Source organism: Rhizobium sp. YTU87027, assembly GCF_050644135.1.
In the GTDB taxonomy this organism is placed as follows: Bacteria; Pseudomonadota; Alphaproteobacteria; order Rhizobiales; family Rhizobiaceae; genus Rhizobium.
The window spans coordinates 3,178,355-3,234,575 of sequence record NZ_CP098440.1; the positions used below are offsets into that span (position 1 = coordinate 3,178,355).

Here is a 56,221-nt window from a genome sequence, read left to right on the forward strand (position 1 = left end):
CGCTCCTTCACCGATCGCGTCCGCGAAAAGGCCGTCGGTGCGGAAATCCTGAAGTCGATCAAGCCCGGCCAGATGGTCGTCAAGATCGTCCATGACGAGCTGATCGAGATGCTCGGCGGCGAAGGTGTCGGTGTCGATCTGCATGCGGTAGCCCCCGTCGTCATCATGATGGTCGGTCTGCAGGGCTCGGGTAAGACGACCACGACGGCGAAGATCGCCAAGCGTCTCACCGACCGCGAGAAGAAGAAGGTGCTGATGGCGTCGCTCGATACGCGACGCCCGGCCGCCCAGGAGCAGCTGCGCCAGCTCGGCGTGCAGACCAATGTCGACACCCTGCCTGTGATCGCGGGCCAGTCGCCGACCGATATCGCCGCACGCGCCGTTCAGGCTGCGAAGCTCGGCGGCCATGACGTCGTCATCCTCGACACCGCCGGCCGCACGCATATCGACGAACCCTTGATGGTCGAAATGGCCGACATCAAGAAGAAGTCGAACCCGCACGAAATCCTGCTGGTCGCGGACTCGCTGACCGGTCAGGACGCCGTCAATCTGGCCCGCAGCTTCGATGAACGCGTCGGCATCACCGGCCTCGTCCTGACCCGCATGGACGGCGACGGCCGCGGCGGTGCGGCGCTCTCTATGCGAGCCGTAACCGGCAAGCCGATCAAGCTCATCGGTGTCGGCGAGCGCATGGGCGAGCTCGAGGAGTTCCATCCCCGCCGTATCGCTGACCGCATCCTCGGCATGGGCGACATCGTTTCGCTGGTCGAGCGCGCCGCCGAAAACATCGACGCCGAAAAGGCGGCAGCCATGGCCGCCAAGATGGCCAAGGGCAAGTTTGACCTGAACGACCTCGCCGACCAGCTGCGCCAGATGCAGAAAATGGGCGGCATGGGCGGCATCATGAGCATGATGCCCGGCATGGCCGGCATGAAGGACAAGATGGCTTCGGCCGGTCTCAACGACAGTCTGTTCGGCCGCCAGCTCGCTATCATCTCCTCGATGACCAAGGCCGAGCGCGCCAACCCCGATATTCTTAAGCACTCCCGCAAGAAGCGCATCGCCGCCGGCTCCGGCACCGATGCCGCCGACATCAACAAGCTTCTGAAGATGCATCGCCAGATGGCGGACATGATGAAGATGATGGGCGGCAAGGGCAAGGGCGGCCTGATGAAGCAGATGATGGGCGGCCTTGCCGGCAAGATGGGCCTCGGTGGCCTCGGCGGCGGCATGCCCGATCTTTCGAATATCGACCCCAAACAGCTCGAAGCGCTCCAAAAGCAGGCTGAAGTTGCTGGTCTCGGAAAGCCGGGCGGTGGCCTACCTGGTCTTGGCGGCATGTCCGGTGGTTTGCCGGGTCTCGGCGGCGCAAAGCTGCCAGGCCTTGGTGGTGGTTTCCCGGGGCTTCCCGGCCTGCCCAAGAAGAAGTGAAGGGTCGCGTGAACGATGATTGATCCTGAAATCAAAGCCCAGCTTTCGAACTATCGCCAGTCGATCGACAACATCGATGCGGCGCTGGTCCACATCCTGGCCGAACGCTTCCGCTGCACCAAAGAGGTCGGCGTTCTCAAGGCCAAGCACAAGTTGCCGCCGGCCGACCCGGCGCGCGAAGAATACCAGATCGAACGCCTCCGCCACCTGGCGAAGGATGCCAATCTGGATCCGGATTTCGCCGAGAAGTTCTTGAACTTCATCATCAAGGAAGTCATCCGGCATCATGAGCAGATCGCTGCCGACCACGCCGAAAACGGCGCCGCAGCAAAATGAACCGTATCGCCGGATCAGGCGGTCCAGAAAAGTCCAAGGAGTAAAGAAAATGGCACTGAAAATTCGTCTCGCACGCGGTGGTTCCAAGAAGCGCCCGTACTACCACATCGTTCTCGCCGACGCCCGTTCGCCGCGCGACGGCCGCTTCCTCGAGAGCCTCGGTTCCTGGAACCCGATGCTCGCCAAGGACAACAACGCGCGCATCACGCTGAACAACGACCGCATCAAGCACTGGCTTGAGCAGGGCGCACAGCCGACCGACCGCGTTCTGCGCTTCCTCAACGAAGCTGGCCTCGCAAAGCGTGACGCCAAGAACAACCCGGAAAAGGCAAAGCCGGGCAAGAAGGCTCAGGAGCGCGCTGCTGAAAAGGCTCAGAAGGCCGCCGACGCTGCCGAAGCTGCTGCTTCCGCAGAATAATCGGGGACTTTCCCTTATCGAACGGGCGGCATGGCGACATGCCGCCCGTTTTCGTTTCCATTCCACCGCACTTCGTTTAAGAGAAGCCCAGATTTGCGGCTTCATGTGAAGGACGTCATGGCAAAGCTTGAAAATCCGGTTCTGATGGCAACGATCGGCGGCGCCCAAGGGCTGCGCGGCGAAGTGCGCGCCAAGGCCTACACCGCTGACCCGACGGCCCTCGGCGACTACGGCAACCTGCACAGCATGGACGGCCGCACCTTCGAGATTCTCGATATCCGGGAGATGAAGAACGTTGTCGTCGTCCGCTTCCGCGGGATCAACGACCGCAATGCCGCCGAGGCGCTGAACGGATTGGAGCTCTACATCGAGCGCGATAACCTGCCGGACGAGGAGCTGGAGGAAGACGAATTCTTCTACGCCGATCTGGAGGGCCTGGAAGCGCTCGACGATCAGGGCGTCAGTTACGGCACGGTGACCGGCGTTTTCGATTTCGGCGCCGGCGATCTCCTGGAGCTGAAAGGTCCCGGCAAGCGCCCGGTGTTGATCCCCTTCTCCGAAGCCTCGGTTCTCGATATCGACCTTGAAAGCGGCAGGATCACAATCGATCCGCTGGCGGCCGGCCTCGTCGACAGTGAGGATGACGGACCGAACTTCACGCCCGACAAGCCGAAAAAGAAGAAGTGAGGCCGTCGATGGCGTTTCGCGCGACCGTGCTGACCCTCTACCCGGAAATGTTTCCGGGCCATCTCGGCTACTCACTCGCCGGCAAGGCCATGGAGCGTGGCCAGTGGTCGCTCGATACGCTGCAGATCCGCGATTTCGCGACCGACAAGCACCGGACCGTCGATGACACGCCCGCTGGCGGCGGCGCCGGCATGGTGCTCAAGCCCGACGTACTCGCCCGCGCCATCGACAGCGCCTATGAGAACGACAGCCGTCCTCGCCTGCTGATGAGCCCGCGCGGAAAGCCGCTGACGCAGGAGCGCGTGCGCGAACTGGCGTCCGGCAACGGGGTCATCATCGTTTGCGGCCGCTTCGAGGGTGTCGATCAGCGTGTCATCGATGCGCGTGAGCTGGAAGAGGTCTCAATCGGGGACTACGTGCTGTCGGGAGGCGAACCGGCGGCACTGACCGTACTGGATGCAATCGTCCGTGTTCTGCCGGGCGTCATGGGCAATGATCTTTCCGGGCTGCATGAGAGCTTCGAGGGCGGCCTGCTCGAGCATCCGCACTATACCCGGCCGCAGGAATGGGAGGGCCACGAGATTCCGGCGGTCCTCACATCGGGCAATCACGGCGCGATCGACAAATGGCGCCGCGAGCAGGCACTGCAGCTGACCCGCGAACGACGCCCGGACCTGCTGGACAAATGAGAGATGGCCGGCGGCCAGGGATCCACATTTAACGGTCGGGCCGACAAAATTTCCGGGCCGAAGGGGTGACAAAGCCTGCGCAATACGGTATGCGCACGCCCGGAATGGGAAAACTCCCATCAACCACGTAAAGAAAAACAGACGAATTCGCTCCTGCCCTCACCGGCAAATATCTGCGGCTCGACCAAGGATAGATCGTTCAGAGCGCTCTGGCTGTTGAACCAACAAAGAGGTTGAGTCATGAACATCATTCAGCAGCTTGAGGCCGAGCAGGTCGCCAAGATCGAAGCCCAGCGTACGCTCCCGGAATTCTCCCCGGGCGATACCGTTCGCGTGAACGTCCGCGTCAAGGAAGGCAACCGTACCCGCGTACAGGCCTACGAAGGCGTCTGCATCGCTCGCTCCGGCGGCGGTCTGCAGGAGAACTTCACGGTTCGCAAGATCTCCTACGGCGAAGGCGTCGAGCGCGTATTCCCGGTCTGCTCCCCTGCTATCGAAAGCGTAGAAGTCGTTCGCCGCGGTAAGGTCCGTCGCGCGAAGCTCTACTACCTGCGCGATCGTCGCGGCAAGTCGGCTCGTATCGTCGAAAACACCGGCACCCGCGCCCGCAAGCTCAACGACGCTGAACGTCAGGCCGTTGCCGAGGAAAAGGCACGCCTGGAAGCCGAAAAGGTTGCAGCAGCTCAGGCGCTCGCAGCCGAAAAGGCAGCACAGGAAGCCGCAGAAGCTGCAGCAGCGGCAGAGCCGGCAGCAGAATAAGTTTCAATCCTCAGGGATTGTCGGAAAAGGCGACCTTCGGGTCGCCTTTTTTGTTGCGCGCCGACTGTGCCTGTCGCCGCTGACGGCGTTCGCCTTCAACTCCAGTCAATCGTCATCTAACCCTGTCCATGACGATGACCCATAGACTAGAGCATTGCCATTTTCCTCACTTTCGCTCATCGGTGCGAAATAACGATGATAGCGCTTCATGGTCTCGTACAGGTCACGCGGGTTGCCACAGTGGAGAAGGTGCGCATCGATGCGGACCTCTCTTTTGCCAATATCTAACCTCTCGATCAGAATGATTTTGGTCTCATGGAACCGCCCCACTTCGTAGTATCTGATCTTAGCAATCGATGTCCAAGGAATGCTTGTCTCAGCTTGGTGCGCGAGATGGATTCCCTCATGATCCATGGCTAACGTGACCTTGCTGAAATCTACTCGCGACAAAAGCTTGAGAGCACCGGTCACGTAAATGGCGAGGAGTGCCGCTGCCGCGAGAATACCGGCGACCGGGCCAAACCGGGAGCCCGAGATCGCCGCCGCGCCCTTTGCGATCAAATACAGAGATATGACACCACCCCCAAATAGCGCGAAGTAGATGGGGCCTCTGGCTCGCGTGAATTCACGGCGGGGAAAACTGGCGTCCGTTGTGCTCATTGTCGAGCGCTCGTCATCGAAACTCAAATCGCGTTGAACCGCACTCGGGAGATACGGTAAGCCAGCGCCCAATTCTCCCCCTCTGGTTGCGCTGAAGAAAATAGCGCGTCAAGCCAATTTCTGACACTTTCGCCTGAAAGTTCGGCCTAGCGAATCCGCTGGAGGTCAAATGTCAGGCATTCTCATTGCAACTTTGCTGGCAACTGTCTCGATGAAAGCGACCGCAGGATTCTCAACCGGCGAGCTGCTTTTTGCCGATTGTCATGGTTCGCGGCAGTTCGTGATGGGCTACATCACGGGCTGGCTGGATAAGTGGAACAGAGACGAATACCTCGCACGCCGTAATATCGCCGATAGCATTCCCAGTTCAAAAGCACTGGTGAACTCTGCGTTCCTCGCTAACTCTTTCGGCGTGAACTTCTGCGTGCCGGCCGAAACGAAACCCGAAGCGATCGGCGACATGCTCTGTACGTTTCTACAGCAGAATCCAGATGTGCGCGATGCGACAGGCGACGACTTGATGACGACCCTGATCCGAGGCAATTACAGTTGCCCCGTAAATTAATCGTCGGGATCCGGGAGCCAGCGCCAGCCCACAACCCACCTAGGCACCCATCACACCGATTTCTGCGAAATTCCTTCCATCAAAGCCACAGTTTTTGAACCGCCTTTCCCGTTTTTGCGCACAGCTATCGAGCAATGCTCTTGCTATCCGCTTCGCAACTATGACAGGTTTCGCGAACGATATTTCGGGGAGATACACTTAATGCCGTTCCGCCGCGCCGTCCTTGCAGGACTGACCGCTCTTATTCTGTCGCCGCTGGCCGCCCTCGCCGCCGACCTTCCGGACCTCAAGGGCAAGTCGGTCGTCGTCGTCACCGAGAATGCCTATCCGCCGCTGCAGTTCGTTGATCCGAAGTCGGGCAAGGCGATCGGCTGGGAATATGATGCGATGAACGAGATCGCTAAGCGGTTGAATTTCAAGGTCGAGTACCAGAACACCAGCTGGGACGCGATGATCCAGGCGGTCTCCGACAACCAGTACAACATCGGCATGACCGGCATCACCATCAAGGATGAGCGCAAGGCCAAGGTTGATTTCTCCGATCCCTACATGCGCTCGCAGCAGTTCATGCTGGTGCGCGCAGACGAGAAACGCTTTACCGATGCCAAGACTTTCGGTGCCTTCAATGAAGGCCTCGTCGGTGCCCAGCCGGGCACGTCACCTTTCTACACGGCCGTGTACGAGATTCTTGACGGCAACGAACAGAATCCGCGCATCAAGCTCTTCGAAACCTTCGGCGCCACCGTTCAGGCTCTCAAGGCCGGTGACGTTGATGTCGTGCTGACGGACAGCGTCGCTGCCAAGGGCTATGTCGACGCGTCCAGCGGCGGCCTGAAGGTCATCGGCGGCCCGCTCGGTACGGAAGATTTCGGTTTCATCTTCCCGAAGGGCTCCGATCTCGTCGCCCCAGTCAATGCCGCGATCGCGAGCCTGAAGGCCGACGGCACCTTCGACGCGCTGAACAAGAAGTGGTTCCTCGACTACAAGATGGGCGAATGATCCTGTCTACGGTTAGCGCGTGATGGCTCCTCAGCCGGCCCCAGGTGGGCATAGTAAGAGCGACTACCCCTGGTGGCTAGTCGCCCTTGTCGCAATCGGCATCGTCCTTGCCGTCGTCATTGTCACCAATGACATCTATGCGCAGGTCTTCCGCACCGTCTTCAACGGCGCAGGCGTCACCATCTTCGTGACGCTGGTGGGATTTGCGTTGGCGACCCTTCTCGGCCTCGGCATCGCGCTGCTCGGACTATCCGACAGCGTCGTGCTCCGCCAGATCTCTCGCTTCTACGTCGAAGTCATCCGCGGCGTGCCGATGCTGGTGCTGCTATTCTATGTCGCCTTCGTCGGCGCCCCCGGCATCGTCGCGGCCTATAACGTCCTGACCAGCCCGCTGGTCCAGGCCGGCTTGAGCGAACCGGTGATGGTGCGCGACTTGTCGCTGATGTGGCGGGCGATCATCGCACTGATGATCGGTTATTCGTCCTTCATCGCCGAAGTTTTCCGCGCCGGCATACAGTCTGTCGATCACGGACAGATCGAGGCCGCTAAGGCGCTTGGTCTTTCGCGCTACCACCGGTTTCGGTTCGTCGTCTTTCCGCAGGCGATCAGGGTGATCTTCCCGCCGCTGTCGAACGATTTCGTGGCGATGGTCAAGGACAGTTCGCTTGTCTCCGTCCTCGGCGTCTCGGACATCACGCAGATGGGCAAGGTCTATGCCTCCGGCTCGTTTCGCTTCTTTGAAACCTACTCCATCGTCACCTATATCTATCTCATCCTGACAATCGGTCTGTCGCTTGCGCTGAGGCAAGTGGAGAAACGGATGCGCGGGAAAGACCGACGCTAGCGTCCGAATGATTCGAATTGCCGCCGTCGCGAAAAATTGGTATGTGACAGCCCATGGAATCCAAGTTCAGTTGCATTGGGGCGCATATTTTCGTGCTGCAGGATCATTACCGCCTGCCGGCACGCTTCTTTGCGGCCGTTTCCGGTGCACTCAACAGCCGACTTCGTTGATCGAATGACGGCCCGGCGGGCCTCACCGCCACCAACTCCATTTCTCCATACGCATCCAAGAACGGACCTAACGCCATGAGCGCACCGCGTACCCTTTACGACAAGATCTGGGACGACCATCTGGTCGATCAGCAGGACGACGGCACCTGTCTTCTCTACATCGACCGCCACCTGGTCCATGAAGTCACCTCGCCGCAGGCCTTCGAAGGCCTGCGCATGACCGGCCGCAAGGTGCGCGCGCCTGAAAAGACCCTCGCCGTCGTCGATCACAACGTCCCGACTTCGCCCGATCGTCATCTCGGCATCAAGAATGAGGAAAGCCGGATCCAGGTCGAGCAGCTCGCCATCAACGCCGCCGAATTCGGTGTCGAGTATTATTCCGAGAACGACAAGCGCCAGGGCATCGTCCACATCATCGGACCGGAGCAGGGCTTTACCCTGCCTGGCATGACCATCGTCTGCGGCGACAGCCACACTTCGACACACGGCGCCTTCGGCTCGCTCGCGCATGGCATCGGTACCTCTGAGGTCGAGCACGTGCTCGCGACCCAGACGCTGATCCAGAAGAAGGCGAAGAACATGCTGGTGCAGGTCGATGGCCAGCTGCCGGCTGGCGTCACCGCCAAGGATATCGTTCTCGCCATCATCGGCGAAATCGGCACCGCCGGCGGCACCGGCTACGTCATCGAATATGCCGGCGAAGCTATTCGCGCGCTGTCGATGGAAGGCCGCATGACGATCTGCAACATGTCGATCGAAGGCGGTGCCCGCGCAGGCCTGATCGCGCCAGACGAGATCACCTTCGAATACATCAAGGGCAAGCCGCGTGCGCCGAAGGGCGAGGCGCTGGAACAGGCGATCGCTTACTGGAAGACCCTGAAGTCGGACGAGGGTGCGCATTTCGACCGTGTCGTGAAGCTCAACGCCGCCGAACTGCCGCCGATCGTGTCTTGGGGCTCCTCGCCGGAAGACGTCATTTCCGTTCAGGGAGTCGTTCCGAATCCGGACGAAATACAGGAAGAGACGAAGCGCGCTTCCAAGTGGCGTGCACTCGATTACATGGGCCTGAAGCCCGGCACCCCAATCACCGAGATCAACATCGACCGCGTCTTCATCGGCTCCTGCACCAACGGCCGCATCGAAGACCTGCGCGCCGTTGCCAAGGTCGTCGAAGGCAAGACCGTTGCCTCGACCGTCAACGCCATGATCGTTCCGGGCTCCGGCCTCGTGAAGGAGCAGGCAGAGCAGGAAGGCCTCGACAAGATCTTCAAGGCAGCCGGCTTTGACTGGCGCGAGCCGGGCTGCTCCATGTGCCTCGCCATGAACGACGACCGCTTGAAGCCAGGTGAACGCTGCGCCTCGACATCGAACCGGAATTTCGAAGGCCGCCAAGGCTTCAAGGGCCGCACGCACCTGGTCTCTCCGGCCATGGCTGCCGCGGCCGCGATTGCCGGCCACTTCGTCGATATTCGCGAGTGGAACTAATGCACGAAAGCCTCCCTCTCGGAAACGAGGGGGAGGCTATCTCAGCAGACACCGGACGCATTCGGTGAGACAATAGCCGCGTTCGAACCCTAGCTCTCTGGAGAGCAACATGAACGCCGCAGCGAAGCCGCCCGCCAAACGACGCCTTCTCCTTCTTCGTCACGCCAAATCCGCATGGCCGGCAGACGTTGCCGACCACGACCGTCCGCTTGCAGGTCGCGGAGAAAAGGCAGCACCGATGATGGGCCGCTATCTCGCGCGCCAAAAGCTTATTCCTGATCTTGTGCTGGTGTCATCCGCTCGCCGCACACAGGAGACGTGGAAACTCGTCGCCAAAAAGCTCCCATCTTCGATCGAAAAGCTGGATACGGAAGACTTGTACGAAGCCTCCGCGGCGAAAATCGCTGCCGTCGTACAAGCGGTCGATCCAGCGGTTCGAACGCTTATGCTGATAGGGCACAATCCAGGCTTTCAGGATCTCGCAGAGGGGCTCATCGGCGCAGGCGATCCCGAGGCATGTGCTGGCATCAGGCAGAAATTCCCGACAGCCGCACTTGCTGTCATCGCGTTCGATGCTGATCGTTGGAAACAGCTGAAACCCAAAAGCGGCACGCTGGAACGATTCGTCACGCCGCGCTCGCTCGACTGAACCAAAGCCGCGTCTCCCTCCCCCGCGTGAGAGGAGGGAGAGCGAAGCCTACATCAGAAGTTGGCCGTGTAGGGATCCGGTCCCATGCGGGCGCCCTTGTCGTCGAGCTTGGCAATCGCTGCCATGTCGGCCGCATCCAGCTTGAAATCAAAGACCTTGAAATTCTCCTCGATGCGCGATGGCGTCACCGACTTCGGTATGACGACGAGGCCACTATCGATATGCCAGCGGACGATGACCTGCGCAGGCGTCTTTCCGTGCTTCTTGGCGATCTCGCCAATCGTTGCATCGGCGATCAACTTGCCCTGACCGAGCGGGCTCCAGGATTCAGTGACGATGTTCAGCGTCTTATGTGCTTCCTGCGCCGCTTTCTGTTGGAAATCCGGATGCAACTCGATCTGGTTAATAACAGGAACGACGCCCGTGTCGCCGATGATCTGTTCCAGATGATCGGGATAGAAGTTCGAAACACCGATGGAACGCGCGCGGCCTTCTTGCCTGATCTTCACGAAGGCCTTCCAGGTTTCCCGATACAGACCGCGGTGCGGCGATGGCCAGTGGATGAGGTAGAGGTCGACATAATCCGTGCCGAGCTTCTTCAGGCTGCCCTCGAAGGCGCGCATGGTCGCATCATAGCCCTGGTCGCTGTTGCGGAGCTTGGTGGTGACGAAAATGTCCTTGCGATCGAGACCGGATGAGCGGATGCCCTCGCCGACGCCTTCCTCGTTGTCGTAACCGGAAGCCGTATCAATGTGACGATAGCCGGCGGCAATGGCCGCGCGCACCGTCGGTGCTGCGATCTCCTGGGGCGTTTGCCATACGCCAAGGCCCACCTGGGGAATGGAATGTCCGTCATGGAAAGTGATGATGGGTTGCTGTGCCACAATATATCTCCGGAAGTTTGAAGAATTGGACGGGGCGTGATTGAACCCGCAGCCTCGCGGATTTCCCTGCACGTATTTCAGCCCTTGCGCCGGTCGAAAAGGCATATAGGTCAGCTCGGCTGGTTTATCACCCCCGCGCATCAAAGAACGCGCACGATGGTACCCCTGCGCAGGAAGGGAAGAAGGCGCCGCATATCGCGCGGATGAACCGCCACACATCCAGCGGTCGGCTCGTAGCCGGGTTTGATCAGATGGAAGAAGATTGCCGAACCGCGATTGCGGGCTCGTGAGGTGATGTTCCAGTCCATGACGAGGCAGACGTCATAAAGCCCGTCCTTGCGCTTCATTTCCTCGTGACTCGGCCGGAAAGGCGCTTTGACGAGTCTATTGTAGTTCGGATGCTCAGCCTGGTCGCACCAGAGCATATCCGTACGAATGCGACGAATCGCAAGCGATGTCTCGAGACGCATCGGACGTTCACCGCGGCGAAAGCCGTAAAGCAGCTTCATCGGAGCGATTGGGGTAGCGCCATCACCCTCGCGCTTGCGGACCGTTCGACCGGCCCGGCCGATCGCGGCAGGCACCCTAATTGCGCCGAACTGAACCAAAGCCCGGCTTTTTTCGCCCGGCGCAGGCCGAACGAGGAGGGTCGTCGACTTTATCGGTCTCGGACGCCTTGTTTTCTCCATTTTTCTCACATGTGTTTGCGATTGCTAGGATTGTGATTGAAATCATATAGCATCGTATACGACAACAGCTCGGTCGCCCGATCTTTGCCAATGCTGAAAAATTGGCGTAGGAGAGGAGAGACCGCAGGCGAGGGATAGAGCCGCATGACCGCACGCACCATTCTCTTGGTGGATGACGACGACGACCTCCGCGAGACACTCACGGAGCAGCTTTCGCTCTATGACGAATTCACGGTGCTCCAGGAAACGACGGCGGCCAAGGGTGTCGAGCGCGCACGATCAACGCCGATCGACCTGCTCATCATGGACGTTGGCCTGCCTGACATGGACGGTCGCGAGGCTGTGAAGCTGCTGCGCAAGGGTGGTTTGAAAGCCCCGATCATCATGCTGACCGGCCATGACACGGATTCGGATACGATCCTTGGCCTTGAGGCCGGCGCCAACGACTACATCACCAAGCCCTTCCGCTTTGCCGTCCTGCTTGCGCGCATCCGCGTGCAGCTGCGACAGCACGAGCAGAGCGAGGACGCCACCTTCAATGTCGGCCCCTATGTTTTCAAGCCGAGCCAAAAGCTCCTGACGATGGACAGCGGCCAGAAGATCCGCCTGACCGAGAAGGAAGCGGCAATCATTCGCTATCTCTACCGCGCCGAGCAGAAGGTCGTCACTCGTGACGTGCTGCTGGAAGAGGTATGGGGTTACAATTCCGGCGTGACGACGCATACGCTCGAAACCCATGTCTATCGTCTGCGCCAGAAGATCGAACGCGATCCCTCCAACGCCGAAATTCTGGTAACGGAAAACGGCGGCTACAAGATTATCCCGTAAGATGGCGCTGAACGACGACATCCGACTGCTGTCGCAGTTGCCGCTGTTCCACGATATGTCGGAGGATCAATTAAGGCTGATCGCCTTCGGTGCAGATCGACGCGTCATTTCCGCCGGTCAGATGCTCTTTCGGGAAGGCTCGCCGGCTGAAAGCGCCTACGTCATTCTTAGTGGCGGCGTGGAGCTCAGCCGGATCGGCCGCGATGGCGAGCCAGAAGTCCAGAATACAGCCGGACCTGGCACGCTTCTATCCGAACTTGCGCTGATCACACTCGTCGAGCGCAAGTTCACGGCCGTTGCGACAGAAGACACGAGCATCATCCGCATCACCCGTTCGCTCTTCCATCGGCTGATCGAGGAATATCCGGATGCAGCTCGACTGATCGAGAGCCGCATCCGCGACAACATTGCCGAGCTAGCAGCCAGGGCCTCGGCCCAACTTCACCGCTTCGTCTGACGGGTTAGAGATTGAAGTGCGCCGTGACCGGCACGTGGTCGGACGGCCGTTCCCAGCCGCGCGCTTCCTTCAGAATGTCGATGCGCTGCAAGTGCGGTCCAAGGTCCTTTGAGCTCCAGATATGGTCAAGGCGGCGGCCGCGATCAGCCGCTTCCCAGTCCTTGGCGCGATAGCTCCACCATGTGTAGAGCTTTTCGTTTTCCGAAACGTGCTGCCGCATCAGGTCAAGCCAGGCGCCGCGCTGCATCACTTCGAGAAGACCATCCGTCTCTATAGGCGTGTGGCTGACGATCTTGAGCAGCTGCTTGTGTGACCAGACATCATGCTCAAGTGGCGCAATGTTGAGGTCGCCGACGAGGATTGCCGAGGTGTTTGCTTCGCCATTTGCCTTGAGCTGCTTCATCTCGTCGATGAAATCGAGCTTGTGCCCGAACTTCGGATTGATCGTCCGATCCGGTTCGTCTCCGCCGGCAGGTACGTAGAAGTTATGCAGGCGAATACGCCGGCCACCACGTTCGAAGACGGCCGAGATATGGCGCGCGTCGCCGACGTTGCAGTAGTCCTGGCGGTGGTCCTCGACCAACGGAAAGCGCGATGCGATGGCAACGCCGTGATAGCCCTTCTGGCCATGGATGATAATGTGTTCGTAGCCCATCGCGCGCAGCGGCGAGGCAGGAAACAGGTCGTTCGGAACCTTCGTTTCCTGGAGGCAAAGGATGTCAGGCTTATGCTTGAGGACGAATTGCTCGACGATCGGCATGCGAAGCCGCAGAGAGTTGATATTCCAAGTCGTAACCGAGAAGCCCATTCGATTGCCTTTCAAAACCGGACGAACTGGCTTTAGAGCAAAGGCTGTGCCGATGGAACGGATGCCGCAAAAGAAAAACGCCCCGCGGATCGCAGGGCGTTGTTCTTGCAAAGCAGCTGAAATCAATCTCGGTAAGCGGCCGTTCCCGGGATCACCTCGTAGGGGACCTTAAACACCTTGTCGTCGAACTGGACGCCGGTCTTGACGTTGAAGACCATCACGGACGTGTCCTTGCCCTGATTGTCGGTAATCGTCCACTGGCGGAGATCATAGGTCTTCGGATCAAACATCATCGTAATCGTCGAGTTGCCAAAGACGGTGTTGTTGCCGAGCGCGATCGTCGTCAGGTCGGATTCCTGCTTCACGCTTTTGACTGATCCGGCCGAGAGATCGATATGCTGTGCCAGCAGCAGGCTGAGCGGCGTCTTCGACAGTGGGTAAAGATCCCAGGTCTTGAGCTTCATGTTTCCGACGGCGACATTCTTACCATCCGCAATGACACGGATCGGCGACGGATTGTCATAGTTGAAGCGCAGCTTGCCGGGGCGCTGAATATAGAACTTGCCGCCGGTCTGCTCGCCACGCGGGCCGAATTGAACGAATTCGCCCTGCATGGTGGCGACACTCGAGAAGTGATCAGCGATCGCCTGCGCAGTGGCCGTGCTTGAAGCTGCGGATGCCGCCTGCGCATAGGCAGCAATCGGGACCGAAGATGCCGCAGCGACGGCCAGCGTACCCAAGAGATGGCGCCGGGTCAGCGAGATGCGGTCCAGGATGGAGTCGGAGTTGTTCATCTATGTCTCCTTTATGCAATTTGAATGCTGCGGAAACGCGGCGCCTTCATGGCGTGGTTCGCAGACCTGCATAAACTAACGGTTTCAGTGCGATCAGGTTTCCGTGAACGCCGGCGTCATCAATTGCTGCTGACATTTCAGCGGTCGAGAATATCACCGTCAGTCGGAACCAGGATCTCGCGTTTTCCAGCATGGTTGGCGGGACCGATGATGCCTTCCTGCTCCATCCGCTCGATCAGTGATGCGGCGCGGTTGTACCCAATGCCAAGTCTACGCTGAATATACGACGTCGATGCCTTTCCGTCACGCAGAACGATCGCGACGGCCTGATCGTACGGATCGTCGGAATCTGAAAGATTGGACGTCCCGGCCGGACCGCCGCCGTAGTCGCCATCTTCGTCATCATCGGCCGTGATCGCGTCGAGATATTGCGGCGCGCCTTGTGTTTTCAGATAGGAAACGATCTCTTCCACTTCCATATCGGCAACGAACGGGCCATGGACACGCTGAATGCGCCCGCCGCCAGCCATATAGAGCATATCGCCCATGCCGAGCAGTTGTTCGGCGCCTTGTTCTCCAAGGATGGTGCGACTGTCGATCTTCGATGTGACCTGGAAGGAAATACGCGTCGGGAAGTTTGCCTTGATCGTGCCGGTGATGACGTCGACGGACGGGCGCTGCGTAGCCATGATGACGTGGATGCCGGCGGCGCGCGCCATCTGCGCCAGGCGCTGCACGGCGCCTTCAATGTCCTTGCCGGCGACCATCATGAGGTCAGCCATCTCGTCGATGATGACGACGATGTAAGGCATAGGCTGCAGATCAAATTCTTCCGTCTCGTACATCGCCTCGCCGGTATGGCGGTCGAAGCCCGTTTGCACGGTACGCGAGATCACCTCACCCTTGGCGAGCGCCTGCTCGACGCGACTATTGAAGCCGTCGATGTTGCGGACGCCGATCTTCGACATCTTCTTGTAGCGCTCTTCCATCTCACGGACGGTCCACTTGAGCGCAACGACGGCCTTCTTGGGATCGGTGACGACAGGCGAGAGAAGGTGCGGAATACCGTCATAGACCGACAATTCAAGCATCTTCGGATCGATCATGATCAGACGGCATTGCTCTGGCGTCATGCGGTAAAGCAGAGACAGAATCATGGTATTGATGGCGACCGACTTACCGGACCCCGTCGTACCGGCGACCAGCAAGTGCGGCATCTTCGCCAGATCCGCGATCACCGCCTCACCGCCAATCGTCTTGCCGAGCGCCATGGCAAGCTTTGCCTTCGAACCTTCGAAGTCACGCGAGGCGATGAGTTCGCGAAGATAGACCGTTTCGCGTGTGGAGTTCGGCAGTTCGATGCCGATCGCGTTGCGACCCGGCACGACGGCAACGCGGGCAGCGATCGCGCTCATCGAACGGGCAATGTCGTCGGCAAGGCCGATGACGCGAGACGACTTGATGCCCGGAGCGGGCTCCAATTCATAAAGCGTGACGACGGGACCCGGCCGAACGTGGATAATCTCTCCCTTGACGCCGAAATCCTCAAGCACGCCCTCGAGCATACGTGCATTCTGTTCCAGCGCATCAGCTGAAAGCGTCGAATCACGAACAACATTCTTCGGTTCCGCCAGCAAGTGCATCGAGGGAAGCTGGAAGCCCTCCGGACGAATGAAGGAGCCCTGTTGCTCGCGTTCGATGCGCGCGCCGGGCTTCGGCCGGGCGGCAGGCTGCACGACGCGCGGCTCGGCACGGCCGGCCGGTTTGGCTGGCGCACGCATCATCCAGTCATCGTCATCGGGCAGGATATCGGCCGGACGCGGCGGCATGTCGTCAAACGGCAGATTGTCGTCATCCTCGTCATCGTTGAGCGAAATGGATGGCGCAGATACAACACGGCGCTGCGAGGCAGCGCGCGGGTCCATCGATGGCTCCATGCGCTCTCCGCGCGCGACCGGCGCCTTTGCGCGCACCGGTTCGTTCAGCTTGCCAAACTCGTCGTCGTTGAAATCGTAAGGTGACTCGAAATCGTCCTGCCGTCGTTTGCGGGGACCCATGCCGAGCAAGCGCCGCATCCGAGCCTGGCTCATGTACCAGGCATGCGTCAGCGCACCGAAGGCAAGCCAGCCGCCTTCATCGTCATCCTCGTCTTCATCGCCAACCGAGCGCAGCTTCGAACGCGTATTTGCATATTCCTCCTCGGCCTCGTCTTCATCGTCCTCGCTACGGCCGACGAGACCAGCAGCAAACAGCATCATCCAGACTGTCGGGATGGCAAACACGCAGCCCACCGCGGTCGCAAAGGCCCCGGTCGGATAAGCGCCAACAAAGAGCGCAGGAAACCGCAAGATCATATCGCCGACAACGCCACCGATGCCGTTGGGGATCGGCCAGGTGAGCGGCGGCGGGAAGCAGCCGATAACGGCGGAGGAAAGCACAGAACCCACCCCCCACGCGGCAGCGCGCGCCGGGATGCGGCTGATGCGACGACCTGAGATCAAGGCCAGAGCCCACGCCACAACAGGCAGGAGTGCCACGACACTGGCAAGGCCGAAAAACTGCATCGCGATGTCGGCGAACGCGGCCCCGCCATAGCCCAGAACATTGGTCGGTTCGTTCCCGGTCGCATAGGAATAGCTCGGATCCGCAACGTTCCACGTCGCGAGCGCTGCGACTGCCAATGCGAGCAGCAGAAAAATCGCGAAGCCAACAAGGGTCTGCGCCTGCCGGAACATGAAACCCGAAAGGGAAAAACGGTCCGGCCGGCCATCCATTGCTGGCGATGTGCTTCTTGCCATGTGTGTACCCGTTCAATGCGTGAGAGCGTGCGAATCGCCGAGCGTCTGCACCCAGTACCTTCGCCCCACCTAATCAGAGGACGGTTAAAGCGGTATTAACCATGCCGCCCCCACGTCTTGCACCGGAAAATAAAAAGGCCCGAACCTATGGAGGTCCGGGCCAAGAGCGGACTATTCGAACGAATAGGCCGCGACGGGCTGTTCAGCGGCGCCTGCTTATGCAAGCGCCGCGATGCCATGATCACGAGTGGTAAGCGGCTTCGCCGTGGGTCGAAAGGTCGAGACCTTCGCGCTCTGCTTCGACGGTAACGCGCAGGCCAATGACGACATCGACGATCTTGTAGAGGATCGCGGAACCGATGCCGGACCAGAGCAGCGTGACGAGAACGCCCTTGAGCTGGTTGAACACCTGGGTCGCGGTGCCGGCATAGGTCGCGGCGAAGTCCGCGGTCGAGTAGTCGACGATGCCGGCACCGCCGAGGGCCGGGTTGACCAGGACGCCAGTCATCAGCGCGCCGAAGATGCCGCCGATGCAGTGGACGCCGAAGACGTCGAGGCTGTCGTCGTAATCGAACTTGTTCTTGACCACGCCGACGAAGAAGTAGCACAGCGGCGAGACGAGAAGGCCAAGGACGATCGAGCCGACCGGGCCCGCAAAGCCCGCAGCCGGCGTAACCGCAACGAGGCCGGCAACGACACCCGATGCCGCACCGAGCATCGAAGCCTTGCCGCGTGCCAGTGCTTCAACGATGCACCAGGAGACAGCTGCAGCAGCAGTGGCGACGAAGGTGTTGATGAAGGCGAGCGACGCATATGCGTTGGCTTCAAGGTTGGAGCCGGCGTTGAACCCGAACCAGCCCACCCACAGCAGCGACGCACCGACCATGGTCAACGTCATCGAATGTGGCGCCATGATCTCCTTCTTGTAGCCGATGCGCTTGCCGAGCATGATCGCGCCGACCAGGCCGGCAATGCCGGCATTGATATGGACAACCGTGCCGCCTGCAAAATCAATCGCGCCGAAGCCGAAGATCAAGCCGGACGGATCAGTGTAGGCGCTAGGACCACCCCAGAACCAGACCATGTGGGCGATTGGAAAGTAAACGAAAGTGACCCACAGGACCGCAAACAGGATCATTGCCGAGAACTTGATGCGCTCTGCGACCGCGCCGACGATCAGGCCGGGCGTGATGCAGGCGAAAGTCATCTGGAATATCACGAAGGTGAGTTCCGGAATGGCTACGCCCTTGGAGAAGGTCTCGGCAAGCGACGAAGTCGTCACGCCGTTGAGGAACATCTTCGACAAGCCGCCGACGTAGTTGTTGAGGCTGCCGCCATTTGTGAAGGCCAGGGAGTAGCCGTAGACGATCCAGATCAGGGCAACTACAGCTGCAATGGTCAGAACCTGCATGAGGACCGACAGCATGTTCTTGGTGCGGACAAGACCACCGTAGAAAAGTGCGAGGCCCGGAACGGTCATGAGAAGAACGAGTGCCGAGGACACGAGCATCCAGGTGTTGTCGCCCTTGTCCATGGTCATCGCAGGAGCAGCAGCGGCAGCAGCAGGCGCAGCCGTCGTGGCAGCGTCCTGCGCAAAGGCAGCGACCGGCGCCAGCAGCGCAGCGGCGGCAGCGCCAAGCCGCGCAAAATTGGAAGAAAACTTCGAAATTGACATTGAAAGAGGCTCCCTTGCTCTGCCGCCTTACAGCGCTTCTGTGTCGGTTTCGCCGGTGCGGATGCGCACGGCATGGTCGATCGAATAGACGAAGATCTTGCCATCGCCGATCTGGCCGGTCTTGGCGGATGACGCGATGGCCTCGACGGCCTTGTCGACGAGTTCGGAAGCAACCGCGATTTCGATCTTGAGCTTCGGCAGGAAGCTGACCGCATATTCGGTGCCGCGATAAATCTCAGTATGCCCCTTCTGGCGCCCGTAGCCCTTCACTTCGGTCACGGTCAGGCCCTGAATGCCGATCGCCGTGAGGGCTTCGCGCACCTCATCCAGCTTGAACGGCTTGATAATGGCCATCACAATTTTCATCTGGTTTCCCATCCTTCGTTATCCTCGGCACGGAGCCGACTCTCCTTGCCGCTGACGTTCCCGAACAGCGACCGAGGATATACATTCAAAGGGCGTGCCAGATTCGATGGGATAAGCTAACTATTTGAAAAATAAGTATTATATAAATTTGCGTTAATAAACAGGCAAATGATTGCCTAATAATCGCTCAAAAAATACACGAATGAATAAATATGCCTACAATTTACTCATTTGCCGTTTTACGAATCAGGCCCTCCTGGGCCACCGACGCAATCAGGACGCCTTCCCTCGTAAATAGGCTACCGCGTGTCAGCCCCCTTGCACCGGAAGCCGACGGGCTATCCTGTGTGTAAAGAAGCCAATCGTTGAGTTTTGAGGGCCGATGAAACCACATCGAGTGATCGAGACTGGCGACCTGGATCGTCTGGTCAAAGATCGACGTTCCATGCGGATAGAGCGAGGTATCGAGCAGCGTCATGTCCGAGAGATAGGCGAGAATGGCCGCCTGATAGTAACGATCGTCGGGAACCGGTCCCGTCGGTCGCACCCAGATATGCTGCACCGGGTCTAGCTTCTTGTCCGAGAAATAGTGCGTGAGCGATATCGGCCGGATCTCGATCGGCCGTTCGCGCTCCCAGTATTTGCGAATCGGCGCTGGCGCGTTGGCAAGAAACTGCGCCGCGATCTGCTGTTCGTCGAGCAACTTTTCAGGAGCGGGAACATCCGGCATGGTGATCTGATGATAGAAGCCGGGCTCCTCGATCTGAAAGGAGGCCGACAGAGCGAATATCGCCTTTCCATGCTGGATGGCGACGGCGCGACGCGTGTTGAAACTCGACCCATCGCGAATCCGCTCCACCTGATAGACGATCGGCACCGAGGGATCGCCCGGGCGCATGAAATAGGCATGCAGCGAATGCACGATACGGTCACGCTCCACCGTGCGCTGTGCCGCCATCAACGCTTGCGCGATAACCTGACCGCCGAAGACACGCTGCCAGCCAACCTGAGGGCTGCGACCACGAAAGATGTCGACCTCGATCGCTTCAAGATCCAGCGTGGAAAGCAGCGTCTCCATCGCAGTCGGTTTTTCGGTGTCACGCGTCATTTTGTATAGCTCCGGACGGTAGGAAGTGCGGCAGCGATGATCTATATAGATCAATACGATATTCACAAGAAACGGAACGGAACTCCATGCAGGACATGCTGGTTGTAGGCGCGGGTTATGTCGGCCTCTCCGCTGCCGTGGCGGTCAAGCAGGCAGCGCCTCATCTCGATATCGCAGTCGTGGAAGCAGCGCCTGCCGGCGTATGGCAGAAGGACATGCGCGCCTCGGCCATTATCGCTGCCGCCACCAGAATGCTTGAGGTTTTCGGCATCTGGGACGAGATCGAGCCGGACGCGCAGCCGATCACGAAGATGATCGTCACCGATTCGAAGACAGCGGATCCCGTACGGCCGGTTTTCCTGACCTTCGATGGCGAAGTGGAGGATGGACGGCCTTTCGCGCATATGATTTCGAATGTCACGCTCGTCCGGGCGCTGCGCGGAGCATGCGAGCGTCTTGGCATCGAGATTCGTCACGGCTTTGGCGCGGCCGGCCTTTCCGTCGCCGATACGCATGCGACAGTCACTGCCTCCGATGGCAGCGTGATGGAAGCACGGCTCGTCGTCGCCTGCGACGGCGTCCGTTCGCACCTAAGGGACTTGGCAGGCATCAAGACCGTGTCCTGGGACTACGGTCAGTCGGGGATTGTCACGACGGTCGAGCACGAGCGTCCGCATCACGGCTGCGCGGAAGAGCATTTCCTTCCGTCGGGACCCTTTGCGATCCTGCCGCTGAAAGGGAACCGCTCGTCGCTCGTCTGGACGGAGCCGACGCCGGAGGCGAACCGCCTGGTCGCATCCGACGACCTCATCTTTGAAGAAGAGCTGGAGCGTCGTTTTGGTCACAAGCTCGGCACGTTGAGGACTGTCGGCGACAAGCGCGCCTTCCCACTCGGGCTGACGCTTGCGCGGGCTTTTGTGGCCCCGCGCGTGGCGCTCGCCGGTGATGCGGCTCACGGCATCCATCCGATTTCCGGACAGGGCCTGAACCTCGGCTTCAAGGATGTTGCCGCCCTTGCCGAAACCATCGTAGAGGCTGATCGGCTTGGCCTCGATATCGGCTCGATCAATATTCTCGAGCGCTATCAGGCATGGCGCCGCTTCGATACCTTCCGCATGGGCGTCACCACTGATGTGCTCAATCGGCTCTTCTCGAATGACCTGGCGCCGCTGCGCATCGCCCGCGATTTCGGCCTGGGTATCGTCGATCGGCTACCCGGCCTCAAATCGTTCTTCATCGGCCAGGCTGCCGGTACGACCGCTAGGGACAATCCCCGCCTGCTGGCAGGACAGACGATCTAGAGCCTTTCAGGGTTAAATCAGTCGTCCAGCTCGCGCGCCTCCGAGACCAGCATGATCGGAATGCCATCACGGATCGGATAGGCGAGGCGCGCCTTCTCCGACACGAGCTCATTGTGCTCGCGGTCGTAAGTAAGCCGCCCCTTGGTCAACGGGCATACCAATAGTTCCAGAAGCTTCGGATCAACGCGGCTGAGTTTTTCGTCCATGAACCGGTTTTACTGCAGAACGGTGTCCGAGTCACCGAAGACGCGCGCCAGCACTATCTCGGTGATCGCGATCAGCGTTTCGGCCCGCGTCTTCAGATCGGGCGCCTCGAGAAGCGCCTGCTTCTCGGCCGGTCCGAAGGGTGACATCATCGCGAGCGAGTTGACGAGCGTCAGGTTGCTTGCGCGCTCGACGCTCTCCCAATCAGCCTCGAGCTTGTTTGCATCAAGATAGGCCTTGAAGGCAGCGAGAAGCGCCGCACGATCGACTGCATCCTCCTCATCGCGCGCGGAAAGATCGGCAATGAAGGGCGCGATCCGGAAGGTTCGGAAGGGTTGATGCGTTTCCTTTTCCTCAAGCAGGCGGAAACGGCAAATCCCTGTGAGGGAGACGATATAGCGACCATCGCCCGTCTCGGCGAACGAGGTAATGCGCCCGAGGCAGCCAACGGGGGCCAGGTGAGCCTCACCCTGCCCTTCCTGGTCGCCCAGCGCCGGCTGGACCATGCCGATCAACCGATTACCGGACAGAGCGGCATCGAACATCGCGAGATAGCGCGGCTCGAAAATATTGAGGGGCAACTGCCCTGTCGGCAGCAGCAGAGCGCCGCCAAGCGGAAAGACCGCGATCGTATCAGGCAGATCGCCGGGCTTCAGATATCGTGCATTCCCCACTTGCATAGAGACTGGTCCTGCATTGCCGGCAGGCGCGACACGATGCGCCTACACAAACGGGAATGTGGGGCCTCCCTCCAAAAACGCAAGGGCGGCCAGTCGAAACTTGAAATCCGAATCACGAAAACAGCATGGCGGAAAGCTTGCGCCGCGCCGAGACCGTCGCTGGATCCTTGAAGCCCCAAACGTCGAAGAATTGAAGCAACTGCCGGCGTGCGCCGTCGTCGTCGAAAGCACGGTCCTTGCGCATGATGTAAAGCAGGTGCTCTGCTGATTCTTCGCGCCGGCCTTCGACGTTGCGGATCTTGGCAAGCTTCAGACGGGCTTCGTGATCGTCGGGATTGCGCGCCAGATCATGTTCCAGGGCGACGGGATCACCAAGCTTGCGCGCTTCCTCGATCTGATCGAGCTTCTTCGAAACCGCCAGGACCGCTGGATCTTTCGCCATTTCCTCCGGCAATTCCGTCAGCGCCTCACGCGCACGCTCGTGCTGGTTTGCTGCGATCATGCATTCAGCCATTCCCGCCAATGCCTTCGCATTCTCCGGATCGGCCTGCATGACTGCACCGTAAAGCTGTGCAGCACCGTTGATATCGCCGGCTGCCAACAGCTCGTCCGCTTCCTTGAGGACGCCTTCGATTTCAGCCGCCTGATCGGCGCCGGCCGGACCGGCGATGCGATCGATGAACTGGTTGATCTGGCTCTCCGGCACGGCGCCCATGAAACCATCGGCGGGGCGACCGCCGACGAAGGCGATCACGGCCGGAATCGACTGGATACCGAGCTGCCCGGCGATCGAGGGATGATCATCAATGTTCATCTTGACCAGCTTGACGCGCCCTTGCGCTTCATTGACGACCTTTTCGAGCACCGGAGTCAGTTGCTTGCAGGGACCGCACCAGGGCGCCCAGAAATCGACGAGAACTGGCTGGTTGCGCGATTCCTCGATGACATCCTTCGCGAAAGTCGCAGTCGTCGTATCCTTGATGTAACCGCTGGCAGCAGAAGCCGGTGCCGCCCCGTAATTGGCAGCTGCCGTCATCTGACCAAAGGAATTGCTGTAAGGATTGTCGTTGCCGCTCATGGATATCTCCCGCCGTGCCGGTCAGCCGGCTTTTCTAGCGCTAAAATCGTATGTCAGGACGTCACTTTCAAGACAAGCGGCTTATGCCCCGTCGCTTCCATAAAGCGAATGAGATCGCCGCTTGCAATCGAAGTCGTGGCATCATTGGATAGCGGATGACAATTGATGATCTCGTCTTTCATCAGATCTGCATCGAGGACGAAGGTCACATTACCGGCCGTATCGTTGATTGCCCCGAAAGCCGTCACCGAACCGGGCGTGACGCCAAGATATTCCATCAGCTTTTCCGGCTTTCCGAATGAGACCTTGCTGGCTGCGCCAATCAGGGTGTGCACGGTCTTCAGATCCACGGCAGCATTCTCCTCCACCGTCAGCAGGAAGAACTGATCCTTTTTATCTTTGACGAAGAGGTTTTTCGTGTGGCCTCCGGGAATCTCGTCACGCAGCGCGACCGATTCGGCAACCGTAAAGACAGGCGCATGGTTTTTGGTGCTGTGCTTGATATCCAGGCCATCAAGAAAGGCAAAAAGGTTGTCTCTGGTCTTCGGCGTCGCGTCGGTCATCGGAAAATCCATGCGGTCGGTGGAGTGGATGGATGCCTGATTACGTCCCGCTACTATCTTTTGCAACGCTCGTCGTCGACGCTTTGCCCTGCATTTGCGGCACTTCCGATGTCTTCGAACAAGGCCTGGAAATTTTTCTTCGAATTTCCGTCATTTCCCTGTTGCATTTGAAAATCGTTTGGGCGATATAGCGCCCGTCGCCGCAAGGTGGCGCCCACGGTCCTCACAACTACCCCGGACCGGTGCGGATTGAGCGGGTGTAGCTCAGGGGTAGAGCACAACCTTGCCAAGGTTGGGGTCGAGGGTTCAAATCCCTTCGCCCGCTCCAAATCTCTCTTCATAGGTGATATTTGTTCAGGCATTGGCCTGATTGTCACCTGTATTTCCGGGACTTTGGAAATGCCGCGCTAGATCGCGGGTAACAAAAACTGACATTCGGTAGCGCCAAAACGTCGGTTCTCGACCTCGAAAAATGGTCGGCGGATTTAATTGCGAGGCGACGTCCAGGTATTCTCCGCGCCTTTCTTGGTCGGAGCCGCTCCGCGCTCGCCATTGTCTCGGTCCGCTTCTACCTGCCGGTCGGCGATGTAGGGTGCCAGCATCTGCTCCAAATGAGCCGCAGTCAGGCCTGCTGCAAAGCTTCTCATCTCATCCCTCACACTGTTTACGCTTTGTAAACACTTAGCCGCTGTGAGCGGTGATCGAAACGGCTCGATCGAACTCTCCACGTGCTTTTGTTCCGGATGACTGGTGGTCCCGAAGCTAGGGCATTGCGACGCCGAGCCGCTCGGCATGGGACGCGAGTGATGCCATGATGTTGGAGTGCAGGGCGACCCCATCTGCCAGGGCAGAGCGTTTGCGCGCCAGGCCGTTTTCCCCGGGCAGCCGAACGCGGACAACACCGGGTCGCGGCGGATTGCTGCGACACGCATCGGCGAGCCAGCCGGTCTGCCGCAGAAAAGCGTCGCGACCGCCAAAGGCGTCAGGATCGAAAACCTGAACGGTGACAGCGGCATTCGTGCCCTTCAGCCCATCGACGCGTCCAAGGCCGGCAAGGCCTTGTGTAAAGGCTTCGACATGAAGTGCCATGCCGTAACCCTTCTGGCCGTGATCGAGCCCTCCGACCGGCATGAGCGTGCCGCCGCGTTCGATTACCCGTGGATCGCGGCTGGGCTCGCCGTTTTCATCCATCAGCCACTCACGTTCATATTGCCGGCCCTCGCGAACTAGACGCTGCGCCATATTGACCGTCGTGATCGAGGCGCTGATGTCGATCAGGATCGGATCGCCAGGCGTCGGAATGCCATGGGCGACGGGGTTCGGCGTGTAGACACCCTTTCGTCCCCCGAAAGGAGCGACCTGCGCCCCCGATGGGCTGGAGCTTGCGATGCTGACCATATAGCCGCGATCGGTGGCGATGGTGAGATAGGCGGCAAGGCAACCGATATGATGGCTGTCCGCAATCGCGATCGTCGCTGTGCCGTAAGTCGCCGCGCGCTCGCAGGCAAGCTTCACGGCCTCCGATGTCAGCCAAGCACCTGGAAGGCGCCGTCCCTGCCATGCAATGGCCGGCCCGCGGTCGGACACCACCTCAGGCACGCCTTCACTCTTCATCACGCCGTCGGCGATACTTTGGAGATACCAGCCGGCCAATGCCAGACCATGCGTCGTGTGTCCCATCAGATCGGCTTCAAGGAGATAATGGGCAACGGCGGCCGCTTTCTCTTCCTCGAGCCCGGCAGCAACAAACAGCGCCTGTGCAAATTGGCGCAGCCTATCCGACGTGTAGCGGAGGTCAGATGTCTCGCCCATGGCTTTCTCCATCAGTTGCCGGCACTAGGCCGCCTCAGCGCGCCAGAAAGCGCGGGTGAAGCGTCCCACCGTCAAGCGCCGTCAGCACGTTCTCGGCCGACATGATCGAGACGGCGCGTTTTGCATCAAGTGTGACACCAGCGACATGCGGCGTCACAAGCGTGTTCGAGAGCTGGAACAGGGGATTGTCGATGCCCGGCGGCTCAACGGCGAAACTGTCGAGACCCGCTCCGGCGAGGTGGCCCTGTTCAAGGGCAGCAATCAACGCCTTCTCATCAACGACTTCGCCGCGCGCCGTGTTGATCAGGAACGCGCCCTGCTTCATCAGGCCGATACGGCCGGCGTCGATCAGGTTTTGCGTTTCAGGTGTCAACGGACAGTGCAGACTGACGATATCGGAGTTCGCAAGAAGCGTATCGAGATCGGTTTCGCGGCTGACGTCATCGCCAAAGACGCTGTCCGGCGTGTGCGGATCGAAGGCCGAGACGATCATGCCGATGGCGCCGGCCATCCGGGCGAGCGTCTGGCCGATGAAGCCGAAGCCGACGAGGCCAAGCCGCTGGTCGCGCAGTTCGCGCCCCTTGTACTGGTTCTTGTCCCAGATGCCGTCCCGGATCAGTGCATCCTGGCGCGGCAGATCCTTGACCAGCGCCATGATCAGCGCAAGCGTATGTTCGGCGACGGAGTGCCCGTTGCTGCCCGTGGTCATTGATACCGGAATGCCGAGCGCTGCGGCAGCCTTCACATCGATGTCGTTCGTTCCGACGCCGTGCTTGGCGATGTGCCGGAGTTTTCCGCCCGCCTGCATTTCCTCCGGGCCAAGAAGATCAGCAAGCAATCTCACGATGACGGCATCCGGTCGGCGGAGCTTCATTACCTCGATAACGGCTTGCCGGTCGATATAAGGCGGCGTGGCAATGACGTTTGCTCCGGCCTCTTCCAGAAGCGAACGACCTTCCGGGGCGAGTTCGCCACCGAGAATGACAACAGTCCTTTCCATCGCTCATCTCCTCCAACGAGCAAATCGGCAGGCGGCGCAACGCTGCGCCGCTGGCAATACAGCAAGCACCAGAAGCGTTAAGCCGCGCGTCGGCGTGGAAACCGCGCCATCAGCCGTGCATAGGCGATGGCCGAAAGCATGTTCACGTGATTGGCCTTGCCCGTGCCGGCAATATCAAAGGCCGTGCCGTGATCGACCGACACGCGATCGATCGGCAAGCCGAGCGAAACGTTAACAGCCGTGTCGAAGGCAATGAGCTTGATCGGGATATGGCCCTGATCGTGATATTGGGCGATGACCAGATCAAAGGCGCCGTTATAGGCACGGGCAAACACGGTATCCGCCGAGATCGGACCAACGACATAGATCCCCTTCGCCTGCGCCAGTTCGACAGCCGGCGCGAGAAACTCGGTATCCTCGGTGCCGAACAAGCCGTTCTCGCCGCAATGCGGGTTAAGGCCGGCAACCGCGATACGCGCCTTCTTGCCAAGGCGCATGAAGTGATTGTGACCTGCCTCGATCGTTGCCAGCACGCGCTCCGTTTTCGCGCGCTCGATCGCGCCCTTCAGCGAGATATGGGTGGAGACATGTATGGTGTTCAGGCGCTCGGAGGCGAGCAGCATGAACGAGCTCTTGGAGCCCGTCAGGTGCGCCAACAGGCCGGTGTGACCATCATAATGATGGCCGGCAAGATTCATTGCTTCCTTGTTGATGGGTGCCGTGACGATCACATCGGCGTCGCCTGACATCGCAAGGTCGACCGCGCGGCTGATGTAGCGAACCGAAGCATCGCCTGCGACCGGGCTGACCTTGCCGATCTCGGGCAGCGGTGCGCCGAGGTCCACTTCGTCAACAGCAATCTTGCCGGCGCCCGCTGCGTCGGCCGGTGCGAAGGAAAGTTCGGTCGCAGCCGTGCGATTGGCGCGCTCGAGCGCCTCCGTATTGCCGACGATGACGAAATCGCGCCGCTCCTGCTCCGGCATCGTGGCGAGCGCCTTGACGATCACCTCGGGGCCGACGCCCGCCGGATCGCCGAGCGTCACGGCGACTTTCGCATTTCTGTCCATCACTCACGGTCCTCTTTGAATGGAAACGCGCTTTAAAAGGCGGCTTCGTAGATCGAGCGGATATCGGCCCGCGACAGGTCGCGCGGATTATTGTCGAGCAAGCGACGGATGGCAAAGGCATCCTCGGCCATCGCATCCAGATCGCTTTCCGGCACACCGAGGCCTGAGAGCTTCATCTCAATCCCAAGTTCGGCGCAGAACGAGTAGGCGGCATCGAACACAGACGCGATCTCGTCGGAGGTCCTACGGCCAAGCGCGTCCATGACGGCACGGGTCTTTTCGGGCACGGCCGGGGTGTTGAATGCGAGGACATGCGGAAAGATCAGGGCGTTTGCCGCGCCATGCGCCACGTGCCAGCGCGTCCCGAGCGGATAGGCGAGCGCGTGACCGCCGGCTGTGTTGACCGGCCCAAGACAGAAGCCGCCATACAGCGAAGCAAGTGAGAGGCCCGCACGCGCTTCGGCGTCGGATCCGTCCTTGACCGCACGGGCAAGATACTTTCCGACCAACCGCGTACCCTCGATCGCATAAAGGTCGATCATCGGATGCGCCTTGCGATTGGTGAACGCCTCGACACAGTGCGCCATGGCATCGACCCCGGTTGCCGCGGTCGTGCGCGCTGGCACGCTAAAGGTCAGCGCCGGATCGACAACCGCGATATCGGCTAGCATGTGCATGCTCTCGACCGCGAGCTTGGCCTTCGTCTTCGGGTCGGTGACCAGAGCCCTGATGCCGGCTTCGCTTCCCGTGCCTGATGTGGTCGGCACTTGCGCAAGAGCAACGCGGCGCGGCCCCTGGACCTTGTTCGGGCCGACAACTTCATGAAGCGTTTGCGATGAGCCGGCCAGCACTGCCGCGAGCTTGGCAAGATCCATCGCGCTCCCGCCGCCGAAGCCGACAACAAGCTGGGCATCTGCCGCATTCGCCGCCGCCAGCACCTTGTCGAGATTGGTAATGTCAGGCTCGGGCGTCACATCGGCAAAGACCGTGACCTCGCCCTTGAGGGCAAGCGCATCGACACGCGTCGCATTGAAGGCATCGGAAATAACGAGAATCCGGTGATAGCCGCTGTCGTTCGCCCACTTGCCGAGCCGCTCCGCCGTACCGACGCCGAACTCGATCAGATGCGGTCGAACGATTGTGATAGGCGAATCCAAGCTAACCACTGGACCAGTCCTCCCCTGCGATTGCTGGCGACACCTCGGTCGCACAAGATGTAAATTTGTTATACAATGATCCTGTATTTGGCAAGCGGCCACATTCGCAAGCACCGAAATAAATTGCGTTTTCGCTAATCACCGCGCACAAAAGAAACGCTCACGCATCAGTTAACAAACTGAAATAACTACAAAAACATATGCGGGCTGCTGCTTGACAGCGCCAAGACGAGACCGCACTGAATCGTTGGAAGAACCACACGAAAGTTGTCAAAACAGACACATAATCCGACGCGCTTCATGTTCTGAAGAAGCGGCGTCAGATCGATTGAGGTTCACAGGTGACAACCTGTGAAGGTGTCAGGCAATCGCGTCTGCCGAAAGCCGGACGTATTTTATGGCTCGGCGATAGTAGGTATAGGCGATGTGCACGGTGCCATCGGAGCCCTGGACAATCGAAGGGTAGGAAAACTCGCGGTTCACCGAGTCTTTCGAGTTGTTGCTAAGGCAATATCCATCGCCGGTATCGAGGTCGATACGACGTGGAAAGCTTGTGCCGCCGTCGCTGGAGAAGGCGAGGCTGAGTGGCGCGCGGGGAACGCCCCAGACTGCCTTGCGGCGCTCGATCGCCACCGTCGGCGCCACCTTGATCTCCTCGTCGCCCTCGATCTCATCGTAAAGCGACTGGCGCCGGGAATCCGACATCGACGCATTGGAATGGTTGTAAACCATTGCGATCACATCGTTTTTAAGCCTTGTCGCCTGGATAGACGAGTTGTTGTTCGGAAGGTCGATCGGCTGCGGCGCACTCCAATGCCCGCCCCCGTCACTCGAGCGGCTGGACAAAACCGATTCGGCGAACCGATTGCGATAGAAGGCGACAAGGCTGTCGTCGTCTGTCGGCACGATGTTCATGTGGACCGCCCCAATGCTATCCGGGACCTCGGTCATGGCCCAGCTCTCGCCTTGGTCGCTCGAGATCAGCACGCCTGCCGTATCCACGTCACCAGTCCAGCGTTCACCGGGCAATCCGATGCAACGAAAGACCGGCAGGAGCCAGAAGCCGGTTTTGTTGACGATGATCGGCTGGCGAACGAAGGTGCCTGGGATGTCGCAGAGAACGCGAACCTCTCCGAAAGTCTTGCCACCGTCCTCGGAGATCCGACATTTGACAACAGAACCATCCTGATTTCCCGAGGTTTGCGAGGTGTAAAGCAGCCAGATTTTTCGATCCGGGGCCGTGAAAATCAGGGGATTCTGTTCGGATTTCGTCGGGTCGTCGGACATTTTCTCCGGCTGCGACCAAACACTGGCATCCGGGGCAAGCCGTGACATGTAAATGGAAATGTCGCCCATACCCTCCATCGTGCCACCGAACCAAACGCAGGTGAGCGTCCCGTCAGGCAGAAAGGCGAGGTTGGCGGCATGGTTCTGGATGCAAGGAGAGGGCAGATAGGCGTCTCCCCGCCCCTTTTGGTTCGCGTTCGCGACGATCTCCCCGGTCATCAGCGCCGGAACGGCCTGGGGTGGCAAAGCTGTGGAGCTCATGGTCGCTCTCCCTACGGCAGCTTGGCGTAGGCTTCGGAAAGCGCGGCATGGTCGGCATCGCTGATCGGCATTAGCGGCGCACGCGTGCGCTTCCAAGCAGCGTTGCCGGTCTTCAGGCTGACCATGGCCTTGATGGTCGGGATCTGCACGTAGGAATTGGAAAGCGTTCTATAGGCGTTGATGCGGGCCTGAGCGGCCTCGACTGCGCCGGCCTGCGTCTCGTCATGCACCTTGTCGTATACGGTGCGCAGCGAATCCGCGACGAGATTGGAGGTTGCCGTGATGCAGCCCGCACCTCCAGCCTTCAGCAGCGGCAACAGCAGCGGATCGGCGCCCGCCAGCACGGAGAAGCCCGGATAGGCCGCGACGATCGCCTGCATGTTATTGAAATCGCCAGCAGATTCCTTGATTCCAACGACCGTGTCGGGGAACGCCTCTATCAACCTGCCTATCAACGGAATCGAAAGCGGAACGCCCGAGACCTGCGGGATGTGATAGAGGATGACCTGCAGCCTGGCGTCGGCGATCTTTTCCAGAACCTGCGAGTAAGCAGCAAACAATCCGTCATCGGAGACACCCTTGTAGTAGAAGGGCGGCAGCATCACGACCTTTGTCACCCCGAGCGAAAGGGCGTGCTTGGTCAACTTGACGGTTTCAGGAATGGCAACGACACCCGTCCCGGGGAGCAACCTGTCGGCCGGCACCCCTGCCTTGAGCGCCGCCTCGAGAATTGCCCGGCGCTCGCTGGAGGAGAAGGAATTTGCCTCGCCCGTCGTGCCAAGCAGGGCGACGCCGTGGCACCCCTCCTGCAACAGTCGCTGGCAGTGCTCGGTGAAAAGGCCCAGATCCGGGCTGCCATCCGCATTGAGTGGCGTCGCGGCCGCGCTAAATACGCCTGTAATCTTGTGATTGCTCATATCGTCCTCCTCGGATGAACGCCGCGAAAAAGGCGGCAACGGCTGGAAATCCAGCCCGCAAGATGGCGTTTTCTTCATCCTCTGAAGCCGTGTTGTCAATATGACAATACAGATAGCTTCAGTTGCGATTTTTTAACATATTGAAAAAATTACAGAAAATATTTCGTTCCTTTTGACATGGGCGACATAGATTAATTTGTGTTGACATATTTACATTATCGCGCGAGTGTCTGCGCCATGTCGTGACGCACTTTCGGGAACAGAGTGAAAGTGGTGCCGTCACTGATTTTGTCATGGGAGGACACGATGACTGATCGGAATGAAGGGAATATTGCGCAGAAAGCGCAGATGTCGCGTCGCGACGCGCTGAAGCTTGGCCTCGCCGCCGGCGTCGGCCTTACAGTCTTCGGCATGAACGCACGCATCGTGCTTGCCGACGATGGCCAGGTTCTGAAGGTTGCCAATCCCGCGTTCAACCAGGATTGGTCGCCATTGCGCGGTGGCGGCGTTCCGTTCCGCTGGAATTCGATCTGGTGGGCCTCGCCGATGTATTTCGACAGCGAAGGCAAGATCAAGCCATACGTCTTCACCAGCTGGGAATCGCCCGATAACAAGGTCTGGACCTTCAAGATCGACCCGAGGGCTGTCTTCTCGGACGGCAGCAAGATCACCTCGGCCGACATCAAGGGATCCTGGGAAGTCGCCTCCATGCCCAACACCAAGAGCCAGCGCGCCGACCAGGTGTTGAGCAAGGTTCAGGGCTACAAGGAAATCGGCGCAGGTTCCGGCAACGAGTTGACGGGTGTCACCGCGCCTGATGAAGGCACTGTCGTCGTGACGCTGGCAGAAGTTGATCCGATCTTCTTCATGCGCCTTGCTAACCACATTGTCCCGATTACCAAGGCCGCCCAGTCGCGCGGCAGCGACGGCGAGGAAGTGGCCGACTGGTACAAGCCCGACAATAGCGCCGTCTATTCCGGCCCGTTCAAGCTCACCAGCATCGATATCGACGCCGGCAAGCTGGTGTTCGAGCCGAACGAGAACTTCTTTGGTCCGAAGCCGAAGCTCGCGCGCATTGAAATCACCTCGATCGAGGATAACGTCACCGCGACGTCCCTGATCAAGTCAGGCGAGTTCAACGCGCATACCGAGCTGGTCACCTCAACGATCATCCAGGACCTCGGCCCTGAATTCTCCGCCGGCCCGCTGATCCCGACCAGCCAGCACTTCTGGTTCAACGTTGCCCGCGCACCGATGGACGATCCAAAGGTTCGCCAGGCGCTGATCATGGCGATCGATCGCGACGGCCTTTTCAAGGCTTCCTATCCGGATGGCCCGCACAAGAAGGCCGACCAGATCCTGAATTCTGTGCCCGGTGCCGACAATTCCGGCTTCGAGCCCTATCCGTATGATCCGGCCGCGGCAAAGAAGCTGCTTGCCGAATCGACCTACGGTGGTCCCGAGCGCCTGCCGAAGATCCTCTTCGTGGGTATTTCCGCGCCAGCGATCGAGGCTGCGGCCCAGTTCATCGCCGAGCAGTGGCGCCAGAACCTTGGCATCACGGCCGTAGACATGAAGCCGCAGCAGGACTCCTATGCCGGTCCGGACCAGAATGCTGTCCAGATCTTCCGCGACGACGTCGGCACCCGTGTTCCCGATGCCGTTTCCTATCTCGCCGGCTGCATCGCCTCGACCTCGTCGAACGCGCAGAACAAGCTTGGCGGCTACAAGAACGACAAGGTGGATGCAGCACTTGCCGAAGCCGCGACGAAAGCCGTCGATGATCCGCAGCGCGTCAAGCTCGCCCAGGATGCTCAGAAGGCATTCCGCGACGATTGGGCATTCATTCCGTGGTATTCTCAAGCGATGTCCCGCTGGGCCACCAAAGATGTCAAGGGAATGGAAAAAAACCTCGACTGGCAGGTCGTGGCGCCCTGGGACATTTCGATCGGCTGAGCCGGCCCGAAACTCTGAAATAGATAGCCCTTGGGCACATCAGCAACCGCGCGAAGACCGCAAGGCCTTCGCGCAAGTTTCAAGAAGACATCGCATGTCCGCGTTGATGCGGAAAGGTGTCTGCCAACCGGTGGGAGATGACCTTGTTACGCTACGTGCTGACCCGGTTTGTCATCTGGATTCCGTCCGTTCTGATCGTGATGCTGGCCGTCTACGCGCTGGCATTCTACGGCGCCGGCGACCCGATCAAGCTGATCTTTCTGCGCGCACCCGGCGATGTCGCCTATAATCCGCAGCGCATCGAAGCCATCCGCGAAAGTGCCGGCCTGAACAGGCCCTTCATCGAGCAGTTCGGCCTTTACATCTGGAACCTGTTGCATGGCCAGTTCGGCAATTCGCTGACCTCCGGTCGCTCGGTCTGGGCAATGGTCTCGGCTGCGGCCCCCGTTTCTTTTAAGCTGGCGCTCTGTTCCATCATCCTGACGACCATCATCGCCATTCCGCTCGGCATGATCGCCGCGATGAACCAGAACAGCCGCCTCGATTACACGATCCTCGGCAGCGCGCTCTTCCTCTGGGCGATCCCGGCCTATGTCGCCGGCCCGCTCCTGATGGTCGGCCTTATCGTGCTGCTGCCGATGATCAAGGTGCCCTATGGCTGGGGCGGTGTTTTCGACGTCCGCATCCTGTTGCCGCTTATCGTGCTCTCATTCCAGCCAATCGCGCTGATCGTCCGCCAGACGCGCGCCGCCGTCATCGAGGTGCTGTCGGAGGATTTCGTCCGCACCGCCCGCGCCAAGGGTGTGCCCGAGATGGTCGTGGCGCTGCGCCATATCCTGCGACCGGTGCTCACCCCCGTCGTCACCCAGCTTGGTCTGATCATGATCACCATTGTCAATGGCGCGATCTTCGTGGAGCTCGTCTTCGGTCTTCCCGGCCTCGGTCGCCTGACCGTGCAGGCACTGACCAATTCCGACTACCCCGTCATTCTGGCGATCACGCTCATCGGATCTTTCCTGGTAATGATATCGAACCTTCTGGTCGACGTTCTCTATCCGCTGCTTGATCCGCGCGCCAACGATGCAAGAAGGAGCCGCTGACCATGTCCGCCATCCCTCTCTCTCCCGTCGCAGCTCAGGAAGAGGCACCCGTCAGCCTCTGGCGCGACGCCTGGTATCGCCTGAAGCGCAACAAGCTTGCCGTCTTCGGCCTGATCGTCGTGGCAATCCTTGCTTTCACCGCGATCTTTGGCCCCTATCTGACGCCCTATGACTACCTGAGCCAGAATCTGCAGGCCCGCAACGCCGTGCCGTCGCTGCAGCATCTCTTCGGCACCGACGATCTCGGCCGCGATGTATTCAGCCGCGTCGTCTTCGGCACCCGCACGGCCTTCCTGGTCGCGGTCATTGTCACCGTCATCGCGGTTCTGATCGGCACGATTCTCGGCGCCATCGCTGGCTTCTTCGGCAATCCGTTCGACCGCGTCATCATGTGGCTGACCGACATGACCATGTCCGTGCCGAACCTGCTCCTCGTCGTCGTCATCAATGCATCGCTGAAGTCCCCGATCACCAAATGGATGGAGGCGCAGTATCTGGCGACGCTCGATCCCTTCTATCGCCAGACCATTTGGGTCGACTTCATTCTGGTCTTCGGCTCGATGGCCTTGATTTCATGGCCGCCCTATGCGCGTCTCGTTCGCGCCCAGGTGCTGTCGATCCGCAGCCGGCCCTATATCACGGCCGCCCAGGCACTCGGCCTTTCGAACTGGATCATCATGAAGCGCTACGTCATTCCAAATGCGCTTGGTCCGCTGATCGTCTCCGTCAGCGCCGGCCTTGGCACTGCCATGGTTCTGGAGAGCGCCTTCAGCTTCCTCGGCATCGGCGTCAACCCACCGACCCCAAGCTGGGGCAACATGATCTCGGATGGCCTGCGCGTCTGGCAGCACTACCCGCATCTGCTGGCCGCTCCGGCCGCCGTTCTCGGCCTTGCCTCGGTTGCCTTCAGCTTCCTCGGCGATGGCCTCAACGACGCACTCAATCCGCGGGGTTCCAAGTGATGAACACGACGCGATCTAACGAGAAACTGCTCGATGTCCGCGGCCTGACGGTCGAAATCGACGGCAGAAACGGCCCGGCGGTCGTGGTCGATGGCATCGACCTTCACGTCAACAAGGGCGAGACGCTTGGCGTCGTCGGTGAGTCCGGCTGCGGCAAGAGCCTGACGATGCTGAGCCTGATGCGGCTACTGCCGAACAAGATCAAGGTCACCAAGGGGTCGGCGAGCTTCGACGGCCAGGACCTGCAGAAGATGTCGAATAAGGAACTGCGCAAGGTGCGCGGCGGCGATATCGGCTTCGTCTTCCAGGATCCGATGACCTCGCTCAACCCAGTCATGCGCATCGGCGACCAGATCTGCGAACCGCTGATCTATCACCGCGGCATGAAGAAGGCAGAGGCTCGCGTTCGCGCCGTCGAACTGCTGCGCCTCGTCGGTATTCCCGGTCCGGAAGAGCGTCTGCAGGCCTATCCGCACGAACTTTCCGGCGGCATGCGCCAGCGCGTGATGATCGCGATCGGCCTTGCCTGCAATCCGAAACTGCTGATCGCGGACGAGCCGACGACGGCGCTTGACGTCACCATCCAGGCGCAGATCGTCGACCTCGTGAAGGACCTGCGCGCCAAGCTCGGTATGTCGGTTGTCTGGATCACCCATGACCTGGCGCTGATCGCCGGTCTCGTCGATCGCGTCGCCGTGCTCTATGCCGGCACCGTGGTCGAGGATGCACCGGTCGACGAGCTCTATGCCCGCCCCAGCCATCCGTATACGCGTGGCCTCTTGGCCTCGATCCCGAAGCTGTCGGATGCGCCTGCAAGCCGGCTTAGCTCCATCGGCGGTACGCCGCCGGAGCCGGGCCGCCGCCCCAAGGGCTGCCCCTTTGCACCGCGCTGTCCGCTGGCGGAAGCCGTCTGCCACGAGCGCGTGCCGAAACTCGAACCGCTATCAGGCGCAGGAAACCACCGCACGGCCTGCTTCGTCGTCCAGAAAATGCAGGAGGCTGCGTGATGGGTACTCAACCGCTGCTGAGGGTCGAAAACCTCGTCAAGCATTTCCACGTCAAGCTCGGCGCCTTCGGCGAGCGCTCGGCGACGGTCTATGCGCTGGACAACGTCAATCTCGACATCATGGAAGGCGAGACGCTCTCGCTGGTCGGTGAATCCGGCTGCGGCAAGTCGACGACCGGCTTCACCATCCTCAACCTCTACAAGGCGACATCAGGCAAGGTCGTGTACAAGGGGCAGGATCTGGCGACGATGGATGAAAAGCAAATGCGGCCCTTCCGCCGCGACCTGCAGATCGTCTTTCAGGATCCCTATTCAACACTCAATCCACGTATGACGATCGGTGAGGCGATCGGCGAGCCGATCCTCTTCCACAAGCTCTGCACCAAAGCGGAGCTCAAGGACAAGATCGCCACACTGCTGACCGACGTTGGCCTGCCCACCCGCTTTGCACAGCGCTATCCGCATGAGCTGTCCGGTGGCCAGCGGCAGCGTGTCGTCATCGCTCGCGCACTCGCCTGCCAGCCGAAATTCATCGTCTGCGATGAGGCGATCTCGGCGCTCGACGTCTCGATCCAGGCGCAGATCATCAATCTCCTGCTCGATCTGCAGGAAAAATATGGCCTGACCTATTTGTTCATCGCCCATGATCTGGCCGTCGTGCGCCATATCAGCACGCGCGTCGGTGTCATGTATCTCGGCCGCCTGGCGGAACTTGCGACGCGCGAGGAACTGTTCGAAAACCCTTTGCATCCCTACACGAAGGCGCTGCTCTCTGCCGTTCCGGAAACGGATCCGGAGCTGGAACGCACGCGCAAGCGCCAGATCCTGCAGGGCGACGTGCCGAGCCCGCTCAACCCACCGAGCGGCTGCCGCTTCCATTCGCGCTGCCCGATCACCATGGACGTGTGCAGCAAGGTCGTGCCGGAGTGGAGGGAAGCCAAACCCGGCCACCTTGTCGCCTGCCACGCCGTCAACACAGGACAGACTGCATGACGCTAAAGGTCGCGATCATCGCTGACGATTTGACCGGCGCGCTCGACACGGGAACCCCCTTCGTCGACGCCGGACTTTCCGTCGCTGTTGCGATCGACGTCGGAGCCATATCGGAAACGCTTGCGACCGATTGCGAGGTCGCGGTGGTCAACACGGCTTCAAGAGCTCTCCCGGAGGAGGAAGCGGCAAGAAAGGTCAGCGCTGCGGCGAAGGCCCTTCTTGCCGCCTCGCCTCAGATCGTTCTGAAAAAGATCGACTCCCGGCTCAAGGGGAATGTTGCAGCGGAAAGCGCAGCTCTGGCTGCCGTCTTCGGCCACGAGGCGATCGTCGTGTCACCCGCCATTCCCGATCAGGAGCGGTTGACCCGCAGCGGCCACGTGGTCGGCCGTGGCGTCGGTGAGGCGCTACCGATCCCCGTTCTCTTCGGGACGAGCGACCGTCAAGTGGCCGTCCGCGACGCCGAAACGGACAGCGATCTCGACCGGGTGGTTGATGCATATGACTGGAGTAGGACCCTAGCCGTCGGTGCCCGAGGTATCGGCAGTGCGCTTGCCCGCAAGATCGGCCAGCCGAATAGCGCAAACAATCCCTTTGCGACGTCATCCCGGACGGTTTTTGCTTTCGGCTCGCGCGATCCCATCACGGCGGCGCAGATGGCCAAACTGGAAAGTTCCGGTGGCCTAGTCTCGACTATCGATGCGCCCATGGGAGCATTGCCTCCCGAAGCACGATTTGGCTTGCCAATCCTTCTGCGCTGCACAGGCGAAATCACCAGCGAGGCAGCAGCAGTTGCCGACCGCTTCGCGAAAGGCGTAAAATCAATCATAAACGCAACGAGCCCGGAGATGCTGATGGTCGGTGGAGGCGATACGGCGCTGGCGGTATTTCGCGAACTTGGAATTCGAACCCTGAGGCCGAAGGGCGAGATCGAAGCGGGCATTCCATGGTTTGATGTAACCACATCCGACGGCCTGCATCTGCACTGTGCGGTGAAGTCGGGGGGCTTTGGGAATTCTGATAGTTTGCTAAGACTGATTGCACAGAATCAGGCGGCATAGGCAATGCCGGCGGGGAGAATGAAAGTGGACGAAGCAAACGGTGTATCGGCAAATGCCCAGACGACCCCGGCAGCCAAGCCGGAGCGTGGCAAGGCCGTCAAGCTGGTCGATCGGGTCTTCGACCAGTTGCAGGAGCGCATTCGTTCCGGAAACTATCCACCGGATTCGCGTCTGCCCGGCGAGCATGAGCTCGCATCGATGCTGGGCGTCTCGCGTCCGATCGTGCGCGATGCCTTGGCACGGTTGCGCGATCAGGGCATCGTGTATGCCCGTCAGGGCGCCGGCACGTTCGTCAGCGCCCACGGTTCGCCGACGACGCAACTTTCCTATTCGCCGGTCAAGACGATCGCCGACATCCAGCGCTGCTATGAGTTTCGCCTGACGATCGAGCCTGCCGCCGCCTACTTTGCCGCCAAGCGTCGTGACGAGGCGGCGATCCAGAAAATTGCGGCAGCACTCGCCGATCTACGCGAGGCGACTAGCCATCAGCTCCATCGCACCGACGCCGACTTCACGTTCCATCGGGCCGTCACAGAAGCCGCCAACAACCACTACTACACGGCCTCGATCGACGCCCTGAAGGCTCATATCGCCGTTGGCATGCACCTTCACGGCCTATCGCTCCTTGGTCCGCGTCAGGGCCTCGAGCAGGTCTACGAGGAGCACAACAAGATTTACCTCGCCATCGTCGAAGGCCGTGCGGAAGACGCGCGGGCTTTGATGAAGACGCATCTTGAGGGTTCGCAGAGCCGCCTCTTCGAAGGCCGCGCTCTGGACCTTTCCATGTAGTTGCGGCAGTCGGCTTGACAGCTTTGCTGCTCTGGTTCTAACCTTTTGGCATTCACCAGGGGGGTCCCGGCAAGGGGCTGAGATACTGCTATCGTGCGCAGTGACCCGTTGAACCTGATCCAGTTCATACTGGCGTAGGGACGGTGCAAGCGCTCGAAGGCATTGGATTCTCGCGTGGAGTCGGTGCCGGCGTCTTTTCATCATTCCGGCTGAGGACTGGGTCTCCAAACCTAAAACTTGGAGCCTCAAACCATGAATATTGCCGCAAAGAACATCACCCCGACCGTTACAACAGGCCCGCTGCCAGCCTCTCGGAAAATCTACATCCCGGGAGAAGTTCATCCTTATATCCGTGTGCCGATGCGCGAGATCAGTGTTCACCCGACATCGGGAGAGCCACCGGTCACGGTCTATGATTCCTCTGGCATCTATACGGTCGAAGGCGCTGACATCAGCATTGAGCAAGGGCTTCCGGAACTGCGCCGGAATTGGGTGCTCGCACGTGGCGATGTCGAAGCCTACCAGGGCCGCCAGGTGCGCCCCGAGGATAACGGCTTCGCCAGTGGCGAACGGCTGACGCCGGAGTTTCCCGCCAAGCGCCAGCCGCTCCGCGCCAAGGACGGCAAGGCCGTCACCCAGCTCGCCTATGCCCGTGCCGGCATCATCACGCCGGAGATGGAGTTTATCGCAATCCGCGAAAATCTCGGCTGCAAGGCGCAGATGGAAGAGCTCACGCGTGACGGCGAAAGCTTCGGCGCCCGGATTCCGGATCACGTCACCCCGGAATTCGTCCGGCAGGAGGTGGCTGCCGGTCGGGCGATCATCCCCGCCAACATCAACCACCCCGAATCCGAACCGATGATCATCGGCCGGAATTTCCTGGTGAAGATCAACGCCAACATCGGCAACTCCGCGGTCACATCGTCCATGGCCGAAGAGGTCGAGAAGATGGTCTGGGCCGCCCGCTGGGGCGCCGATACCGTCATGGATCTATCCACCGGCCGCAACATCCACAACATCCGCGAATGGATCATCCGCAACTCGCCGCTGCCGATCGGCACCGTTCCGCTCTACCAGGCGCTGGAGAAGGTCGAGGGCATTGCCGAGAACCTGACCTGGGAAGTCTATCGCGATACCCTCATCGAGCAGGCGGAGCAGGGCGTCGACTACTTCACTATCCATGCCGGCGTCCGGCTCCACTATATCCCGCTGACCGTCAACCGCGTCACCGGCATCGTTTCGCGCGGCGGCTCGATCATGGCGAAGTGGTGTCTTCATCATCACCGCGAGAGCTTCCTCTACGAGCATTTCGAAGAGATCTGTGACATCTGCCGCGCCTATGATGTCTCGTTCTCGCTCGGCGACGGCCTGCGTCCGGGTTCGATCGCCGATGCCAACGACGCCGCGCAATTCGCCGAACTGGAAACCCTCGGCGAACTGACGAAGATCGCCTGGGCCAAGGACTGCCAGGTGATGATCGAAGGACCCGGCCACGTGCCGATGCACAAGATCAAGGAAAACATGGACAAGCAGCTCGCCGTCTGCGGCGAGGCGCCTTTCTACACGCTTGGACCGCTGACGACCGACATCGCCCCCGGCTACGACCACATCACCTCGGGCATAGGTGCTGCCATGATCGGTTGGTTCGGCACGGCGATGCTCTGCTACGTCACCCCGAAGGAGCACCTAGGCCTTCCGGACCGCCATGATGTGAAGACCGGCGTCATCACCTACAAGATCGCTGCCCATGCCGCCGATCTCGCCAAGGGACACCCGGCCGCTCAGGTGCGCGACGACGCCCTGTCACGCGCCCGCTTCGAATTCCGCTGGGAGGATCAGTTCAACCTGTCGCTCGATCCGGAGACGGCCCGCAGCTTCCACGACGAAACGCTGCCGAAGGAAGCCCACAAGGTGGCGCACTTCTGCTCGATGTGTGGCCCGAAATTCTGCTCGATGCGGATCTCGCACGACATCCGCGCCGAGGCACAGAAGGAAGGACTCGACGCCATGGCGGCAAAATACCGCGAGGGCGGCGATCTCTATATGCCGATCGACACCGTCCAAGGGACGCGCGACTGAAAATGCGCGTCCTTGTCAAGGGGGCCGGTGTTGCCGGCCTCACGGTCGCGCACGAACTCAGCCTTCGCCGCGCCGACGTAACCGTCGTGGATCCGTGTCCAGGCTTCAGCCAAACAGCCTCCTGGCTCGCGGGCGGCATGCTCGCGCCCTGGTGTGAACGCGAAAGCGCCGAGGAAGCCATATTGCTGCGCGGCCGCGACGCCATCGACCGGTGGGACATGATGCTGCCGGGCGAGGTCCGCCGCAACGGAACGCTGGTTGTTGCTCCCGCGCGCGATCAGGGCGAACTCGATCGCTTCGCCGGTCGCACCAGCGACTATGAATGGTTGGACGAAGACCAAATCACCGCGTTGGAACCGGCTTTCGCTGGGCGCTTCAGGCGAGCCCTGTTCTTCCCGCTGGAAGGACATCTCAATCCAAGGCGCGTGTTGGGTCTGCTGCGAGATAAGCTCGTCGACCGGCATGTCGCATTCATTGACCAAGCGACCGAAACCGCCGGCTACGACGACATCGTCGATTGCACGGGCGCGGCGCGCATTGGGCAAACGAGCGGGCTTCGCGGCGTTCGCGGCGAAATGCTTTATCTGAAAACCGACGAAGTCGCCCTCGCCAGAGCCGTTCGCCTGCTGCATCCCCGCTTCCCCGTATATATCGTTCCACGTGGAGGCGGCTTGTTCATGGTGGGTGCCACCATGATCGAAACGGAGTTCGGCGGCCCGATCTCGGCACGTTCAATGATGGAGCTGCTGAACGCTGCCTATGCCGTGCATCCCGCCTTTGCGGACGCGGCCGTCGTCGAAACCGGGGTCGGTGTCCGACCGGCGTTCGCCGACAATTTTCCCCGCGCGACCCGCGAGCGTGATGCTGTCGTGCTCAACGGTCTCTATCGCCACGGCTTCCTGCTGGCACCCGCGATGGCGGAGGAGGCCGCAGACCTTGTCTTCTCCCGAACCAAAACAGGAGGAAGTAACCGATGAGATTGATCGTCAATGGCGAGCAACACGACCTGATTGCCGCGACGTTGTCGGAGTTGCTGACGCTGATGGAATATGAAGGCGATTGGCTGGCGACCGCCGTCAACGGCGAAATCGTCCACCGCGAGGATCGCGCCGACCACGCACTCAACGACAATGACAGGATCGAAATCCTGTCGCCGATGCAAGGGGGCTGACCATGCTGACGCTTTACGATACTGAAGTCTCTTCCCGTCTGCTTCTCGGTACCGCACGATATCCATCACCCGCGATCCTTGCGGAGGCCGTCAAACGGTCAGGAACGGAGATCGTCACCGTCTCGCTCCGCCGCGAGACCGCCGGCGGACGAAGCGGTGGTGCCTTCTTCGAAATGATCCGCGCGCTTGGCGTTCGTGTTCTGCCGAATACAGCCGGCTGTCATGGGGTTTCAGAGGCCGTGCTGACAGCCAAGATGGCGCGCGAGTTGTTTGGCACCAATTGGATCAAACTGGAGGTGATCGGCAACCACGATACGCTTCAGCCAGACGTTTTCAGCCTGGTGGAGGCCGCACGCATCCTTTCAGCCGAAGGCTTTGAGGTCTTCCCCTACACGACCGACGACCTCGTGGTGGCGGAAAAGCTGCTCGAAGCGGGTTGCCGGGTGCTGATGCCCTGGTGCGCCCCGATCGGCAGTGCTGCGGGACCGCTGAACCTCTCTGCTCTGCGTTCCATGCGCGCGCATTTTCCTGACGTTCCACTCATCGTCGACGCCGGAATCGGCCGGCCGTCGCACGCGACATCAGTCATGGAGCTCGGCTTCGATGCCGTCCTCTTGAATACCGCCGTCGCCGGTGCGGGCGACCCTGTTGCCATGGCCAGTGCATTTGCCAAGGCGATCGAGTCCGGCCGCGAGGCTTTCGGTGCGGGCATGCTCGAACCACGCGATGTTGCTGTTCCGTCGACACCCATCATCGGAAAGGCCGTCTTTGCATGAAGCTCGATCCCTTCTATCTCATCGTCGACAGCGTCGAATGGATCGCGCGGCTGGTGCCGCTCGGGGTCAAGCTTGTGCAGTTGCGGATCAAGAATAGGGAACCGACCGAGCTGCGCACCGAAATCCGGACTGCAAAGGCAATTTGCGCCGCACATGGCTGCCAACTGATCGTCAACGACTACTGGCAGCTTGCCATCGATGAAGGATGCGATTTCGTCCACCTCGGTCAGGAGGATCTGGAAGCGGCCGATCTCGGTGCCATTCGAGCGGCCGGCCTGAAGCTCGGGCTGTCCACCCACGACGATGCCGAGCTCGAGACGGCGATGGCGGCAAAGCCGGACTATGTCGCGCTCGGTCCGGTCTATCCGACCATCCTCAAGCAAATGAAGTGGTCGCCGCAGGGACTCGAGCGCCTCCGCATATGGAAAGCGCGCGTCGGCGACCTGCCGCTCGTCGCTATCGGCGGGCTGAACGTCGATCGAATCGAGGGCGTTTTGTCTCGGGGCGCCGACAGCGCAGCCGTCGTGACCGATATTACCCTGCACCCCGATCCGGAGACACGAACGCGGCAGTGGCTTGCTGCCACCGCTTCTTGGCGCGGAGTGGAAATGCCCTTGGGTCGGTAGCAGAGCAGAACGACCGATGGGTCGTTCAGTCGCAACCCCTTCAAAAATGATTGATTTGCGGATCGTGCTTGACCATGTTGAACCGGGGGCTGGACAACAAGTTGGGCTTGGCACGTATGTTACAACGGACCGAGGAAACGGACGCCGCACTGATCGACAGGCTTCAGCGAGGCGCATTTAATTATTTCCCGAAGCACTACAATCCGGACAACGGCTTGGTCCCGGACACGTCCATCGCGGGCGTTCCCTGCAGCATCGCCGCGGTCGGCTTCTCCCTGTCGTCCTATCCCGTCGCTGTCGAGCGTGGCTGGATGCAGCGCTCCGAAGCGATCGACTACACGCTGAAGACGCTTTGTTTCTTTGCCAACGGCCACCAAGGTCGTGAGCGGCACGCGATCGGCTATCGCGGCTTCTTCTATCACTTCCTGCATATGGACACCGGCCACCGCGCCTGGAACAGCGAGCTGTCGACGATCGACACCACGCTTCTCGTGGCAGGCATGTTGACCGCTACGGCCTATTTCGACCGCAACACCGAAGCCGAGACGGAGATCCGTAGGCTCGCGAGTTTGGTCTACGAAAGAATCGACTGGCACTGGGCGCTGAACAAAGGCCAGACCGTATGCATGGGCTGGAAGCCAGGCAGTGGCTTCCTGCGTTGGCGCTGGCAGGGCTACGACGAAGCGATCCTGCTTTATACGCTGGCGCTCGCTTCCCCGACGCATCCAATCCCGGCGTCGAGCTATGATGCCTTTACCGCGAGCTATTCGTGGATGCTTTTCGGCGATCAACCTTATGTCTATGCCGGCCCGCTTTTCATTCATCTTTTCTCGCATGCCTGGATCGATTTCCGCGGAATCCAGGACAAGGCAATGGCCGAGCGCAACTGGGATTATTTCCGCAACACGCAGGTATCGATCGCCGTGCAGCGGGACTATGCGCAGCGCAATCCCGGCCATTTTGTCGGTTACAGCAAGGACATCTGGGGTCTGTCTGCCTCGGACGGCCCGCCTCCGACCCGTAACATGCGTGGCGGTCGCCATCCGCGCGTACTCGGCTATGCAGCGCGTGGCGCACCGCTCGGACCAGATGACGGCACGATCGCACCCTGGGCAGCACTCGCATCGCTCCCATATGACCGCCAAGCGTCGCTCGATGGCCTTCGCGCCCTGATATCGACCTATCCGAACCTGCTCTACGAGGATCGCTTCCCCGGTGGATTCAACCCGACCGTCAAGACCAAGCGGCCTGAAGGCTGGGTCGACGACCGCTGCGTCGGCATCGATCAGGGTCTTCTGGTCATGACGATCGAAAATGATCGCTCGGACTTCATCTGGGGTCTTATGCGCCGTTCACCGGTCATCCGACGCGGTCTTGAGCTAGCAGGATTTAGAGGTGGCTGGTTATCGGAAGATGAGAGTTCCGAACTGAAGATCGCCTGATCAGCGACTTCCGAGAACGTGCGCCTTGCCGGCGATGTCGAGACGAACATGATCTCCGCGCTCCGGAAGCGCCACGCTTGACGTCTTGACCATGATCGGCGGAAGGGCGACGCCTTCAAGCGACACCGCGACGGTGCAGGTCGCCCCGCCGAATTCGACCTCGACGACCCGTCCGCGATAGGTCTGCGCGCTTTCATCGGGAACGACCCTGATCTGTTCGGGCCGCAGCATGATCTCGACCTTGCCTTTATGGCTGCCATCGACAGCGACGCGGCCGAGCGCACAATCGGCAAAACCATTGCGAACAACGGCCGGAAGCATAACCGCGTCTCCGAGAAAAAGAGCTGTCTCGCGATCAATGGGCTGCAAGTAAACCGATTGCGGTGAACCCGCCTGGATCAATCTGCCTTCCCGCAGGACGGCGACCTGATCGGCGAAGGAGAGCGCTTCCGCCTGATCATGTGTGACGAGGATCGTCGTGATGCCCGCCGACTGGAGAACGCGCGCGACGGCCTTGCGCATATTCTCGCGCAGACCGGTATCGAGAGCCGAAAACGGTTCATCGAGCAGCATCAGGCGCGGCTTGCGACCGAGCGCGCGGGCAAGCGCGACGCGCTGCTGCTGGCCGCCGGAAAGCTGGTGCGGCCGGCGGGTGAGCATGTTGCGGTCAAGCTCGACCATATCGAGCAGGTCGATGACGCGTCGTTCGCGATCGGGCGCACCGCGCTCGAAGCCGAAGCCAATATTGTCGGCGACGCTCAGATGCGGAAACAGCGCGCCATCCTGCGACACGATACCGATGCCTCGCTTGTGCGCGGGCACCACCACCGGACCGTCCGCCAGAAGCTCGCCGCTAAGCGTCACACGGCCGTCATCAGGCTGCTCGAAACCGGCGATGATGCGCAGCAGCGTCGTCTTGCCCGACCCCGAAGGCCCGACCACGGCCGTGCGGCTGCCGGCGGCGACATCGAGTGAAATGTTCTGCAATGCCTGGACATGTCCGTAGCGCTTGCTGATGCGATCGATCGTAAGCAGCGTCATTGTCCGGCAGTCCGTTTCGATTGGGTATAGAGAAGAAGAGTGAGCGGCAGCGATAGCACGACCATCATGAATGCGTAAGGCGCCGCCGCCATGTAGTCGATCTCGCTGGTCAGCGACCAAAACTTCGTCGCAAGCGTTTCCACCCCATTTGGCGCCAGCATCAATGTCGCGGTCAACTCGTTGGTGATGCCGAGACCGACAAGCGCGACGCTGGCAGCTGCGCCCGGCGCGGCGAGCCGCATGGTAATCTGCCTCACTGCCTGGGCCGGCGTGCGGCCAAGACCCATCGCGGCGCGCTCCAGCTCCACGGGCGCCTGGGCGATGCTGGCGCGCAGGCCCACCATAGCACGCGGTAGGAACAGCAAGATGTAGGCAGCAACAAGAGTTGCAAAGGTCTGATAGAGGGGCAGAACGAGACGGACCGTAATCGTCACCAGCGCGAGCGCGACAACCACACCCGGCAGCGATCCGACATAATAATGGCAGGCCTCGAGCAGGCGCTGCAGACGCCCCGGCGCTCGGACGGAAAGCCAGGCCATTGGCGCTGCGGCAATCGTCGCGAGCACGCCGCCGGCAACCGCGAGAACGATGGTTTGCACAAACGCATTGCCGATCGTGTCGACGCGCCAGACCCCGAGCCCACCGAGATAGAGCCATCGCACCAGCGTCACCAAGGGAACGCCGAGCGTCAAAGCCGCGAGACCCACCTGAAGTACGATCGCCGGCATTATGAACCAGCCAAGCCGACGGCGATCCGCCGGCCGCGCCGAACCGGATCCGACACGGGCATATCGCTCGTTGCCGCGCAGCAGGATTTCCAAGCCGAGCAGAAACAGGCAGCAGCCGACAAGAACACCACCCAGCATGTTGGCAGCCGGGCTATTGTAGGCGGATTGGAACTGATCGACGATCGCCGTTGCGAAGGTGTCGAAACGGATCATCACGAAGAGACCGTATTCCGACAGCAGATGCAGCGCGATCAGCAGCGAACCACCGCAGATGGCGAAGCGCAATTGTGGCAGGATGGTGCGGAAGAACAAACGCCAAGGCCCGAGGCCAAGGGAAGAAGCGGCGTCCTCAATGGCGGGGTCAAGCCGGCGCAGGGCAGCGGCGACCGGCAGATAGAGAAACGGGAAGTACGCAAGCACGGAAACGAAGACGCCGCTCTGCAGCCCGCGCATGCCGGGGGCGAGGCTGATCCACGCGTAGCTATGGACGAAGGCCGGCACCGCGAGCGGCGCAACCGCCAGCCACGACCACAGCCGCGCGAAGGGTATATCCGTCCGCTCGACCAGCCAGGCCAGTGTCACGGCAAGGGCAATCGACAGTGGAATGGTAAATGCTTCCAGCAGCACCGTGTTGACGAGCAGCTCGCCAACGCGCGCGCGGAACACCAATTCCTTGACGGTCTGCCAACCGACATCGAAGGTTATCCAGCCTATGAAACCGAGCGGCACCAGACTGAACAGCGCCACAACGGAGGCAAAAAAGATGACGGCAGCGTGGGGCAGACGTGCACGCAGCCGATCTATTCCCGCCACCGACCGCGCCATCGGCCTTTCATGACCGGGAACAAGCAATCTGTTGTCCTGCAGCAAGGCCGCGCCTTCATACGCTGAAAAAGGAAGGCAACCGCCTATGATAGGGCGGTTGCCGATTTCGTCATGCCCTACGTTTTTCTTGAGCCAAAAGCAACAGTTTTGACCCGCAGGGCCTCTGACAGAAAGACTAGATGATGCCAGCGGCTGTCATCAGTTCCGTCACCTTCTTGCTGTTCAGCTTGGCCGCATCGACCTTCGGTGCATTGAGGTCAGCCAGCGGAACGAGCTTGTCATTCGATGCCGCATCCTTTCCGATGGCATATTCATAGGACGTGCCGTTCTTAAGGATGTCCTGGCCGGGCTTGCCGGTAACGAACTTCAGGAAGGCCTGAGCTTCCTTGGCATGCTGGCTCGACTTCAGAACGCCGCCGCCGGAGATGCTGACGAAAGCACCCGGATCCTGATTCTTGAAGTAGTGCAGGGCAACGTTCTTGCTGTTTTCACCAGTCTTCGCCTGATCGCCGAACCAGTAATAGTGATAGATGACCGCGCCCTCGACTTCGCCGGCGTTGACCGCCTTCATCGCGACGCTATTGCCCTTGTAGGGCGTGGAGTTTTCCTTGAGCGCCTTGAGCCAAGCCGTCGTTGCTTCCTCACCCTTGAGTTCGAGCAAAGCGCTGACAATCGCCTGGAAGTCAGCGCCCGCCGGCGAAGCGCCCCAACGACCCTTCCAGGCCGGATCCGCAAGGTCGAGCAGCGACTTCGGCAACTTGTCCTCAGTCAGCTTCGTCTTGTCATAAGCAAAAACCGTTGAACGAGCAGCAATGCCGGTCCACATGCCGTCAGACGGGCGATACTGCTCGGGGACCTGAGCCAGCGTTTCCTTGTCGACCGGCGCAAAGAGGCCAGCTGCATCGACCAGCGTCATGGCCGGAGAGTTCTCCGTCAGGAAAACGTCGGCCGGCGACGCATCACCTTCCTGAACGATCTGATTGGCGAGCTGCATGTCGCCGCCTTGGCGCATCGTTACCTTGATGCCGGTTGCCTTTGTGAATGCATCGATCCACTCGCGCCCGAGGCTCTCATGCTGAGCATTGTAGACGACAATGCCTTCAGATTCCTGCGCCAGAGCGGTGCCAGTGGCGAGTGAAGTTGCGGCAATGAGCAAGGCGGCAAACGCCAGCACGCCCGAAAGGCGATTAAGGGAAGTTTTCATGAAGCCCTCCATGGTGTTTCACCCGAGATCCCGGGCTGTTGGAGCCCGTATATTTTTGTTGATTTGGCATTTCAAGTTTTAGTGATGGCATGAGAATCACAAATACTTGAAACCGTTCATCAACTTTAGAATCGTTCTAGAGCGCACGGATCGCGGCAATGACCTCGTCGTCCACGTCAATGCCGTGTTCCAGGGCCTGCTGCCGTGCCGTTTGACCCCGACGCCCGGGCAGCCGGACGCCGGGGTCGGACGAGATCTCGTCTATAAGTGCGGCCAATCGTTCGGCAACACCACTTCCACCGCTGGCGGTCGGGTTGATGACAACAAGCATCTGCCCGAGGCCGGGTGCCGAACCCTTATCGTCGAAAAGCGAGGAGGACTCGAAGGAGAAATTGGCCCCTGTCAGTGCGCCGGCAAGGAATTCGACCATCATCGCCAACGCGGCACCCTTGGCTTCTCCCGATGGTGCCATCGTCCCCTCGAGTGCCGCAGCCGCATCCGTCGTCGGCTGGCCGTTCCGGTCAAAAGCCCAATCCGCAGGAATAGCGACACCCTTTTGGCGTGCTGCCATCACCTTGCCACGGGCAACGCGCGAAAGCGCGAGATCAATGACGAGGGGGTCGGCTGCCGGGATCGGCGCAGCAAACGCTATGGGATTCGTTCCAAAAACGGGCTTGCGCCCACCCCAGGCGGCCATGGACGCAGTGGCATTGGCAACCATCAGAGCGACAAACCCCATTTCCGCAAACCGCTCGACGGTCAAGGCGAGGACGCCGGCGTGGTGGGAACGATGAACCGCCGCTAAAGCGATGCCCTGCTGCTGGACAATCTCCGGGAGAATCGAGGCTGCGAGATCGAAGGCCGGATAGGCGTAGCCGTGGCAGGCATCAATGCGCACAACGGCGGGAAACGGCCGCTCGAGCTGCGGCGTGGCAAATCCGTCGACCTTGCCTGCTTTGGCCTGCTTTGCGTAGGCCTCGACCCGGCGCAGGCCATGACCGCCTTGTCCAGCAGCTTCGGCGGCAACGAGTGCCCTGGCGACCGAGAGCGCATTGGCCTCGTCCACACGATTGCGCGTCAAGGCATCGACAACGAGCGTTTCTGCCGCAGTTAGGGTGAAATGCATGGCAACCTGCAAAACAAAAAAGGGTGATGACGTGTTATGTCATCACCCTTTCGGCTGCAATGCAGGCAATGATCATTCGACGTCGAACTTTACGCCCTGCGCAAGCGGCAGTGTCTTGCCGTAATTGACTGTGTTCGTCGCCCTGCGCATATAGGCCTTCCAGGCATCCGAGCCGGACTCGCGGCCACCGCCGGTTTCCTTCTCGCCGCCGAACGCACCACCGATTTCGGCTCCCGACGGACCGAGGTTGACATTGGCGATGCCACAATCGGAACCGCGCGCAGAAACAAAGGTTTCAGCCTCACGCATATCATTCGTGAAGATCGAAGAAGAAAGTCCCTGCGGCACCGCGTTATGGAGCTCCAACACCTGATCGAAATCCGTGTACTTCATCACGTAGAGAATTGGCGCAAATGTCTCATGCTCGACAGGGCCGGTCTGTGCGGGCATTTCAACGAGCGCCGGACGGACATAGAAAGCGTCTCCCGCACCGTTTTCGACGCGCTCGCCACCGGTAACCTTGCCGCCGGCAGCTCTCGCTTGCTCGAGAGCCGACTGCATGTTCGTAAAGGCATGCTTGTCGATGAGAGGCCCGACAAGCGTCCCCGTTTCCAGCGGGCTGCCGATCGAGACCGAGCCATAGGCCTTCTGCAGGCGCGGAACGAGCTTGTCGTAGACGCTCTCGTGAACGAACAGGCGGCGCAGCGTCGTGCAGCGCTGACCGGCGGTCCCCATGGCGGAAAAGGCAACGCCACGCAGCGTCAGGTCAAGATCGGCCGTCGGGCAGATGATCGCGGCATTGTTGCCGCCGAGTTCGAGGATCGATCGCGCAAAGCGCTGTGACAGGCGGGGACCGACAACGCGGCCCATGGCCGTCGACCCCGTCGCGGAAACCAGCGGCACCTTGGGATGGTCGACAAGCACTTCCCCGACATCACGTCCACCGATGAGCAACGTCGAAAGGTTCGCAGGCGCGGCTCCGCCTTCGGCGACAAACCGCTTCAATGCCTTCTCAAACAGCGCCTGAACGGCAAGCGCCGTCAGTGGCGTCTTCTCCGAAGGCTTCCACACTGTTGAGTTGCCGCAAACCAGCGCCAAGGCGGCATTCCACGACCAGACGGCGACCGGAAAATTGAAGGCAGAGATAATGCCGACGACGCCCAGCGGGTGCCAGCTTTCCATCATCCGGTGCTCGGAGCGCTCCGTGGCAATGGTAAGACCATAGAGCTGGCGCGACAGGCCGACGGCAAAGTCGCAGATGTCGATCATTTCCTGGACTTCGCCGAGCCCCTCGGAGGTGATCTTGCCAACCTCGATCGAGACGAGTCGGCCGAGAGCGAGTTTTGCCGCGCGGAGCTCTTGGCCGAGCAGGCGCACGAGTTCGCCGCGCTTCGGAGCCGGAACGGCCCGCCACTCGAGGAATGCCTTGTGCGCCGCCTCGATGGCGTCCTTTGCTTCTGAGGCAGAGTGCTCCTTCAGCACACCGATCTCCTTACCGGTGACCGGAGAGGTAACGCGAAGCGTGCCGCCGGTATAGCGGTCGGCGCCGACGCCCAGTTCCGTGAGCAGTTTTTTCGTCTCGGCGGCGAGATCAAGTGCAGAGATGGTCATGGTTCAACCTCGGTTCTCAAAAGCGGGCGTCGGCGAAATGGGCCACTTGGGCGCCGGCTTCATACCACATTTCCTTCACGGCGCGGAAGCTCGGCTCGGACGGCGCGGTAAGCGGTAGTGGCAGGTCCGCTTCCGTCGTCTGCCCCAGGATAAGCTGGGCAAGCGTGCGGCCGAAAACGGTGCCCGGCGCGATCCCCCGACCATTATAGCCGGAGAAGCCAACGACATTCGGCGCGAACCTGTGGAAGCGCGGCAGCGCATTGTCGGTCATCCCAATCTTGCCATACCACTCGCATTCGAACTCGACATCGCCAAGCTGCGGAAAGAGCTTCTTCAAAGAGCGTTTGGCCCAGGCCGTGTGGATACCAAGTCCAATATTGCGTAAAGCACCGACACTGCCGAACACCAGGCGCCCGGCCTGGTCCATGCGATAGGAGGAGAGGATTTCCTTCGTGTCCCAAACTCCCTCGCGCCCGGCAAGGATCGAGCGGCGCAAATTGTCGCCAAGTGGCCGGGTCGCAAGATTGAAATAGGGCAGGTGGACCTGCTCGTTGCGCACTGCTTCCCAGGGACCCGTGCTGTATGCATCAGTCGCCACGATGATCCAGTCCGCCGTCACCTCGCCCTTGGTGGTCCTGACGGCCCAGCGATTCCCTTTCCGCTCGGTGGCGATGACGGGGCTCGATGTGTGGATTGAAACGCCAGCTTTGACCGCTGCATGGGCGAGACCTCGGGCATATGCGAGCGGCTGCAGCGTACCCGCGCGCATATCGAGCAACGAACCCGTATAGGCACTGCTGCCGACACGCTTGGCCGTCTCGGCAGCGTCCAGCAGCGTCACCGGCGCTCCGCGCACCGCCCATTGCCGCGAGCGATCTTCGATCTCCTTCAAGCCACTCTCGCCAACAGCGACGTGAAGCGTGCCGTTCCGTTCGAGCTCACAGGCAATGCCGTGCTTGTCGATCAGCTCCATTACAAGCTTTGGTGCATTGCCCAGCAGGTCGAGCAGACGTTCGCCGTAGACCGGGCCGAGAACGCCCGGAAGGTCATCCGGCATGACCCACATGCCGGCGTTGATGAGGCCGACGTTGCGGCCCGCACCGCCGAATCCGATCTCCTTGGCCTCCAGCAATACGACCTTCGAGCCCGCTTCGGCGAGATGAAGACTGGAGGAAAGACCGGTATAGCCGCCCCCCACAACAACGACGTCGGCGCTCACGGCGCCAGCCAGCGACGGTGTCACAGGTGGCTGGGGAGCGGTTTTTTCCCAAAGGCCGTGGGAACGGGGATCGTTCAGCATTCGATCAAAATCCATCCATTAGGCAGGCGACATTCTAGCGCCGTGCGATTGCTTGTAAAACCGCTGATACAGGCTGCCGATCGCCGCCAGGAGCAGCAAACCCGGCCGGTCGATCGCGTTCCAGTTCATTCCGATTCCGTCAGATGGATTACTTTACAAAGCCGGATAAGCAGTAAATATCGACATTTGGGAAATAGCTTATTCTGAAATGGAATGATGGATGCTGCCATCGCGACGCTTTCTTCCGTCGACATCCTTGCTTGTTGCCTTCGAGGCGGCATCTCGCACCGGTAGCGTCACGGCAGCCGCACGCGAACTCGACCTCACGCAGAGCGCCGTCAGCCGCCAGATCAAGGCGCTGGAGGAGCAACTCGGCGTCGAACTGTTCGTGCGCGAGCGCCAGACCGTGCGACTGACGCTTGCCGGCGACGGTTACGCCCGCGAAATACGCGAGGCACTGCGACGCATTTCAAGCGCGTCGCTAAACCTGCGCGCAAATCCGCATGGAGGTACGCTCAATCTGGCCATTCTCCCCACCTTCGGGACGCGATGGTTGGCGTCCCGGCTGGGTAGCTTCCTCGCCGCCAATCCCGAGGTAACGATCAATCTCATCACCCGATTGTCGCCCTTCGACTTCCGGCTCGATTCAATCGACGCGGCCATTCACTTCGGTCACGCGCATTGGCCTGGTGCGGAGCTGACGTTTCTCATGTCGGAGAAGACCGTCCCGGCCTGCAGCCCCGAATTTCGCACCCGGCACGCGATCAACGCTGCACAGGATCTGCTCGAAGCTCCACTACTGCACCTGACGACGCGCCCGGATGCATGGGAGCGGTGGTTCGCAGACAATGATGTGAGCTTTCAAAGCGTCCACGGTATGCTCTTTGATCAGTTCGCGACGGCCGCCCAAGCGGCGGTGGCCGGTCTCGGCGTTGCGCTGCTGCCGACTTTCCTGATTCAGGATGAGCTGAAACGCGGAGACCTGGTTGCAGCCATTGATCGCGAAACGGAAAGCAGTGAGCACTACTATCTTGCCTATCCGCCGGAACGAGCCGACTACGCCCCGCTGGAGGCATTTCGCGCCTGGATCGTTCGCGAAGCCGCGATCTGAAGCTTGCGCCGACAGGGCGCTTTCGAGCATTATACGCCGAACCAGAATAGATGCAGGAACTTCCCCATGAAGCCAATTTTCGTTCAGCTCCAATGCGCGCCAGGCAAGACCTACGAGGTCGCCGATGCCATCTATCAGACCGAGCGCGTTTCGGAGCTCTATTCGACGAGTGGCGATTATGACCTCCTGCTCAAGGTCTACATCGAAGAGGGGCAGGACATTGGCAAATTCATCAACGATAACATCGCCAACATCCCCGGCATCGTGCGCTCGCTGACAACCCTGACCTTCAAGGCCTTCTGAGCAGCCGTTTGAAACCGCCTTCCGGTCTCCCGCAAGGGCCCTAAAACGGGACGGCTCGTGAACCGCCGAGGCTTGTAATCTCACCGGAAGGCGCTTCTCCATCCACCGACCCCGATAGTGGAAGCAACCGGACGCGTTTGGCAGCGCCGGGGGCAAGATGAAACCAGTCGTCGTCGGGTCGATAGCCATCGACACTGACGTGAACGGACTGCGCGAACCTGTCGGCTGCGATATCGAGCCCCCATGCATCGTCCTGTCGCGTCACCGCAACCTGGATTTCAGCATCATGGAAGGCCTTGGAGCGCCCCAACGGAAAATGGAAGGCGTCGGCAACCACTGGACCGCCATCCGGCAGGCGCAAGCGAGCAACGGCAACGTCATGGGAAGGCGAGCCGAAGCGGAAGGCGTAAGTCGTGTCGAAAAACGCGCCAAAGAGATCGGTGGCGGCAAAGGTCTCGCAGCTCCTTGGGGCCAAAGCCAGAATGCGGCCGCCGCTGACGACGTGCTGCCTGCCGTGCCGCAAGCAAACAAGCTCGAGATCAAGCTGAAGAGCGTTCTCGGTCTCGTTTAGCACGTGAATATCGAGGCCGTTCGTGCCTTCGTCGGTGACGACAACCTGCACCGGTCGGAACGCGCGACCTAGCGCGTACCAGATGGGTTTCGGCTCGCCGGTCGAATCAATCACACCCCAACCAGGGCCAGGCATCAAATCCTGCAGTGTCCAGACCAGTGCGCCGTTGCAGGTCGATCCCTTGCGTCGCCATTCGGCAAAGGTCGCCTCGGCCACTTCGCCGGTGACGACACGGGAAAGGTCGAGGTACCGCTCGCGATTCTCACGACGGAGGCGCGCCGGATCCTCGCCATAGAGTTCTGCCAGATAGAAATCCCTGACGTCCTCGAAATCCCACGAGGCGCCACGATCGCGGGGAACCCGCGATTTCCATAGCGGACTGTGGACCGGCGGCACGTCCAGATGGCGTTGCAGCGTTCTCTGCTGCGGCACGTGGGCGAAAGCCAGGCTCTCGGCCGCGAAGCGAATGTTTGCACGGCGCGCGTCATCAAGCGGTCGCATGTAGGCGCCAACGCCGTAGTAATGGGTGACCCCAACATTCGCAGAAAACGGCATTGCGCCGCCCGAAGGTGAATTTGGCACATACGGGACGTCGGGCCGCATGCGCCCGGCAATCGCCGGAATGATCTCTTCCGTGATCGGACCCGACCAATAGTCCTGCGGCAATCCAAGCATGGCCGCCTGCTGGTAGATCTCGCTGCCGCCGCACAAAACCGCCAGCGACGGGCATCCCTGGACGGCATGCAGGAATTCCTCGACCTCCGCGTGGACATGCGCCGTCAGAGCTTTGTCGTTCTTCGGATAGTCAAAATTGGCGAACATGAAGTCCTGCCAGACAAGCAGGCCGAGTTCGTCGCAGAGTTGAAAGAACTCCGGCGTCTCATAGGCCATCGTCCCGCCGATACGAATCATGTTCATGCCCGCCTCCGCTGCAAGGCACAGCAACGGCTCGTAATCCGCTCTGTCGCCCGGCAACCGAACAATATCGGCGGTCGTCCAAACAGCACCACGGCAGAA

Annotated in this window: 56 protein-coding genes, 1 tRNA gene and 1 riboswitch (2 of these 58 cut by a window edge); of the genes, 30 read left to right on the forward strand and 27 right to left on the reverse strand. The window is 60.4% G+C overall.

Annotated elements, in window-relative coordinates:
- From ffh to rplS, 6 genes are all read left to right on the forward strand, one after another.
- On the forward strand, positions 1–1,431 hold the 3' portion of the coding sequence (gene ffh / locus NBG89_RS15760) for a signal recognition particle protein (protein WP_431320710.1). The gene continues 144 nt to the left of window position 1, outside the view; only the last 1,431 of its 1,575 coding nucleotides appear in the window; the start codon falls outside the window, past its left edge; it ends in the stop codon at positions 1,429–1,431.
- A gap of 15 nt (positions 1,432–1,446) precedes the next feature.
- Complete coding sequence (locus tag NBG89_RS15765) at positions 1,447–1,767, forward strand: chorismate mutase (protein ID WP_113557874.1); 321 nt, start codon at positions 1,447–1,449, stop codon at positions 1,765–1,767.
- Between the two features lie 49 nt (positions 1,768–1,816).
- Positions 1,817–2,185 (forward strand): 30S ribosomal protein S16, encoded by a 369-nt coding sequence (gene rpsP / locus NBG89_RS15770; protein WP_431320711.1) that lies wholly within the window; start codon positions 1,817–1,819, stop codon positions 2,183–2,185.
- 117 nt (positions 2,186–2,302) lie between these two features.
- Positions 2,303–2,872 (forward strand): ribosome maturation factor RimM, encoded by a 570-nt coding sequence (gene rimM / locus NBG89_RS15775; protein WP_431320712.1) that lies wholly within the window; start codon positions 2,303–2,305, stop codon positions 2,870–2,872.
- An 8-nt stretch (positions 2,873–2,880) separates the two neighbouring features.
- Positions 2,881–3,561: a tRNA (guanosine(37)-N1)-methyltransferase TrmD gene (gene trmD, locus NBG89_RS15780; protein WP_431320713.1), complete on the forward strand. Its 681-nt coding sequence runs from the start codon at positions 2,881–2,883 to the stop codon at positions 3,559–3,561.
- Between the two features lie 240 nt (positions 3,562–3,801).
- A complete protein-coding gene (gene rplS / locus NBG89_RS15785; protein ID WP_431320714.1) occupies positions 3,802–4,320 on the forward strand; it encodes a 50S ribosomal protein L19 in 519 nt (172 codons plus the stop codon).
- A 105-nt stretch (positions 4,321–4,425) separates the two neighbouring features.
- On the opposite strand, the gene NBG89_RS15790 is transcribed toward rplS, so the two are convergent.
- A complete protein-coding gene (locus NBG89_RS15790; protein ID WP_431320715.1) occupies positions 4,426–4,980 on the reverse strand; it encodes a hypothetical protein in 555 nt (184 codons plus the stop codon).
- A 169-nt stretch (positions 4,981–5,149) separates the two neighbouring features.
- Between NBG89_RS15790 and NBG89_RS15795 the strand changes: the two genes are divergently transcribed.
- The 5 genes from NBG89_RS15795 to NBG89_RS15815 all read left to right on the forward strand — a co-directional run bounded on the left by NBG89_RS15795 (position 5,150) and on the right by NBG89_RS15815 (position 9,692).
- Positions 5,150–5,545, forward strand: coding sequence for a Rap1a/Tai family immunity protein (locus NBG89_RS15795; RefSeq protein ID WP_431320716.1), 396 nt, complete (start codon positions 5,150–5,152; stop codon positions 5,543–5,545).
- A 201-nt stretch (positions 5,546–5,746) separates the two neighbouring features.
- Positions 5,747–6,544: a transporter substrate-binding domain-containing protein gene (locus NBG89_RS15800; protein WP_431320717.1), complete on the forward strand. Its 798-nt coding sequence runs from the start codon at positions 5,747–5,749 to the stop codon at positions 6,542–6,544.
- A gap of 22 nt (positions 6,545–6,566) precedes the next feature.
- Complete coding sequence (locus NBG89_RS15805; RefSeq protein ID WP_431320718.1) at positions 6,567–7,388, forward strand: amino acid ABC transporter permease; 822 nt, start codon at positions 6,567–6,569, stop codon at positions 7,386–7,388.
- Positions 7,389–7,633: 245 nt separating this feature from the next.
- Positions 7,634–9,043 carry a 3-isopropylmalate dehydratase large subunit gene (leuC, locus tag NBG89_RS15810; RefSeq protein ID WP_088693013.1) on the forward strand — a complete coding sequence of 470 codons (1,410 nt, stop codon included), beginning with the start codon at positions 7,634–7,636 and terminating at the stop codon, positions 9,041–9,043.
- A gap of 109 nt (positions 9,044–9,152) precedes the next feature.
- Positions 9,153–9,692, forward strand: coding sequence for a SixA phosphatase family protein (locus NBG89_RS15815; protein ID WP_431320719.1), 540 nt, complete (start codon positions 9,153–9,155; stop codon positions 9,690–9,692).
- A gap of 53 nt (positions 9,693–9,745) precedes the next feature.
- On the opposite strand, the gene NBG89_RS15820 is transcribed toward NBG89_RS15815, so the two are convergent.
- Together NBG89_RS15820 and NBG89_RS15825 are read right to left on the reverse strand one after the other, a co-directional pair.
- On the reverse strand, positions 9,746–10,576 hold the full coding sequence (locus tag NBG89_RS15820) for an aldo/keto reductase (RefSeq protein WP_431320720.1): 831 nt from the start codon (positions 10,574–10,576) through the stop codon (positions 9,746–9,748).
- A gap of 140 nt (positions 10,577–10,716) precedes the next feature.
- Positions 10,717–11,265 (reverse strand): L,D-transpeptidase family protein, encoded by a 549-nt coding sequence (locus tag NBG89_RS15825; RefSeq protein WP_431320721.1) that lies wholly within the window; start codon positions 11,263–11,265, stop codon positions 10,717–10,719.
- Positions 11,266–11,409: 144 nt separating this feature from the next.
- Between NBG89_RS15825 and NBG89_RS15830 the strand changes: the two genes are divergently transcribed.
- Positions 11,410–12,093: a response regulator transcription factor gene (locus NBG89_RS15830; protein ID WP_007528266.1), complete on the forward strand. Its 684-nt coding sequence runs from the start codon at positions 11,410–11,412 to the stop codon at positions 12,091–12,093.
- A 1-nt stretch (position 12,094) separates the two neighbouring features.
- Positions 12,095–12,550: a cyclic nucleotide-binding domain-containing protein gene (locus NBG89_RS15835; protein WP_431320722.1), complete on the forward strand. Its 456-nt coding sequence runs from the start codon at positions 12,095–12,097 to the stop codon at positions 12,548–12,550.
- A gap of 4 nt (positions 12,551–12,554) precedes the next feature.
- Here the strand turns inward: NBG89_RS15835 and NBG89_RS15840 are convergent, their stop codons facing one another.
- From NBG89_RS15840 to tesB, 6 genes are all read right to left on the reverse strand, one after another.
- Positions 12,555–13,358, reverse strand: a complete 804-nt coding sequence (locus tag NBG89_RS15840; protein WP_431320723.1) for an exodeoxyribonuclease III — start codon at positions 13,356–13,358, stop codon at positions 12,555–12,557.
- A 122-nt stretch (positions 13,359–13,480) separates the two neighbouring features.
- Entirely contained in the window at positions 13,481–14,152 is a 672-nt protein-coding gene (locus NBG89_RS15845) for an outer membrane lipoprotein carrier protein LolA (protein WP_431320724.1), read from the reverse strand.
- Between the two features lie 137 nt (positions 14,153–14,289).
- Complete coding sequence (locus NBG89_RS15850) at positions 14,290–16,950, reverse strand: DNA translocase FtsK 4TM domain-containing protein (protein ID WP_431320725.1); 2,661 nt, start codon at positions 16,948–16,950, stop codon at positions 14,290–14,292.
- Positions 16,951–17,191: 241 nt separating this feature from the next.
- The gene (locus tag NBG89_RS15855; RefSeq protein ID WP_431320726.1) at positions 17,192–18,625 is read right to left on the reverse strand and encodes an ammonium transporter; all 1,434 of its coding nucleotides are present in this window, start codon (positions 18,623–18,625) and stop codon (positions 17,192–17,194) included.
- 27 nt (positions 18,626–18,652) lie between these two features.
- On the reverse strand, positions 18,653–19,003 hold the full coding sequence (locus NBG89_RS15860; RefSeq protein WP_019280527.1) for a P-II family nitrogen regulator: 351 nt from the start codon (positions 19,001–19,003) through the stop codon (positions 18,653–18,655).
- A gap of 211 nt (positions 19,004–19,214) precedes the next feature.
- Positions 19,215–20,099 carry an acyl-CoA thioesterase II gene (gene tesB / locus NBG89_RS15865; RefSeq protein ID WP_088693021.1) on the reverse strand — a complete coding sequence of 295 codons (885 nt, stop codon included), beginning with the start codon at positions 20,097–20,099 and terminating at the stop codon, positions 19,215–19,217.
- An 86-nt stretch (positions 20,100–20,185) separates the two neighbouring features.
- Here tesB and NBG89_RS15870 point away from each other — a divergent pair, with 86 nt between their 5' ends.
- Complete coding sequence (locus NBG89_RS15870; protein WP_431320727.1) at positions 20,186–21,400, forward strand: ubiquinone biosynthesis hydroxylase; 1,215 nt, start codon at positions 20,186–20,188, stop codon at positions 21,398–21,400.
- 17 nt (positions 21,401–21,417) lie between these two features.
- On the opposite strand, the gene NBG89_RS15875 is transcribed toward NBG89_RS15870, so the two are convergent.
- From NBG89_RS15875 to NBG89_RS15890, 4 genes are all read right to left on the reverse strand, one after another.
- On the reverse strand, positions 21,418–21,606 hold the full coding sequence (locus tag NBG89_RS15875) for a Trm112 family protein (protein ID WP_007528286.1): 189 nt from the start codon (positions 21,604–21,606) through the stop codon (positions 21,418–21,420).
- 9 nt (positions 21,607–21,615) lie between these two features.
- The gene (locus tag NBG89_RS15880; protein ID WP_431320728.1) at positions 21,616–22,284 is read right to left on the reverse strand and encodes an LON peptidase substrate-binding domain-containing protein; all 669 of its coding nucleotides are present in this window, start codon (positions 22,282–22,284) and stop codon (positions 21,616–21,618) included.
- A gap of 112 nt (positions 22,285–22,396) precedes the next feature.
- A complete protein-coding gene (trxA, locus tag NBG89_RS15885) occupies positions 22,397–23,362 on the reverse strand; it encodes a thioredoxin (RefSeq protein WP_431320729.1) in 966 nt (321 codons plus the stop codon).
- Positions 23,363–23,415: 53 nt separating this feature from the next.
- Complete coding sequence (locus tag NBG89_RS15890; RefSeq protein ID WP_431320730.1) at positions 23,416–23,925, reverse strand: prolyl-tRNA synthetase associated domain-containing protein; 510 nt, start codon at positions 23,923–23,925, stop codon at positions 23,416–23,418.
- A 253-nt stretch (positions 23,926–24,178) separates the two neighbouring features.
- On the opposite strand from NBG89_RS15890, the gene NBG89_RS15895 reads away from it, so the two are divergent.
- Positions 24,179–24,253: transfer RNA gene (locus tag NBG89_RS15895), tRNA-Gly, on the forward strand.
- A gap of 157 nt (positions 24,254–24,410) precedes the next feature.
- Here the strand turns inward: NBG89_RS15895 and NBG89_RS15900 are convergent.
- The 7 genes from NBG89_RS15900 to NBG89_RS15930 all read right to left on the reverse strand — a co-directional run bounded on the left by NBG89_RS15900 (position 24,411) and on the right by NBG89_RS15930 (position 31,426).
- Positions 24,411–24,572, reverse strand: coding sequence for a hypothetical protein (locus NBG89_RS15900; RefSeq protein ID WP_431320731.1), 162 nt, complete (start codon positions 24,570–24,572; stop codon positions 24,411–24,413).
- A gap of 115 nt (positions 24,573–24,687) precedes the next feature.
- On the reverse strand, positions 24,688–25,737 hold the full coding sequence (locus NBG89_RS15905) for an Ldh family oxidoreductase (protein ID WP_431320732.1): 1,050 nt from the start codon (positions 25,735–25,737) through the stop codon (positions 24,688–24,690).
- A gap of 34 nt (positions 25,738–25,771) precedes the next feature.
- Positions 25,772–26,737 (reverse strand): hydroxyacid dehydrogenase, encoded by a 966-nt coding sequence (locus NBG89_RS15910; protein WP_431320733.1) that lies wholly within the window; start codon positions 26,735–26,737, stop codon positions 25,772–25,774.
- 77 nt (positions 26,738–26,814) lie between these two features.
- Positions 26,815–27,804 (reverse strand): 4-hydroxythreonine-4-phosphate dehydrogenase PdxA, encoded by a 990-nt coding sequence (gene pdxA / locus NBG89_RS15915; RefSeq protein WP_431322712.1) that lies wholly within the window; start codon positions 27,802–27,804, stop codon positions 26,815–26,817.
- A 32-nt stretch (positions 27,805–27,836) separates the two neighbouring features.
- On the reverse strand, positions 27,837–28,970 hold the full coding sequence (locus NBG89_RS15920; RefSeq protein ID WP_431320734.1) for an iron-containing alcohol dehydrogenase: 1,134 nt from the start codon (positions 28,968–28,970) through the stop codon (positions 27,837–27,839).
- 351 nt (positions 28,971–29,321) lie between these two features.
- Positions 29,322–30,509, reverse strand: a complete 1,188-nt coding sequence (locus tag NBG89_RS15925) for a sialidase family protein (protein WP_431320735.1) — start codon at positions 30,507–30,509, stop codon at positions 29,322–29,324.
- An 11-nt stretch (positions 30,510–30,520) separates the two neighbouring features.
- The gene (locus tag NBG89_RS15930; RefSeq protein ID WP_431320736.1) at positions 30,521–31,426 is read right to left on the reverse strand and encodes a dihydrodipicolinate synthase family protein; all 906 of its coding nucleotides are present in this window, start codon (positions 31,424–31,426) and stop codon (positions 30,521–30,523) included.
- A 306-nt stretch (positions 31,427–31,732) separates the two neighbouring features.
- Here NBG89_RS15930 and NBG89_RS15935 point away from each other — a divergent pair, with 306 nt between their 5' ends.
- From NBG89_RS15935 to NBG89_RS15995, 13 genes are all read left to right on the forward strand, one after another.
- A complete protein-coding gene (locus NBG89_RS15935; RefSeq protein WP_431320737.1) occupies positions 31,733–33,382 on the forward strand; it encodes an ABC transporter substrate-binding protein in 1,650 nt (549 codons plus the stop codon).
- Positions 33,383–33,525: 143 nt separating this feature from the next.
- A complete protein-coding gene (locus tag NBG89_RS15940) occupies positions 33,526–34,482 on the forward strand; it encodes an ABC transporter permease (protein ID WP_431320738.1) in 957 nt (318 codons plus the stop codon).
- Positions 34,483–34,484: 2 nt separating this feature from the next.
- Positions 34,485–35,444, forward strand: a complete 960-nt coding sequence (locus NBG89_RS15945) for an ABC transporter permease (RefSeq protein WP_431320739.1) — start codon at positions 34,485–34,487, stop codon at positions 35,442–35,444.
- A complete protein-coding gene (locus NBG89_RS15950) occupies positions 35,444–36,451 on the forward strand; it encodes an ABC transporter ATP-binding protein (RefSeq protein WP_088693034.1) in 1,008 nt (335 codons plus the stop codon). The genes NBG89_RS15945 and NBG89_RS15950 overlap by 1 nt, the downstream gene beginning before the upstream one ends.
- Positions 36,451–37,443 carry an ABC transporter ATP-binding protein gene (locus tag NBG89_RS15955; protein WP_431320740.1) on the forward strand — a complete coding sequence of 331 codons (993 nt, stop codon included), beginning with the start codon at positions 36,451–36,453 and terminating at the stop codon, positions 37,441–37,443. Before NBG89_RS15950 ends, NBG89_RS15955 begins: the two co-directional genes overlap by 1 nt.
- Complete coding sequence (locus NBG89_RS15960; RefSeq protein ID WP_431320741.1) at positions 37,440–38,501, forward strand: four-carbon acid sugar kinase family protein; 1,062 nt, start codon at positions 37,440–37,442, stop codon at positions 38,499–38,501. Before NBG89_RS15955 ends, NBG89_RS15960 begins: the two co-directional genes overlap by 4 nt.
- Positions 38,502–38,525: 24 nt before the next feature.
- Positions 38,526–39,290 carry a FadR/GntR family transcriptional regulator gene (locus NBG89_RS15965; RefSeq protein ID WP_431320742.1) on the forward strand — a complete coding sequence of 255 codons (765 nt, stop codon included), beginning with the start codon at positions 38,526–38,528 and terminating at the stop codon, positions 39,288–39,290.
- Between the two features lie 47 nt (positions 39,291–39,337).
- Positions 39,338–39,449: riboswitch (TPP riboswitch) on the forward strand.
- Positions 39,450–39,542: 93 nt separating this feature from the next.
- Positions 39,543–41,369, forward strand: a complete 1,827-nt coding sequence (gene thiC, locus NBG89_RS15970; RefSeq protein ID WP_431320743.1) for a phosphomethylpyrimidine synthase ThiC — start codon at positions 39,543–39,545, stop codon at positions 41,367–41,369.
- A 2-nt stretch (positions 41,370–41,371) separates the two neighbouring features.
- Positions 41,372–42,346 (forward strand): glycine oxidase ThiO, encoded by a 975-nt coding sequence (gene thiO / locus NBG89_RS15975; RefSeq protein ID WP_431320744.1) that lies wholly within the window; start codon positions 41,372–41,374, stop codon positions 42,344–42,346.
- Positions 42,343–42,540: a sulfur carrier protein ThiS gene (thiS, locus tag NBG89_RS15980; RefSeq protein ID WP_431320745.1), complete on the forward strand. Its 198-nt coding sequence runs from the start codon at positions 42,343–42,345 to the stop codon at positions 42,538–42,540. Before thiO ends, thiS begins: the two co-directional genes overlap by 4 nt.
- 2 nt (positions 42,541–42,542) lie before the next feature.
- A complete protein-coding gene (locus NBG89_RS15985) occupies positions 42,543–43,316 on the forward strand; it encodes a thiazole synthase (protein ID WP_431320746.1) in 774 nt (257 codons plus the stop codon).
- Positions 43,313–43,942, forward strand: a complete 630-nt coding sequence (locus NBG89_RS15990) for a thiamine phosphate synthase (RefSeq protein WP_431320747.1) — start codon at positions 43,313–43,315, stop codon at positions 43,940–43,942. Before NBG89_RS15985 ends, NBG89_RS15990 begins: the two co-directional genes overlap by 4 nt.
- Before the next feature lie 116 nt (positions 43,943–44,058).
- Positions 44,059–45,384, forward strand: coding sequence for a glucoamylase family protein (locus NBG89_RS15995; RefSeq protein ID WP_431320748.1), 1,326 nt, complete (start codon positions 44,059–44,061; stop codon positions 45,382–45,384).
- Here the strand turns inward: NBG89_RS15995 and NBG89_RS16000 are convergent, their stop codons facing one another.
- The 6 genes from NBG89_RS16000 to NBG89_RS16025 all read right to left on the reverse strand — a co-directional run bounded on the left by NBG89_RS16000 (position 45,385) and on the right by NBG89_RS16025 (position 53,219).
- A complete protein-coding gene (locus tag NBG89_RS16000) occupies positions 45,385–46,425 on the reverse strand; it encodes an ABC transporter ATP-binding protein (RefSeq protein ID WP_431320749.1) in 1,041 nt (346 codons plus the stop codon). It lies immediately after the preceding gene.
- Positions 46,422–47,978, reverse strand: a complete 1,557-nt coding sequence (locus NBG89_RS16005) for an ABC transporter permease (RefSeq protein WP_431320750.1) — start codon at positions 47,976–47,978, stop codon at positions 46,422–46,424. Before NBG89_RS16005 ends, NBG89_RS16000 begins: the two co-directional genes overlap by 4 nt.
- 175 nt (positions 47,979–48,153) lie before the next feature.
- Positions 48,154–49,182, reverse strand: a complete 1,029-nt coding sequence (locus NBG89_RS16010; RefSeq protein ID WP_431320751.1) for an iron ABC transporter substrate-binding protein — start codon at positions 49,180–49,182, stop codon at positions 48,154–48,156.
- Between the two features lie 136 nt (positions 49,183–49,318).
- The gene (locus NBG89_RS16015) at positions 49,319–50,308 is read right to left on the reverse strand and encodes an Ldh family oxidoreductase (RefSeq protein WP_431320752.1); all 990 of its coding nucleotides are present in this window, start codon (positions 50,306–50,308) and stop codon (positions 49,319–49,321) included.
- Between the two features lie 72 nt (positions 50,309–50,380).
- Positions 50,381–51,919, reverse strand: a complete 1,539-nt coding sequence (gene amaB / locus NBG89_RS16020) for an L-piperidine-6-carboxylate dehydrogenase (protein WP_431320753.1) — start codon at positions 51,917–51,919, stop codon at positions 50,381–50,383.
- A gap of 16 nt (positions 51,920–51,935) precedes the next feature.
- Positions 51,936–53,219, reverse strand: a complete 1,284-nt coding sequence (locus NBG89_RS16025) for an NAD(P)/FAD-dependent oxidoreductase (protein ID WP_431320754.1) — start codon at positions 53,217–53,219, stop codon at positions 51,936–51,938.
- A gap of 220 nt (positions 53,220–53,439) precedes the next feature.
- Between NBG89_RS16025 and NBG89_RS16030 the strand changes: the two genes are divergently transcribed.
- Both NBG89_RS16030 and NBG89_RS16035 read left to right on the forward strand, forming a co-directional pair.
- Complete coding sequence (locus NBG89_RS16030; RefSeq protein WP_431320755.1) at positions 53,440–54,330, forward strand: LysR family transcriptional regulator; 891 nt, start codon at positions 53,440–53,442, stop codon at positions 54,328–54,330.
- Between the two features lie 66 nt (positions 54,331–54,396).
- A complete protein-coding gene (locus NBG89_RS16035) occupies positions 54,397–54,633 on the forward strand; it encodes an Lrp/AsnC ligand binding domain-containing protein (RefSeq protein WP_016556708.1) in 237 nt (78 codons plus the stop codon).
- Between the two features lie 40 nt (positions 54,634–54,673).
- Here NBG89_RS16035 and NBG89_RS16040 read toward each other — a convergent pair whose 3' ends face one another.
- Positions 54,674–56,221 carry the 3' portion of a glycoside hydrolase family 2 protein gene (locus NBG89_RS16040; RefSeq protein ID WP_431320756.1) on the reverse strand. It continues 927 nt past the right edge of the window, so only the last 1,548 of its 2,475 coding nucleotides appear in the window; its start codon lies off the right edge, out of view; the stop codon is at positions 54,674–54,676.

Coding starts and splice junctions, on each gene's coding strand:
- NBG89_RS15870 (WP_431320727.1), top strand. CDS start 20,186: ATGCAGGACATGCTGGTTGTAGGCGCGGGTTATGTCGGCCTCTCCGCT.
- rpsP (WP_431320711.1), top strand. CDS start 1,817: ATGGCACTGAAAATTCGTCTCGCACGCGGTGGTTCCAAGAAGCGCCCG.
- NBG89_RS15900 (WP_431320731.1), bottom strand. CDS start 24,572: ATGAGAAGCTTTGCAGCAGGCCTGACTGCGGCTCATTTGGAGCAGATG.
- NBG89_RS16005 (WP_431320750.1), bottom strand. CDS start 47,978: ATGGCGCGGTCGGTGGCGGGAATAGATCGGCTGCGTGCACGTCTGCCC.
- NBG89_RS16035 (WP_016556708.1), top strand. CDS start 54,397: ATGAAGCCAATTTTCGTTCAGCTCCAATGCGCGCCAGGCAAGACCTAC.
- NBG89_RS16015 (WP_431320752.1), bottom strand. CDS start 50,308: ATGCATTTCACCCTAACTGCGGCAGAAACGCTCGTTGTCGATGCCTTG.
- NBG89_RS15995 (WP_431320748.1), top strand. CDS start 44,059: ATGTTACAACGGACCGAGGAAACGGACGCCGCACTGATCGACAGGCTT.
- NBG89_RS16000 (WP_431320749.1), bottom strand. CDS start 46,425: ATGACGCTGCTTACGATCGATCGCATCAGCAAGCGCTACGGACATGTC.
- NBG89_RS15800 (WP_431320717.1), top strand. CDS start 5,747: ATGCCGTTCCGCCGCGCCGTCCTTGCAGGACTGACCGCTCTTATTCTG.
- NBG89_RS15825 (WP_431320721.1), bottom strand. CDS start 11,265: ATGGAGAAAACAAGGCGTCCGAGACCGATAAAGTCGACGACCCTCCTC.
- NBG89_RS15860 (WP_019280527.1), bottom strand. CDS start 19,003: ATGGGAAACCAGATGAAAATTGTGATGGCCATTATCAAGCCGTTCAAG.
- NBG89_RS15805 (WP_431320718.1), top strand. CDS start 6,567: ATGGCTCCTCAGCCGGCCCCAGGTGGGCATAGTAAGAGCGACTACCCC.
- NBG89_RS15880 (WP_431320728.1), bottom strand. CDS start 22,284: ATGCAAGTGGGGAATGCACGATATCTGAAGCCCGGCGATCTGCCTGAT.
- pdxA (WP_431322712.1), bottom strand. CDS start 27,804: ATGGACAGAAATGCGAAAGTCGCCGTGACGCTCGGCGATCCGGCGGGC.
- NBG89_RS15875 (WP_007528286.1), bottom strand. CDS start 21,606: ATGGACGAAAAACTCAGCCGCGTTGATCCGAAGCTTCTGGAACTATTG.
- NBG89_RS16030 (WP_431320755.1), top strand. CDS start 53,440: ATGCTGCCATCGCGACGCTTTCTTCCGTCGACATCCTTGCTTGTTGCC.
- NBG89_RS15830 (WP_007528266.1), top strand. CDS start 11,410: ATGACCGCACGCACCATTCTCTTGGTGGATGACGACGACGACCTCCGC.
- rplS (WP_431320714.1), top strand. CDS start 3,802: ATGAACATCATTCAGCAGCTTGAGGCCGAGCAGGTCGCCAAGATCGAA.
- NBG89_RS15985 (WP_431320746.1), top strand. CDS start 42,543: ATGCTGACGCTTTACGATACTGAAGTCTCTTCCCGTCTGCTTCTCGGT.
- NBG89_RS15960 (WP_431320741.1), top strand. CDS start 37,440: ATGACGCTAAAGGTCGCGATCATCGCTGACGATTTGACCGGCGCGCTC.
- rimM (WP_431320712.1), top strand. CDS start 2,303: ATGGCAAAGCTTGAAAATCCGGTTCTGATGGCAACGATCGGCGGCGCC.
- NBG89_RS15765 (WP_113557874.1), top strand. CDS start 1,447: ATGATTGATCCTGAAATCAAAGCCCAGCTTTCGAACTATCGCCAGTCG.
- leuC (WP_088693013.1), top strand. CDS start 7,634: ATGAGCGCACCGCGTACCCTTTACGACAAGATCTGGGACGACCATCTG.
- NBG89_RS15950 (WP_088693034.1), top strand. CDS start 35,444: ATGAACACGACGCGATCTAACGAGAAACTGCTCGATGTCCGCGGCCTG.
- thiC (WP_431320743.1), top strand. CDS start 39,543: ATGAATATTGCCGCAAAGAACATCACCCCGACCGTTACAACAGGCCCG.
- NBG89_RS15935 (WP_431320737.1), top strand. CDS start 31,733: ATGACTGATCGGAATGAAGGGAATATTGCGCAGAAAGCGCAGATGTCG.
- NBG89_RS15910 (WP_431320733.1), bottom strand. CDS start 26,737: ATGGAAAGGACTGTTGTCATTCTCGGTGGCGAACTCGCCCCGGAAGGT.
- NBG89_RS15855 (WP_431320726.1), bottom strand. CDS start 18,625: ATGTCAATTTCGAAGTTTTCTTCCAATTTTGCGCGGCTTGGCGCTGCC.
- NBG89_RS15835 (WP_431320722.1), top strand. CDS start 12,095: ATGGCGCTGAACGACGACATCCGACTGCTGTCGCAGTTGCCGCTGTTC.
- NBG89_RS15840 (WP_431320723.1), bottom strand. CDS start 13,358: ATGGGCTTCTCGGTTACGACTTGGAATATCAACTCTCTGCGGCTTCGC.
- NBG89_RS15850 (WP_431320725.1), bottom strand. CDS start 16,950: ATGGCAAGAAGCACATCGCCAGCAATGGATGGCCGGCCGGACCGTTTT.
- NBG89_RS15990 (WP_431320747.1), top strand. CDS start 43,313: ATGAAGCTCGATCCCTTCTATCTCATCGTCGACAGCGTCGAATGGATC.
- NBG89_RS15930 (WP_431320736.1), bottom strand. CDS start 31,426: ATGAGCAATCACAAGATTACAGGCGTATTTAGCGCGGCCGCGACGCCA.
- NBG89_RS15905 (WP_431320732.1), bottom strand. CDS start 25,737: ATGGGCGAGACATCTGACCTCCGCTACACGTCGGATAGGCTGCGCCAA.
- trxA (WP_431320729.1), bottom strand. CDS start 23,362: ATGAGCGGCAACGACAATCCTTACAGCAATTCCTTTGGTCAGATGACG.
- amaB (WP_431320753.1), bottom strand. CDS start 51,919: ATGACCATCTCTGCACTTGATCTCGCCGCCGAGACGAAAAAACTGCTC.
- NBG89_RS15795 (WP_431320716.1), top strand. CDS start 5,150: ATGTCAGGCATTCTCATTGCAACTTTGCTGGCAACTGTCTCGATGAAA.
- trmD (WP_431320713.1), top strand. CDS start 2,881: ATGGCGTTTCGCGCGACCGTGCTGACCCTCTACCCGGAAATGTTTCCG.
- NBG89_RS15945 (WP_431320739.1), top strand. CDS start 34,485: ATGTCCGCCATCCCTCTCTCTCCCGTCGCAGCTCAGGAAGAGGCACCC.
- thiO (WP_431320744.1), top strand. CDS start 41,372: ATGCGCGTCCTTGTCAAGGGGGCCGGTGTTGCCGGCCTCACGGTCGCG.
- NBG89_RS16025 (WP_431320754.1), bottom strand. CDS start 53,219: ATGCTGAACGATCCCCGTTCCCACGGCCTTTGGGAAAAAACCGCTCCC.
- NBG89_RS15890 (WP_431320730.1), bottom strand. CDS start 23,925: ATGACCGACGCGACGCCGAAGACCAGAGACAACCTTTTTGCCTTTCTT.
- NBG89_RS15925 (WP_431320735.1), bottom strand. CDS start 30,509: ATGAGCTCCACAGCTTTGCCACCCCAGGCCGTTCCGGCGCTGATGACC.
- thiS (WP_431320745.1), top strand. CDS start 42,343: ATGAGATTGATCGTCAATGGCGAGCAACACGACCTGATTGCCGCGACG.
- NBG89_RS16010 (WP_431320751.1), bottom strand. CDS start 49,182: ATGAAAACTTCCCTTAATCGCCTTTCGGGCGTGCTGGCGTTTGCCGCC.
- NBG89_RS15790 (WP_431320715.1), bottom strand. CDS start 4,980: ATGAGCACAACGGACGCCAGTTTTCCCCGCCGTGAATTCACGCGAGCC.
- NBG89_RS15845 (WP_431320724.1), bottom strand. CDS start 14,152: ATGAACAACTCCGACTCCATCCTGGACCGCATCTCGCTGACCCGGCGC.
- NBG89_RS15815 (WP_431320719.1), top strand. CDS start 9,153: ATGAACGCCGCAGCGAAGCCGCCCGCCAAACGACGCCTTCTCCTTCTT.
- tesB (WP_088693021.1), bottom strand. CDS start 20,099: ATGACGCGTGACACCGAAAAACCGACTGCGATGGAGACGCTGCTTTCC.
- NBG89_RS15955 (WP_431320740.1), top strand. CDS start 36,451: ATGGGTACTCAACCGCTGCTGAGGGTCGAAAACCTCGTCAAGCATTTC.